Origin of the sequence: Suipraeoptans intestinalis (assembly GCF_009696485.1) — a bacterium.
GTDB lineage: Bacteria > Bacillota > Clostridia > Lachnospirales > Lachnospiraceae > Suipraeoptans > Suipraeoptans intestinalis.
Map to the genome: position 1 here is coordinate 1,631,374 of NZ_VULY01000018.1, position 57,671 is coordinate 1,689,044.

52 protein-coding genes (2 of these 52 only partly in view) are annotated in these 57,671 nt (G+C 49.9%); 46 read left to right on the top strand and 6 right to left on the bottom strand.

The features are described 5' to 3' along the window. Positions 1–551: the 3' portion of a peptidase T gene (gene pepT / locus FYJ34_RS08470; protein WP_154477825.1), read on the top strand. The gene continues 676 nt to the left of window position 1, outside the view; the window shows 551 of its 1,227 coding nt (coding positions 677–1,227); its start codon lies beyond the left edge, outside the window; it ends in the stop codon at positions 549–551. 111 nt (positions 552–662) lie between these two features. Here pepT and FYJ34_RS08475 read toward each other — a convergent pair whose 3' ends face one another. After that, entirely contained in the window at positions 663–2,081 is a 1,419-nt protein-coding gene (locus FYJ34_RS08475) for an MATE family efflux transporter (RefSeq protein WP_154477827.1), read from the bottom strand. Between the two features lie 347 nt (positions 2,082–2,428). Here FYJ34_RS08475 and FYJ34_RS08480 point away from each other — a divergent pair, with 347 nt between their 5' ends. The 5 genes from FYJ34_RS08480 (at position 2,429) to FYJ34_RS08500 (ending at position 11,374) form a co-directional block, all read left to right on the top strand. After that, a complete protein-coding gene (locus FYJ34_RS08480) occupies positions 2,429–6,175 on the top strand; it encodes an InlB B-repeat-containing protein (protein WP_154477829.1) in 3,747 nt (1,248 codons plus the stop codon). Between the two features lie 184 nt (positions 6,176–6,359). Continuing rightward, positions 6,360–7,778: an MATE family efflux transporter gene (locus FYJ34_RS08485; protein WP_173017084.1), complete on the top strand. Its 1,419-nt coding sequence runs from the start codon at positions 6,360–6,362 to the stop codon at positions 7,776–7,778. 179 nt (positions 7,779–7,957) lie between these two features. Further along, positions 7,958–9,259: a DUF3114 domain-containing protein gene (locus FYJ34_RS08490; RefSeq protein ID WP_154477833.1), complete on the top strand. Its 1,302-nt coding sequence runs from the start codon at positions 7,958–7,960 to the stop codon at positions 9,257–9,259. Beyond that, positions 9,252–9,893: a hypothetical protein gene (locus FYJ34_RS08495; RefSeq protein WP_154477835.1), complete on the top strand. Its 642-nt coding sequence runs from the start codon at positions 9,252–9,254 to the stop codon at positions 9,891–9,893. The genes FYJ34_RS08490 and FYJ34_RS08495 overlap by 8 nt, the downstream gene beginning before the upstream one ends. 245 nt (positions 9,894–10,138) lie before the next feature. Beyond that, positions 10,139–11,374: an aspartate aminotransferase family protein gene (locus tag FYJ34_RS08500; RefSeq protein WP_154477837.1), complete on the top strand. Its 1,236-nt coding sequence runs from the start codon at positions 10,139–10,141 to the stop codon at positions 11,372–11,374. 8 nt (positions 11,375–11,382) lie between these two features. Here FYJ34_RS08500 and FYJ34_RS08505 read toward each other — a convergent pair whose 3' ends face one another. The 3 genes from FYJ34_RS08505 to FYJ34_RS08515 form a co-directional block, all read right to left on the bottom strand. Continuing rightward, positions 11,383–12,369, bottom strand: a complete 987-nt coding sequence (locus FYJ34_RS08505; RefSeq protein WP_173017085.1) for a lipoate--protein ligase — start codon at positions 12,367–12,369, stop codon at positions 11,383–11,385. A gap of 44 nt (positions 12,370–12,413) precedes the next feature. After that, on the bottom strand, positions 12,414–13,358 hold the full coding sequence (gene lipA / locus FYJ34_RS08510) for a lipoyl synthase (RefSeq protein ID WP_154477841.1): 945 nt from the start codon (positions 13,356–13,358) through the stop codon (positions 12,414–12,416). An 89-nt stretch (positions 13,359–13,447) separates the two neighbouring features. Then, positions 13,448–13,816 carry a VOC family protein gene (locus FYJ34_RS08515; RefSeq protein WP_154477843.1) on the bottom strand — a complete coding sequence of 123 codons (369 nt, stop codon included), beginning with the start codon at positions 13,814–13,816 and terminating at the stop codon, positions 13,448–13,450. 384 nt (positions 13,817–14,200) lie between these two features. On the opposite strand from FYJ34_RS08515, the gene FYJ34_RS08520 reads away from it, so the two are divergent. Beyond that, positions 14,201–14,785, top strand: coding sequence for a manganese efflux pump MntP (locus FYJ34_RS08520; protein ID WP_330582559.1), 585 nt, complete (start codon positions 14,201–14,203; stop codon positions 14,783–14,785). A gap of 265 nt (positions 14,786–15,050) precedes the next feature. On the opposite strand, the gene FYJ34_RS08525 is transcribed toward FYJ34_RS08520, so the two are convergent. Further along, on the bottom strand, positions 15,051–15,386 hold the full coding sequence (locus tag FYJ34_RS08525) for a helix-turn-helix domain-containing protein (RefSeq protein WP_154477847.1): 336 nt from the start codon (positions 15,384–15,386) through the stop codon (positions 15,051–15,053). Between the two features lie 376 nt (positions 15,387–15,762). Between FYJ34_RS08525 and FYJ34_RS08530 the strand changes: the two genes are divergently transcribed. The 36 genes from FYJ34_RS08530 (at position 15,763) to FYJ34_RS13580 (ending at position 52,226) form a co-directional block, all read left to right on the top strand. Beyond that, entirely contained in the window at positions 15,763–16,185 is a 423-nt protein-coding gene (locus tag FYJ34_RS08530) for a LytR/AlgR family response regulator transcription factor (RefSeq protein ID WP_154477849.1), read from the top strand. A 172-nt stretch (positions 16,186–16,357) separates the two neighbouring features. Further along, positions 16,358–17,035 (top strand): response regulator transcription factor, encoded by a 678-nt coding sequence (locus FYJ34_RS08535; protein WP_154477851.1) that lies wholly within the window; start codon positions 16,358–16,360, stop codon positions 17,033–17,035. After that, positions 17,032–18,510 (top strand): sensor histidine kinase, encoded by a 1,479-nt coding sequence (locus tag FYJ34_RS08540; RefSeq protein ID WP_154477853.1) that lies wholly within the window; start codon positions 17,032–17,034, stop codon positions 18,508–18,510. The genes FYJ34_RS08535 and FYJ34_RS08540 overlap by 4 nt, the downstream gene beginning before the upstream one ends. 11 nt (positions 18,511–18,521) lie before the next feature. Beyond that, entirely contained in the window at positions 18,522–19,190 is a 669-nt protein-coding gene (gene ung, locus FYJ34_RS08545) for a uracil-DNA glycosylase (protein WP_154477855.1), read from the top strand. Positions 19,191–19,386: 196 nt separating this feature from the next. Next, entirely contained in the window at positions 19,387–21,528 is a 2,142-nt protein-coding gene (locus FYJ34_RS08550; RefSeq protein WP_154477857.1) for a heavy metal translocating P-type ATPase, read from the top strand. Positions 21,529–21,614: 86 nt separating this feature from the next. Beyond that, positions 21,615–21,974, top strand: coding sequence for an ArsR/SmtB family transcription factor (locus FYJ34_RS08555; protein ID WP_154477858.1), 360 nt, complete (start codon positions 21,615–21,617; stop codon positions 21,972–21,974). Between the two features lie 14 nt (positions 21,975–21,988). Beyond that, positions 21,989–22,534 (top strand): tetratricopeptide repeat protein, encoded by a 546-nt coding sequence (locus FYJ34_RS08560; protein ID WP_154477860.1) that lies wholly within the window; start codon positions 21,989–21,991, stop codon positions 22,532–22,534. A gap of 64 nt (positions 22,535–22,598) precedes the next feature. Continuing rightward, positions 22,599–23,846, top strand: a complete 1,248-nt coding sequence (gene hflX, locus FYJ34_RS08565; RefSeq protein ID WP_154478867.1) for a GTPase HflX — start codon at positions 22,599–22,601, stop codon at positions 23,844–23,846. A gap of 33 nt (positions 23,847–23,879) precedes the next feature. Then, the gene (locus tag FYJ34_RS08570; protein WP_154477862.1) at positions 23,880–27,269 is read left to right on the top strand and encodes a PD-(D/E)XK nuclease family protein; all 3,390 of its coding nucleotides are present in this window, start codon (positions 23,880–23,882) and stop codon (positions 27,267–27,269) included. Continuing rightward, positions 27,235–30,801, top strand: a complete 3,567-nt coding sequence (addA, locus tag FYJ34_RS08575) for a helicase-exonuclease AddAB subunit AddA (protein WP_154477864.1) — start codon at positions 27,235–27,237, stop codon at positions 30,799–30,801. The genes FYJ34_RS08570 and addA overlap by 35 nt, the downstream gene beginning before the upstream one ends. Before the next feature lie 102 nt (positions 30,802–30,903). Next, the gene (locus FYJ34_RS08580) at positions 30,904–31,227 is read left to right on the top strand and encodes a PadR family transcriptional regulator (RefSeq protein ID WP_154477866.1); all 324 of its coding nucleotides are present in this window, start codon (positions 30,904–30,906) and stop codon (positions 31,225–31,227) included. Then, positions 31,224–31,856 carry a DUF1700 domain-containing protein gene (locus tag FYJ34_RS08585; protein ID WP_154477868.1) on the top strand — a complete coding sequence of 211 codons (633 nt, stop codon included), beginning with the start codon at positions 31,224–31,226 and terminating at the stop codon, positions 31,854–31,856. The genes FYJ34_RS08580 and FYJ34_RS08585 overlap by 4 nt, the downstream gene beginning before the upstream one ends. Then, entirely contained in the window at positions 31,856–32,743 is an 888-nt protein-coding gene (locus FYJ34_RS08590; RefSeq protein ID WP_154477870.1) for a DUF4097 family beta strand repeat-containing protein, read from the top strand. Before FYJ34_RS08585 ends, FYJ34_RS08590 begins: the two co-directional genes overlap by 1 nt. Before the next feature lie 32 nt (positions 32,744–32,775). After that, positions 32,776–32,982, top strand: coding sequence for a PspC domain-containing protein (locus tag FYJ34_RS08595; RefSeq protein ID WP_154477872.1), 207 nt, complete (start codon positions 32,776–32,778; stop codon positions 32,980–32,982). Positions 32,983–33,099: 117 nt separating this feature from the next. Then, a complete protein-coding gene (locus tag FYJ34_RS08600) occupies positions 33,100–33,774 on the top strand; it encodes a WecB/TagA/CpsF family glycosyltransferase (protein WP_235899483.1) in 675 nt (224 codons plus the stop codon). A 164-nt stretch (positions 33,775–33,938) separates the two neighbouring features. After that, entirely contained in the window at positions 33,939–35,027 is a 1,089-nt protein-coding gene (locus tag FYJ34_RS08605; protein WP_154477876.1) for a PucR family transcriptional regulator, read from the top strand. A 16-nt stretch (positions 35,028–35,043) separates the two neighbouring features. Next, a complete protein-coding gene (gene ftsE, locus FYJ34_RS08610) occupies positions 35,044–35,730 on the top strand; it encodes a cell division ATP-binding protein FtsE (RefSeq protein WP_154477878.1) in 687 nt (228 codons plus the stop codon). Further along, positions 35,720–36,628 carry a permease-like cell division protein FtsX gene (ftsX, locus tag FYJ34_RS08615; protein ID WP_154477880.1) on the top strand — a complete coding sequence of 303 codons (909 nt, stop codon included), beginning with the start codon at positions 35,720–35,722 and terminating at the stop codon, positions 36,626–36,628. Before ftsE ends, ftsX begins: the two co-directional genes overlap by 11 nt. Positions 36,629–36,655: 27 nt before the next feature. After that, positions 36,656–37,807, top strand: coding sequence for a murein hydrolase activator EnvC family protein (locus tag FYJ34_RS08620; RefSeq protein ID WP_154477882.1), 1,152 nt, complete (start codon positions 36,656–36,658; stop codon positions 37,805–37,807). Between the two features lie 12 nt (positions 37,808–37,819). Further along, on the top strand, positions 37,820–39,001 hold the full coding sequence (locus tag FYJ34_RS08625) for a S41 family peptidase (RefSeq protein WP_154477884.1): 1,182 nt from the start codon (positions 37,820–37,822) through the stop codon (positions 38,999–39,001). A gap of 117 nt (positions 39,002–39,118) precedes the next feature. Further along, on the top strand, positions 39,119–40,411 hold the full coding sequence (locus FYJ34_RS08630) for a dihydroorotase (RefSeq protein ID WP_154477886.1): 1,293 nt from the start codon (positions 39,119–39,121) through the stop codon (positions 40,409–40,411). Positions 40,412–40,497: 86 nt separating this feature from the next. Continuing rightward, the gene (gene pyrF, locus FYJ34_RS08635; protein WP_154477888.1) at positions 40,498–41,421 is read left to right on the top strand and encodes an orotidine-5'-phosphate decarboxylase; all 924 of its coding nucleotides are present in this window, start codon (positions 40,498–40,500) and stop codon (positions 41,419–41,421) included. Between the two features lie 51 nt (positions 41,422–41,472). Then, positions 41,473–42,282: a dihydroorotate dehydrogenase electron transfer subunit gene (locus FYJ34_RS08640; RefSeq protein WP_154477890.1), complete on the top strand. Its 810-nt coding sequence runs from the start codon at positions 41,473–41,475 to the stop codon at positions 42,280–42,282. After that, the gene (locus FYJ34_RS08645) at positions 42,279–43,187 is read left to right on the top strand and encodes a dihydroorotate dehydrogenase (protein ID WP_154478868.1); all 909 of its coding nucleotides are present in this window, start codon (positions 42,279–42,281) and stop codon (positions 43,185–43,187) included. Before FYJ34_RS08640 ends, FYJ34_RS08645 begins: the two co-directional genes overlap by 4 nt. Positions 43,188–43,247: 60 nt before the next feature. Next, complete coding sequence (gene pyrE, locus FYJ34_RS08650; protein WP_154477891.1) at positions 43,248–43,937, top strand: orotate phosphoribosyltransferase; 690 nt, start codon at positions 43,248–43,250, stop codon at positions 43,935–43,937. Beyond that, a complete protein-coding gene (locus tag FYJ34_RS12725) occupies positions 43,934–44,086 on the top strand; it encodes a hypothetical protein (protein WP_173017086.1) in 153 nt (50 codons plus the stop codon). Before pyrE ends, FYJ34_RS12725 begins: the two co-directional genes overlap by 4 nt. A 48-nt stretch (positions 44,087–44,134) precedes the next feature. After that, complete coding sequence (locus tag FYJ34_RS08655; protein ID WP_235899404.1) at positions 44,135–44,590, top strand: VanZ family protein; 456 nt, start codon at positions 44,135–44,137, stop codon at positions 44,588–44,590. After that, positions 44,553–44,951: a DUF6142 family protein gene (locus FYJ34_RS08660; RefSeq protein ID WP_154477893.1), complete on the top strand. Its 399-nt coding sequence runs from the start codon at positions 44,553–44,555 to the stop codon at positions 44,949–44,951. Before FYJ34_RS08655 ends, FYJ34_RS08660 begins: the two co-directional genes overlap by 38 nt. Positions 44,952–44,965: 14 nt before the next feature. Next, positions 44,966–47,008 (top strand): aminopeptidase, encoded by a 2,043-nt coding sequence (locus FYJ34_RS08665; protein WP_154477895.1) that lies wholly within the window; start codon positions 44,966–44,968, stop codon positions 47,006–47,008. A gap of 44 nt (positions 47,009–47,052) precedes the next feature. Next, positions 47,053–47,571 (top strand): 5-(carboxyamino)imidazole ribonucleotide mutase, encoded by a 519-nt coding sequence (gene purE, locus FYJ34_RS08670; protein ID WP_154477897.1) that lies wholly within the window; start codon positions 47,053–47,055, stop codon positions 47,569–47,571. 42 nt (positions 47,572–47,613) lie between these two features. Then, positions 47,614–48,648: a phosphoribosylformylglycinamidine cyclo-ligase gene (gene purM, locus FYJ34_RS08675; protein WP_154477899.1), complete on the top strand. Its 1,035-nt coding sequence runs from the start codon at positions 47,614–47,616 to the stop codon at positions 48,646–48,648. After that, positions 48,633–49,286 carry a phosphoribosylglycinamide formyltransferase gene (gene purN / locus FYJ34_RS08680; RefSeq protein WP_154477901.1) on the top strand — a complete coding sequence of 218 codons (654 nt, stop codon included), beginning with the start codon at positions 48,633–48,635 and terminating at the stop codon, positions 49,284–49,286. Before purM ends, purN begins: the two co-directional genes overlap by 16 nt. Positions 49,287–49,305: 19 nt before the next feature. Beyond that, positions 49,306–50,580, top strand: coding sequence for a phosphoribosylamine--glycine ligase (gene purD, locus FYJ34_RS08685; RefSeq protein WP_154477903.1), 1,275 nt, complete (start codon positions 49,306–49,308; stop codon positions 50,578–50,580). A gap of 202 nt (positions 50,581–50,782) precedes the next feature. Continuing rightward, positions 50,783–51,382, top strand: a complete 600-nt coding sequence (locus FYJ34_RS08690) for a type IV toxin-antitoxin system AbiEi family antitoxin domain-containing protein (RefSeq protein WP_154477905.1) — start codon at positions 50,783–50,785, stop codon at positions 51,380–51,382. Further along, complete coding sequence (locus tag FYJ34_RS13575) at positions 51,379–51,792, top strand: nucleotidyl transferase AbiEii/AbiGii toxin family protein (RefSeq protein ID WP_268878933.1); 414 nt, start codon at positions 51,379–51,381, stop codon at positions 51,790–51,792. The genes FYJ34_RS08690 and FYJ34_RS13575 overlap by 4 nt, the downstream gene beginning before the upstream one ends. A gap of 14 nt (positions 51,793–51,806) precedes the next feature. Further along, positions 51,807–52,226: a nucleotidyl transferase AbiEii/AbiGii toxin family protein gene (locus FYJ34_RS13580; RefSeq protein ID WP_330582613.1), complete on the top strand. Its 420-nt coding sequence runs from the start codon at positions 51,807–51,809 to the stop codon at positions 52,224–52,226. Between the two features lie 319 nt (positions 52,227–52,545). Here FYJ34_RS13580 and FYJ34_RS08700 read toward each other — a convergent pair whose 3' ends face one another. Beyond that, positions 52,546–53,403, bottom strand: a complete 858-nt coding sequence (locus tag FYJ34_RS08700; RefSeq protein WP_154477907.1) for a MurR/RpiR family transcriptional regulator — start codon at positions 53,401–53,403, stop codon at positions 52,546–52,548. A gap of 336 nt (positions 53,404–53,739) precedes the next feature. On the opposite strand from FYJ34_RS08700, the gene ald reads away from it, so the two are divergent. The 3 genes from ald to FYJ34_RS08715 all read left to right on the top strand — a co-directional run. Further along, positions 53,740–54,855 (top strand): alanine dehydrogenase, encoded by a 1,116-nt coding sequence (gene ald, locus FYJ34_RS08705; protein ID WP_276958970.1) that lies wholly within the window; start codon positions 53,740–53,742, stop codon positions 54,853–54,855. Positions 54,856–54,977: 122 nt separating this feature from the next. Further along, positions 54,978–55,367, top strand: coding sequence for a GntR family transcriptional regulator (locus FYJ34_RS08710; RefSeq protein ID WP_154477909.1), 390 nt, complete (start codon positions 54,978–54,980; stop codon positions 55,365–55,367). After that, a protein-coding gene (locus tag FYJ34_RS08715) for an ATP-dependent Clp protease ATP-binding subunit (RefSeq protein ID WP_154477911.1) crosses the window boundary here: on the top strand, positions 55,364–57,671 show its 5' portion. It continues 128 nt past the right edge of the window; only the first 2,308 of its 2,436 coding nucleotides appear in the window; it begins with the start codon at positions 55,364–55,366; its stop codon lies off the right edge, out of view. The genes FYJ34_RS08710 and FYJ34_RS08715 overlap by 4 nt, the downstream gene beginning before the upstream one ends.

Genomic DNA, 57,671 nt, shown 5'->3' on the forward strand with positions numbered 1-57,671 from the left:
AAAATATGATGATCAATTCCATGTATGTGGGGATGGAACTGGAGCAAATGCTGCCAAAGGCGCAGCGCCCGGAGCATACGGAAGGATATGAGGGATTCTTTATGCTGAATGAGATTCGGGGCACCATTGACTATACGGAGATGGATTATCTGGTCCGGGATCATGATCGGGAGAAGTTCGAAAAGAAAAAAGAGCTGATGAGAGATACAGTGGACTATATGAACAAAAAGTACGGCGGCATCCTGGAGCTGGATATGAAGGATTCCTACTACAATATGCGGGAAATGGTAGAGCCGCACAAAGAAATTGTAGAACTGGCTCTGGATTCCATGAAGCAGCTGGGAATCACACCTTTGGTGAAGCCGATCCGGGGAGGGACAGACGGATCCAGACTTTCCTACATGGGGCTGCCCTGTCCGAATCTTTTCGTAGGAGACTATCATCCTCACGGAAGATTTGAACTGGTAGCCATAGAGGAAATGCGGAACGCCTCCGCACTGATCGTAGAGATCGCCCGCCGATTCTGCGCGCAGACCACAGGAGAAGTGTAAACAGAAGCTTCTGTTCTGACGCAGACACCTGTATGAGACGTGATCGATACGGGGAAGAAGAAAAGAGGGATGCGGAAACGGTCGTCATGGCATAGAACCCTGTATCGGGCGTCAGCTTCTGGGAGAGAAAAAGACCCGGGGACGAAAGCGCTTCAGATAAAAAACAGCAAGCAGTGCGCAGATGCCTTTTACAATGCTGCTAAGGGTAATGATCCACCAGATCCCCCGGACACCAAGAAAGGAAGACAGCAGATAGGCACCGGGGATCCGAAGAGAAGTAAAGACGATCCCGATCGCAGAGGGAATGCGGGTATTTCCCAGACCGCCAAACAGACCGGCAGTAGTGATCTCTATACACATGAAGATCTGAGAATAGCTTAATATTTTTAAATACAAGGCGCCCGCCTCTACAGTAAAGGGTTCTGTGGGGAAAAAGAGTGCAAAGATCTCCGATCCAAAAAGGAAAAAGAGAAGCGATGCAAACAGTCCTACAGAAGCAGACAGGAGGAGGGCGCTTTTGTATGCCGCGCGGATCCGGTCCGGCTTTCCGGCGCCAAAGTTCTGTCCGACGAAGGCGGTCAGGGCAGAGGAAAATCCGACGGCGGTCTGCCAGGAGATGGCTTCTGCCTGGGCGCCTACCCGGTAAGCGGCTACTTCCTGGTTGCCAAAAGATGTCACAAGGCGGGAAAGGACAATGGAAAACAGGGCAAACAAAGCTTCCTGGATTCCGTAGGGAAGCCCGATGCGGACGATCTCCTTTGCCTTGGAGAGATCAATGGGGGCTTGCCAGTGAAGCCTGACCGGAAGTTCCCTGGAGCGAAACATGATGAGAAAAAACAGAATCGTCATAAGACACTGAGACAGGGCAGTGGCAAGAGCGGCGCCAAATACCCCCAGAGCAGGGAAGGGACCGGGACCAAAGATGAGGAGAAGATTCAGTGCCAGATTTGCCGAAAGAGCGGTTGCGTTGATCAAAAAAGGTAGCCTGCTGTTGCCCATTGCCTGGTAAACGGAAGAAAACACGGGATTGATAAGAAAAAAGGGCATGGCAATGCTGATGGTGGTCAAATAGGTAATACCGGAAGATATGACAGAAGGATCACGAAATCCATAAAAGTGAATCAGCGGGTGCCGGAAAACCAAAAGAATCAGACCTAGAAGAAGCCCCATGGAACACGCAAGAAAAAGACCGGTTTGAATAAAAGAAGCGGCCTCTTCGTACTGTTTTTCGCCCATGGCGTGGGCGGTTTTGATCTGTGCTCCGATCCGGGGGATGGAGGCAAGGGACAGAGCCAGCCAAATATAAAATCCTCCGGTTCCGGCGGCGGCCACAGCCTCGCTTCCCAGCTGACTGACACACCACATATCTACCAGACTGTGCAGCATCATCACCAGAGAAGTTCCCAGGATCGGAGCAGTCAGCCGAAGAAGAGACCGGGTGATAGGGCCGGAGGATAGATCGTATTTTCGGGAAAGAGGGGAAGCTGTCCTCTCTTTTGTTTCGCGGGAATCACTGTGTACGGAATGCATAATTTTTCAAACAACCTCTCTCTTGATTTTGTATCGGACAGATGCGCCGCCTCCTAAAACATCGAATCCGAGTCCGACAGATAAGGAAGCGTACCGTTTGCCTTATTGTACCACGAAGGAAAAGGGAAGGAAACCAAAGGATATGGGAAAAGCGGGAAATTTCCCGGACAATGGGAACGCTGCATGAGGAAAAAAACGCATATTTTTCAGACAATATGTATCAGAAAAATAAAAAATAGGATAGGATGGCTTGAATTCGGAAAAGTAAAGTAGTAGACTAAACTCGTGTGAGAATGCTCTGACGGGAAACATATCCAAATAGAAGGATAAAAGGAAGGAGAAGAGGAATGGAGAAACTTGGAAAGAAGCTGCTGTGGGCGCTGCTGTTTGCATGGCTGCTGGGATGGTCATCGCAAGGTGCGCTGCAGGTGCAGGCAGAGGACGCGACGATCTACCTGGATGCTGCGGCAGGAGACGATACGCGGGATGGGCTGACACCGGAAACGGCGGTAAAGACATTTGCGAAGGCGGTCAGCCTGATGCCGGAGAATGGTACGATCCAGGTGAAAAGCTTTGACAAAGCCGCAGGAATCGTATTTAACAAGCCGGGAACGCTGGTGATCGCAGAAGACCTCGCCATGCAGGGGAGCGGAGTCGGCATTACACTGAAAAAGGGAACACATCTGAAAGTGGCAGATGGTAAAACACTGACCATGAGCGGATATGGAAAGGCTGTCGTGGTAGAAAAGGATGCACAGATCAACGACGGAACATATAAGTTTACGTTTCCGACCAACGGATTTGCCTTTGTAATAAGCGGAGGTCAGATAAAAGGAAGCGCGCCGGGAAAGGTGAACATGGACATTACTAACGGATATTTTCAGTCCAACAGTGCAGACAGCGTATTTGAGAATCTGACGCTGAACCAGAGATATGAGGGAGATAAATGGCAGTTGTATGAGTGGAACGGATTCCGGGCAGTGAACTCCACGTTGAAGCTCTATCATCTTCCGGTTTACTTTAAAGGACCGGTAACTCTGGATGGTTCCACCCTGTCCATAGACGGAGCAGGCGTCAGCTACCAGACAGGACTGAACCTGGACAATGCGTGGACAGTGGGACAGTACCATATTACCAATCACTCTCTGCTGGAAGTGAAGAACTTCAGCAGTCACTGGCGAGGCAAGGGAATCACCCTGGGATACGGGATAAAGATGCTGGTAGACAACGATTCTACCGTAAGAGTGACCAACAACAGAAACGGTGGACTGAATGTAAACGAGGGACAGGTCACCTTTGACGGAGCCACCCTGGAAGGGGCAAATCACAGCGGTTCTCATTTTGGGGTACAGAACAAGGCGGGGAATAAGATTACTTTCCTGGGAAATTCCAGAGTAGAAACGCCGGCACAAGCGTCTGTGGACAATGGTCTTTCCGACAGTAAGCGGGACTACGTGGTACTGGGAGGCTCCCATTTGGTAAAATATGACGACAAATATCAGTCGGGAAAGGCTATTCCCGTCAATGGAGAGGAACATGGAAATGAAAGACTGTCCCTGTTTACGTTAAGTGACAGCAGTGTGTCTCAGTTGAATGTCCTGGATCAAAACGGGGCGGCCTACACCTATCTGGTAGCCAATCCTTCCAGTGATCAAAAGAAGCATGTATGGGTGCCGGCAGCAAAGGTCACTTTTCAGGTAAATGAGGTCAGCGCAGTGTTTCCGGACGGCTCTGCAGCCGACAAGGAAGTGCTTGGCATGCGGGGAATGAAGCTTTCCGATGCCAAAGAGGCAAACGGAGCAGAGGTGGTGATTCCGGGAGAGCCGACGGCTGCGTCCGGCAAGACCTTTGCGGGTTGGTTTTATAAGGACGGAGAGGAAGAAAAGCAGTACGATCCGCAGGCAGTACTGACAAAAGATCTGGTGGTGTATGCAAAGTGGACGGGAGAAGCGGTCAATAAGCTGGTGGCATACGAGATCAATAATGGAAGCGGAGCAAAGCCTACGATCATAGCCGGAGAAGTCAAAGAGGATACCATTCAGATCGTGTCCCTGGCAGAAGTACAGAAAGTCAATCCTGCCTTTGAAACGGTAGGAAAAAACTTTACCTACTGGTCCACGGACAAAGAAGGAAAAGAGAAGGTAGAAGCAGGTGACTTTGTTCCTCTGAACGGGAAAGATGCTGTTACGATATATGCTAACTGGGAGCCGAAAAAATATACGGTACGATTTTCTGCAAATGGTGGAAAATTCAGCGCGGACAGTCCGTTTAAGGCGGAAGCCACGAAGGATAAATTTACGATAGAAACAGATGCCACAGGCGGCGAGGTGGCCGTCGCAAAAGAAAAGGCAGAGCACGGGACTACTTTGCGGAAATTTACGTCAGCCATTCAGGTAAACGGAATCAACGAACCCAACAAGACAATGGCAGGACGGGACTACCACAGTATTTACTATGTGGATGGTTGGTTCGGAGATTCCTATTACTGGTACAGCGATCCGGATCAAAATAAGACGGCAAGTGCCTCGGCGTCCATTACAGAGGATATGACTTATTATATCAAGTGGAAGCCGGATGCCGGAGTGGAGGAGATCCGAGAAGAAGTGGGGATTCAGGGAGATATCTGGGGAAGGTCCGGTGAGACCAGCTCTCAAAAAGAATTCCATGTTGCGGGGGAGACCATCTCCTTTACGGGAGCGGTCAAAACAGCTGAGATAAAGGAGAAGATGAAGGGCATAGAAGCCCTGTATCCGACGGATAAGACGATCGATCTGAGTGAACTGCGTTCCTCCTTTACGGCAACCCTGACTGTACCGGAAGGAGTCCGTATGCCGGAAACAGCGAAAGCCAAAGCTGCAGGAATGAATGGAGCCTTTGAAGTCACGGGAACAAAGATACAGGACAGAACGATCGTGGTGGACTTTGCACTGAAAGCGGAGAAGATCAAGACGTATGCGGATCTGAAGCAGGCGATTTCCGGAACAGATGAGTATCTGACGGTGACGGTAGACGGGTTTGAGCTTGCACCGGAGATTGTGGACAGGAAGATGCTGACGGTGACCGGAACGGTAACGGGAACTTTCCACTCTATTGCCGCTGTGACGCTGGAGGATTCTACGAAGAGTGTGAAAATATTTGATTTTGGATTTGAAGCGACGCAGGAGCCTTCCGGCAAAGATGAAGTGGCCCAGGACGATGCTACGATCCAGTTTACGGTGGAGGGAAGAGTCCCACAGGAGGAAACGCTTCTGGGGGATATTCTGATCGGAGACGATACAGAGCACGACAAATTGCATGAAGTGAAAAAAGACGAGGAAGTAGACTATACGGGAAGGCTGAACATTACGGATATCCAGGATAAGATCAATCTGCTGGCAGCTGCCTACGGAGGCGATCTGGAGGCAATCCGGGTAGAAGGCTTAGATTCTTCCTTTACGGCTGTCTTTACGCTTCCGGATACACTGGATCTTCAGAAAGACTCCAAGGTCACATTTACGGAAAATGACCTGTTTGAAGTAAAGCCGGAAAATATCATCAGGGAGGATCACGCGGTTACGGTCAAGATGACTTTGAAAAAACAGTACAGTAAGTTTGTGGATCTTCAGAAAGACGTCAACAGTATATCGGAATATCTGAATCTGACGATCAGCAAGGTGAAGGTACGGGAAACGGTAAAAGCGGAGGAGAAGCTGACGGTAACCGGTCAGGTAGACGGAAGCTTCCGCAGCGTGGCTGTCTCCGCCGGGGGCAAAAGAGAATTCTATTACTACCATTGGACGGCAAAGCAGGATCCGGCAGGAAGGGATGTAGACCAGGCAGAAGGAGATATGGATACCATTCAATATACGGTGGTCGTAAAAAAGGAGGACACTTCCATAGATCCCAGTGGACCGAACACCCCGGAAAAGCCGCAGAATCCGAAGAAACCGGCTTCTTCAGATAAGACGAAAGAAGCAGGAAAACGAGGGAAGAAAGCACCTAAGACGGCAGATGCCAGGGATGGCAGAGGCTATATGGCTGTGATGCTGTTGGCAGGAGGCATTCTCGTGATGAACAGGGAGAGACGCAGGAGGAGAAGCGAGCAGTCAAGATAGCTGAAAAAGAACCTCGAAAGATAAAAAGAAGAACCTACCCTGATGGGAAACACAGGAAGACTGTGCAGGACTGTCAGGGTAGGTTTTTGTAAAAAAGGATTGTCATGTTCCCCAAAACCACCTATACTGAAAAAACGGCGGAATACATTCCAAAGAATCATCGGAAGAAATGAGAGGAAGACATATGGAAAGTCAGGAAATGACAAACCGTTTGGGAACAGAAAAGCTGGGAACGCTGATGGTGCGTCTGTCGCTTCCGGCGATCCTGAGCATGGTCACGGCGGCGGTGTACAATCTGGCAGACAGGATCTTTGTGGGACGCATGAACCCGCTGGGTCTGACGGCGATTGGGATCACCATGCCATTTCAGATCATGCAGATGGCGTTTGTCCTGATGATCGGGATAGGCTCTGCCACATTGATCTCCATCGAATGTGGCAGAGGGGACAGAGACAAGGCACAGAGACTTTTGAATACGGCCTTTTGGTATTTTATAGGGATGCAGACACTGGTGACGGTACTGGGGATCGTTTTTATGGATCAGCTGTTCCATCTTTTAAAAGTATCACAGGAAGTCTATCCCTACGCCCGGGAATACACGTGGATCATTCTTCTGGGAGGCGTTCCGGGACTGACAGGGTACTGCCTGAATAACAGTGTGCGTGCCCTGGGGCATGCCAGGTCTTCTATGATCTATGTCATGGTCAGTTCAGGGGTGAACATCCTGCTGGATGCATGGTTTGTCTGGGAGCTTGGCTGGGGAGTCAAAGGAGCCGCGGCCGCCACTGTGCTGTCACAGACACTGGTGACAGTTTTTGTACTGCGGTTTTTCCTCCGGAATCCCATTGCGGAAGGTGGGAGAGGAGGGAAGCTCTTCTTCCTTTCCGCAAAAGAATTCGGCAGGAATCTGGTGGAAATTACCGTCAACGGAATCCCGAATTTTTGTATGCAGTTGTTTGGGACGGTGGTCAATATCTCTTTAAATCAGTTTATCATAAGCTATGGCGGAGATTATCAAATGGCCTCCGTAACCATCATCGCTTCCCTTTCCCAGTTTTTCCTGATGGTGATCTATGGGATCGGGCAGGGGATCCAGCCTATTTTGGGCTTTAATCACGGGGCGGGAAAGCAGGAAAGAGTGAAAGCCTGTCTGATGCTTGCGCTGAAATTTGGAGTGGGCCTGATGCTTTTGATCCTGCTTCTGATCCAGTTGATCCCGCAGGTATTTATTTCCCTGTTTACGGAAGATCAGGCGCTGATCCAAATGACGGTGCACAATGCCAGGATCTATCTGTCCATGCTTCCTCTGGTGGCGGTTCACTCCATGGGAACTACCTTTCTACAAAGTGTCAAAAAGCCCAGGGTAACAACGATCCTGTATATTTTAAGGTATGGTGGGATCCTGCTTCCGGCGCTTCTGATCCTGCCCGGACTTTTGGGAATCGACGGGGTCTACTTGTCCCATGCGGTTTCAGATGGAATCAGTGGATTGGCGGCTGCCGGGGCGATCGGATATTTTCTTGCCAGAGAGAAGGAAGCAGGGCAGGAAACGGCAGAAAAGGCGACGGTGCAAGCAGCAGAGGAGAAACAGCCGAACGAGTGAAGCTGGAAGAGGGGAGAAGAAAAGACAAAGAAATAAAAGACAAGGGAACAAAAAAGAAAGAAAACAAAGAGGAAAAAAGAAAAAGCCGTAAACGAAAAACAAAAATCACAGGAGGCGAAGCTGCAAAAGGGGAAAAGCAGACAGCCGGAGGAAAAGATGGATCAAAGAGAGGGTTTGCTATGAAGAAAAAAATAATCGCAGGGGGACTGATCCTGCTGGCGGCCTGTTTCATCTGGTACCTGTTTGGGGGAAAGAGAGAACTCAGGCAGATGTATGAAGAGACAGCCAAAGAGGAAAAGGTACTGAGCCTGAAGAAAGAAAAGGAAAAATTCTTAAACGCACACAAAAAAGTGTTGGATGCAGAAGAGGCAGAGAAGCTGAAAGCAGTATTGGAAGAGCAGATTGCAAAGCTTCAGGAGGCAGGCTGGTCCTCTAAGGCAGTTGCAGGAGGGTATGTGCATCAGCTGGACACGAAAAAGGATCTTAAGACGGCGCAAGAGCAACTGGAAACCATGTTTGCCGACAGTCAGGTATTTGGCAGTCGGGTATTTCAGGAGCTGTGGCAGAAAGAAGCCAAGGGGATAAAGAAGAAACGGGCCAGGCAGCTGCTGACTTACAGCCTGCAGCTGGTGGGAGCTCCGGAGGAGCTTTCGGGAGAGGAAGAAGAGACCGGACGGCTGGTTGAGAAATTTTCCGACGAATTACAGCCGGATGACTATTTTTGGGGAAGCTTTGCCCGGGTTGTGCAAAAGGCATTTCCCAGGCAGGAGTTGTCCCGGATGGATCCGCTGGCAAAACAGATTCATCAGTTCCGGTATGTGATCTCGGCGCAGCAGGCACAGTGGGTCCGGGAGAATTTCCGGGAGAAAGGGCAGACCGACAAAGATGCGCTGGTGGCCTATCTGGCTGCAAAACGTAAGGCGAAGGAAGCGGTAGATCAGTTTGGACTGGAAGAATTCCGATACTTCGTGGAGTATGATCTGGAGGAATCCTCCCGGCTTCACAATAAGGTGGCCACCTTGCGGGGACAGTCGGGCTCTGTGGTGATTCGCTATCCCAACTATGACACGCTGGTAAACATCAAGATCGTAATGAATTTCCACACCGAATTTATCCTTTCCAGCGAGGGACGGTTTGTCAATGAGCTGGATCCGGAGGGAACAGACACCAACGGGATCATCAACGGAGCTTCCTTTAACTATGCCAACAAAAACAATAAGCTGCACCGAACGCTGGATATCACGCCGGTCCGTGCACACGATCCTGCTTATCGGAAGGCGGTGACCAGGACGGCCGACTACGTGTATCAGGCGCCAAATAATATCCGGACGGAGCTTGTGCAGGTGGGAACGGGAGACTGGAGTGAGTCCTATTTTAACAAGAAGGGCCTCTATTCCTACCAGAAAAAAAGCTGCTCCCAATCTGTAAGAAAAGAGATCAAACGGCTGAAAAAGGCAGTAAAGGAGGCGGCAGATGAGTAAGAGAAAATGGTTGATCACAGGAGTTCTGATTGTGTTTCTGCTGTTGCTGGGTGTGATTGCCTACTGGTTTTTCTGGCCGGAAGAATACTACGAAGAGGTGCATGACCTGAAACAGACTTTTTCGGGAAATCCTGTAAAGGAAATGAAGATCGGAGAAAGTTATGAGGTGGAGGACATGGTGTTTCAGATGGTGGATGAGACACACTTTGTATACACCATAGACTACAGCGGCTATGCCAACCAGAAGGAACTGGAAGACACCAGATGGATCATGGAATCAGAGGATATCTATCCGGAGATCTTTGTGGCAGAAGGAGAATACCACCGGAAGGGGGAAGACATCTTCATCAAGGAGACCAGAGGAATGCAGATCGTTTTTGAAACGGTAGCAGATGTGAAGGAAAAGAAGTATGCAGTGGCAAATGAAGTGTCTTACGCAGCAACCGGATATAATCCGGAGCCGCAGTTTACCAAAAAGGGAAAACACTATGTATTTGACCGGTATCTACTGCAGATGAAGTCTTCGGATAGCTTTGAAAAGCGAGGGAAGCTGGACCGGTATCCGGTATATTCTTCCCAGGAAAAACTGCCGGAAAGCATTCAGCAGTTGCTAACCTCTTATAAGCAGAAATAAGGAAAGAAGCCTTTTGCTGGAGATAGAAAAAGAGGGGGAAATCACCGGCGTATCAGGACGGTAACGGGGAAGGAAGATTAAAATAGTGCAGGAAAAGATAAAAATAGTAAATTGACAGCGGTGTTTCCCTGTGCTATATTGAATGCGTTTAAAAAATGAACAGGAAATGGCAATGGCGTCAGACGATCCCTGCGGGGAGTCTGGCGCTTTTTATATGTTGCCGTTTTAACAAGGAGGCATGGATTATGAGATTGAAGGATACGGGACTTACGGCGCAGGAGATCAAGGACAAGGTGAACACCTATATGATCGAAACCTATGAGCGCTTTGATTTTTTGGCAGAAACAGCAAAGGATCAGTATATGTATGATGAAAAAGGAGAGGCATATCTGGATTTTTATGCAGGAGTTGCGGTAAATTCTGTGGGAAACTGCAACGAAAGAGTGGTGAAGGCAGTACAGGAACAGGCGGCAGCGGTTATGCAGACTTTTAACTATCCGTACACAATTCCCCAGGCGCTGCTGGCGGAGAAGATCTGTACCACCATAGGGATGGATAAGATCTTTTTTCAGAATTCCGGAGCAGAATCCAATGAAGCCATGATCAAGATGGCAAGAAAATACGGGGTGGAAAATTTTGGACCCAACAAATATCATATTGTGACGGCTAAAATGGGATTTCACGGCAGGACCTTTGGAGCCATGTCTGCCACAGGGCAACCGGGAAACGCCTGCCAGATCGGCTTTGGACCGATGACCTACGGATTTTCTTATGCACCCTTTAACGACCTGCAGGCATTTAAGGATGCCTGTACGGAAAACACCATTGGCATCATGATCGAACCGGTACAGGGAGAGGGAGGCGTCCACCCTGCCACCAGAGAATTTATGCAGGGACTGAGAGAATTTTGTGATGAAAAGGGGATTCTTTTGCTACTGGACGAGATTCAGACAGGATGGTGCCGGACAGGCGCTGTCATGTCTTATATGAATTACGGGATCAAGCCGGATATTGTGTCCATGGCCAAGGCCATGGGAGGTGGGATGCCGATCGGAGCCATCTGTACGTCTGAAAAGGTGGCAAAGGCCTTTACCAGAGGATCCCATGGATCCACCTTCGGAGGACATCCGGTCAGCTGTGCCGCCGCACTTGCAGCGGTAGAGGAGCTGCTGGAGAGAGATCTGGCAAGAAATGCCAAAGAGGTGGGGGCTTACTTTGTCAAACAGCTGAGAAAGATCCCCCATGTAAAAGAAGCGAGAGGACAGGGGCTTCTGGTGGGGATCGAACTGGACAAAAGCATTTCGGCAGTAGATGTAAAGCATGCATGCTTTGACAGGAAGCTTTTAGTGACAGCCATTGGAAGCAGTGTCGTAAGAATGGTCCCGCCTCTTGTGGTTACCAGGAAGGAATGCGACAGGGCGGTGGAGATCATCAGAGAAGCCGTGGAGGCGATGGCGCCTGCACAGGTAAAAGCTTCTTAGACGAACGATCAGAACAGTGCTGCTACCAGATCTTCTTTGGTAAGGCCATAGATGGCGGAGGGGGAGGAAAGAGACTGCAGTCTCTTTCGAACCTCTTCTTTTGTATAGGGACAAAGAAGGAGACAGGAACGGATTTCTTCCAGGTCGATGTCTCCGAAAAAGTCCCCGAAGATATGAAGCTGCCGGATCTGCCCTTTTTCCACGTCGATATGGCTGTGGATGGTGCCGGCTCCCGGAAAATATTTCTTTAGATGGAGCTGACATCTGGGGTTGGCGCCAAAAATCTTCTGCGGATTGTCAAACTGTTCCTGCCGGATCAGAAGGATTCGTTTTTGGTCTTCCGTAGTCAGGATATATTCGGTGCCGTCATTGCCCAAAATCCTGTCGATCATGATCGCTTTAAATTCTTCCATGCTAAGCGGCCGGGGCAGGTGTTCCTTTAGATTGGTCACCCGGTCCCTGACCGACTTGATGCCTTTGGAGATGACTTTTTGCGGGTCTACGGTGCTGGCACGTACCATTTCCTCCAGATTCGTATCAAACAGAATGGACCCATGATGAAGGGTACGGCCATTCTTGATGTACTGCGCGTTGCCGGAAAATTTTTTGCCGGACACGACCAGATCATTTCTCCCGTTGAAGGAAGCATCGGCGCCCAGGTCACGGACGGCAGCTACAATCGGCTGGATAAAGCCGGTAAATTCGATGGAGGGGCTGGATGTCCTGTTAGGGGAAATAAAGGTAAACTGCCAGCTTCCCATATCTGTGTAGATCGTGCCGCCGCCGGACAGCCGCCGCACGAGCTGGATCTTTCGGGATCTGGCATAATCCAGATCGATCTCGCTGTAGGTGTTTTGAAATTTTCCCACCATCAGAGTGGGAGTGGTTCTCCAAAACAGGAAGACCATGTCGTCAAACAGCTTTTCGGTCATCAGATAATATTCTAAAGCGAAATTGTAGTAAGGGCTGTTAGAGCCGCTTTCGATGTAAAGCATGAGCAAAACCTCCGATACAAGTACAGATACGGGCATGGAAAAAATTAGAGGGAACCGGCCTCTTTTTTTTGCTTGCAGGCAGAAAAGGCATCCTCCGCCTGATAGGAGCTGCGCACCAAAGGAGAACTGGCAACAAAAGCAAAGCCCTTGTCCAGTCCGACTCTGCGGTAGTGTTCAAAGCGGTCGGGATACACATACTCCACCACCGGCAGGTGCTTCATGGAAGGACGAAGGTACTGGCCGATGGTCAGGATGTCGCAGCCGACAGCAAGGACGTCGTCCATCAGCTTTTCCACCTCCGGAATCTCCTCGCCAAGTCCCACCATGATCCCTGTCTTTGTCAGGAGCCCGCGGCCTTTTTCCTTGCAGTAGCGCAGGACTTCCAGAGAACGTTCATATCGGGCCTGCGGGCGTACCGCAGGATAAAGCCGGGCAACGGTTTCCATGTTGTGGTTGAGAATATCGGGAGAAGAGGCCAGCACAAGATCCAGACTTTCTTTGTCTCCTTTCAGATCGGGGATCAACAGTTCAATGGTGACCTTTGGGTTTTCTCTTCGGACCGCCTCGGTGGTCCGGGCAAAATGCTCTGCGCCTCCGTGGGGAAGATCGTCTCTCGTTACACTGGTGATGACTACATGCTTCAGACCCAGTTCTTTCACAGCATTGGCTACATGATCCGGCTCCTGTGGATCTACGGCATCCGGCTTTCCGCAGGTGACATTGCAGAAGCCGCAGTTGCGGGTACATTGGCTGCCCAGGATCATAAAGGTGGCAGTCTGTTTGGCATAACATTCTCCCAGGTTAGGACAGTTGGCTTCCTTACAGACTGTATTCAAATGCAGGTCGTTCATCAGATGCCGGACCTTAGAAGCGCTGATACGCGCCGCGTGACTGCTTTGATGTAAAAACATGGCTCTTAGCCATTCGGGTTTTCTTTCCATAATCGTCCTCCTTATCTGGGAGCAGATCGTTTTTAGCAGGTACAGCATGACAGGGAAATGAAATGCTGACGAAACTTAAGAAACAATGCCTTCGGTGTAGAGGATCCCCATGTCCGTAGAACAAGGGAAGGGGTGGTTTAGGCGGGCGGCAGGATTTCCAGCCAGTATCCATCCGGGTCGCTGATGAAGTAGATACCCATGGAAGGGTTCTCAAAACAGATGCAGTCCATGTTACTATGATGCCGGTGAGCGGCCTCGAAATCGTCGGTGCGAAACGCCAGGTGGAATTCGTTGTCGCCAAGCTGGTAGGGACGGTCAAAGTCTCTTAGCCAGGTAAGCTCCAGTTGAAAGCTCCCCTCCGGAGCAGCCAGATATACAATGATAAAAGAACCGTCCGGGGCTTCTTTTCTGCGGACCTCCGTCAGTCCCAACGCCTCCTGATAGAAGTGCAGGGAGCGCTTTAGATCAAAAACGTTCAGATTTTCGTGGATCATTTGAAAGTGCATCATCATACCTCATTTCTATGAAATAGAATCGTGTCAGACAACGGGTGTTTCTCTATAATTTATCATGACGGAAGTAAAAAGACAAGAAGCCGGCCTGCCTCTGGCAGATTTTTCTACGGCTTGTGTGATATTGAAAAGCAAACGGTAAACAGTGAGAGGGGGGCGTGGAAAAATGAAAAAAGATGGCAAGAGAAGGAGAAGAAGCGGGAAAATGCGAAAAGAGACGGGAAAAAATCAAAGGAGGAATCAAAGGAAAAGGCGGAAAAGAAAAGATTGACAAAAGAAAAGAAACATGGGAAACTTTTTCGTATGTTATGAGACGGAGAAAAAGAGAGAGGGACGGGCGAAAAAAGCCGGATCCTGGAGATGGCGGGAGGCAGAGAAGTGAAGTGGAGCGTGTTGTTTTTTGTCAATAGTATTTTGCTGGGCGAGGGACTTGCCATGGATGCGTTTTCGGTTTCTTTGGCTAACGGACTGAATGAGCCGAAGATGGGAAGGCGAAAAATGTGTGGGATCGCAGGGATGTTTGCAGGATTTCAGGCGGCCATGCCCATGCTTGGGTGGATATGTGTGCACACGATGGTGCAGCGCTTTCAACTGCTGTCCAGAGGAATCCCCTGGATCGCGCTGCTGCTGCTTTCGTTTATAGGCGGAAAAATGCTGCTGGAAGGGATCCGGGGAGGAGAAGAAGAGGCAGTACAGACAAAACTGGGGCTTTCTGTCTTGTTTCTGCAGGGAGTGGCAACCTCTATCGACGCGCTGTCCGTAGGCTTCACCATTGCCGACTACGGGGCTTTGATGGCGCTGGTCTGTTCCCTTATCATTGCGGCTGTTACCTTTGCCACATCCCTTCTGGGACTGCAGATTGGCCGGCAATTTGGAACAGGGTTTTCCGGCAAGGCCTCTATTCTGGGAGGAGTGATCCTGATTGCCATCGGTGTGGAGATTTTTGTGACAGGAGTATTTTAAAAGATATATTACTGATAAATTCGGGAGAAGTTCTCAAAAATGAAAATCTTCCGGATTTTTTTGCATAATGTCGCTATTCATGTCCTAAAACCATACGGTTGATGGCCAAATAGGTGAAAAACAAGGGAGAATAGGGTATAATCCAAGAAAAAATCGTATGTTTCCAAAACGTATTTGAAGGAAAACAAACCGATACAGAAAGGGCTTTATGAGAAATGACGGCGATCATAAAGCACTGTTTGAGAAAATAGACTGGGAAAACGCATCATTCTGCAGGATCTGACAAAGAAGACTGTATAAATTCCAAGATGCGCAGGATCTCTTCCTGCTTGCGAAGCGGGAGCTTTTCGATCACGTATCTGGCCTGTTCGGCAACCGACATCTCATCAATCTCCGGGTAGACAAAAATATCGCACAAAACGTCCTGGGGAGTGACACCCAGCGCTTTTGCAATGTCGCATACACTCTCCAAGCTGACGTTTGCAGTTCCCTTTTCGATCCGATTGATCAAACTCGGAGAAACATGAATAGAGTCTGCAAGCTTTTTCTGGCTCATTTGTTTTGATTCTCGAATAGATTTAATGCGTGATCCAATCTGCATGAATATATCCAACTCCTTCGCTCTATTATTGTACCAACAGATAGGGAAAATAGAAATTTACAAGTAAGAAACCGGTTTAATAATATTCAATATCAAGAAAAGACAAGAGAGAAAACAAAGAAAAAGAAATAGGATATAATAGGATCAGAATCAGAGAAAAGACGGACTGTCACCATGAAAAAGGACATCTCTTTTGCAGTTCAGCAAACACCGATCGGAATCGACACATCTTTTGAGACAAATCTGATTTTCCAAATGATGTCTGATGGAATGGAGGGCATAGAGGGGGAGCGCTTCTCCCGGAAACATATTTTGGGAGAAGTCTCCAACATTTGAAAGAAAGCGTCGAACACTTAAAGGAGTGAGAGAGAACAAGGTGATAGAGAGGAAGATCACAGAAGAGGAGCAAGAGGCTGTTCAGAAAGAGGGCATAGAAAGAAACAGATGGGTATCCTTGGGACGGATCTACAGAAAGATCAGACAGGAGGATATTGTCTGTATCAGAAAACTCAAGGGCGCCAAATATGTGGAATATGTCATAAAAGAAGAAAGGATTCGGGAAAGGATCAGCATCGCTCTTTTACTGGAAGAACTGGACAAAAAAAGATTTCTTTTGGTAGACAGAGGACATATCGTGAACCTGAAGTATGTGACAGGCATCGGAAAGCGTTCTGTCTACATGGAAGGCGGCGAGGAAATTCCGGTAAGCCGTTCTCAGATGTCATGCCTGAAAAGGGAGATAGAACGATATCTCCGGGAGGGAAGAAGCAGAACATTCCAGGTGAGCCGAGAAAAATAACACGGAATACCAAAAAAGGGGAGTCGGGTTAGGCGGCTCTCCTTTTTACTGGAAGGAAACAAAAAGATTTCACACAAATAACATACTTATCTGTTAAAATAAAAGATTATATGGAAAGGATTTTCAGCAGAAGAAGCTTTCTGCAAAAAGGATAGAAAAAGAGGTGACGCAGATGGAAAAGACAAAGATCCTGGTGGTGGATGACGAGGCAAGGATGAGAAAGCTGGTGGGAGACTTTTTACACCGGGAGGGCTATGTGGTTTTGGAGGCTTCTGACGGAATGGAGGCCATGGAAGTCTTTTATCGGGAAAGGGATATCGGGGTGGTGATCCTGGACGTGATGATGCCCAGAATGGATGGATGGCAAACCTGCAGGGAGATTCGGCAGACATCGGAGGTTCCCATTATCATGCTGACGGCCCGGTCGGAGGAAAGAGATGAGCTGCAGGGGTTTGCAATAGGAGTGGATGAATACATCTCCAAGCCTTTCAGCCCCAAGATCCTGGTGGCGCGGGTAGAGGCCATTTTGCGGCGATCTGCCGGAGGAGGCGGGGAAGTGCTGGACGTAGGAGGCATCGTGATCGACAAGGCGGCGCACCAGGTCAGCATAGACGGAACAGAGGTGGTGCTCAGCTATAAAGAATTTGAACTTCTGACCTATTTCGCCCAGAATCAAGGACTGGCGCTCTCCAGGGAGAAGATCCTGAACCATGTGTGGAATTACGATTACTTTGGAGATGCCAGAACCATCGATACCCATGTGAAAAAGCTGCGCAACAAGCTGGGAAGTAAAGGCGACTATATCAAAACCGTATGGGGAATGGGATATAAGTTTGAGGTGGAGGCATGAAAACACAGAAAAGACAGTCCATAAAAAAGCAGATGCTGCTGGTATTTATCGGGCTGCTGGCATTGTGGGTGGTTGCCCTGATGGTGTTGAACGGAAGGTTTCTGCAGCCCTATTATATCTCAAACAAAAAGAATCAGTTTGTGGAGGTCTACAGACGGCTTCAATTGACAGCAGCCCAGGACAAGATCAAGTGGCAGGATATTCCGGATGATCTTCTCCGGTTCGCGGAAAAATCCAACATTTCTTTTTTGATCATGGGAGAGGATTCCCAGGAGGTGCTGACCAATGTCAACGATAAGGAAATGTTGTACAATCAGCTGCTGGGATATCTGCTGAACCAGACGCAGAAAAAAGGGAAGGTGCTGGCGAGGACGGACGGGTATGAGATCAACCAGTCCTGGGATCCGTGGAATAAAACAGACTATGTGGAAATGTGGGGCAAGCTGAAAAGCGGTCAGACTTTTCTGATCAGAAGTCCGCTGGAAAGCATCAAAGAAAGCGTGGCGGTATCCAATCGCTTTTTGCTTCTTTCGGGAGCGGCGCTTCTTGGAATATCGGCTGTTTTTATCTGGTATTTTTCCAAGAGATTGACAGATCCCATTCAGGAACTGGCAGTGCTTTCCAGACGAATGGCGGATCTGGATTTTGAAGCTAGGTATGAAAGAGGCGGGAAAAATGAGATCGCCGAGCTGGGAGAAAATTTCAACCGGATGTCACAAAGTCTGAAGGAGGCGGTCGCGCAGCTGAAAAGCGCCAATAATCAACTGAAACAGGATATCCGGAGAAAAGAAAAGCTGGAAGAAATGCGAAATGAATTTCTGGGAAACGTGTCCCACGAGTTAAAAACCCCTCTGGCTTTGATCCAGGGGTATGCGGAAGGATTGAAGGAAGGAATCAGCGAAGACGCAGACAGCAGAGACTTTTACTGTGATGTGATCTTGGATGAAGCGGGGAAAATGAACCAGATGGTCCGAAATCTTCTGACGTTGAACCAGTTGGAGTTTGGCAGTGAGGAGACGCCGTTTGAACGATTTGACTTAACAGAGCTGACCAGAGGTGTTTTGCAGAGCATGGAGATCCTGGCGGCGCAGGAAGGGGTTCAGGTAACGGCATCTCTGGAACGGCCGGTGTATGTATGGGCAGAAGAGTTTAAGGTGGAGCAGGTGATCCGCAACTATATCTCCAATGCATTCCACCATGTAAAAGGAGAAAAGCGAGTGAAGGTGGCTATTGAGACGACGGAGGAGAAGGCGAGAGTCCGGGTGTTCAATACCGGAAATCCCATTCCGGAAGAGGATCTGCCGCACATTTGGGAAAAATTCTATAAAGTAGACAAAGCCCACACCAGGGAATATGGAGGAAACGGAATCGGACTGTCTATTGTCAAGGCCATCATGGATTCCTTCCATCAGAATTTTGGCGTGGAAAACAGGGAGGATGGAGTGGAGTTCTGGTTTGAACTGGACAGAAAATAGGAGGAGGAAAAATGGCAGGAATTCAAAACGACTGGCTGTCGCCCTTGTCAAAGGAGTTTGGGAAACCGTATTACCGGCAGCTATTTGAAACGGTGCAGAAAGAGTACCGGACGCAGGTGGTGTTTCCGCCGGCGGAGGATCTGTTTAATGCCTTTCATCTGACCCCGCTGAAAGAGGTGAAGGTGGTCATTTTAGGGCAGGATCCTTATCACAATGTGGGCCAGGCGCACGGGCTTTGTTTTTCCGTGCGAAAGCAGGTACCGATCCCGCCGTCTCTTGTGAATATCTATCAGGAGCTGCATGACGACCTGGGCTGCACGATACCGAAGCACGGCTGCCTGACCAAGTGGGCCGGGCAGGGAGTCCTGCTTTTGAACACGGTACTGACGGTGAGGGCGCATCAGGCAAATTCCCACAGAGGGATCGGCTGGGAGGAGTTTACCGATGCTGCGATCCGGATTTTGAATACACAGGATCGGCCAATGGTATTCCTGCTGTGGGGAAGCCCTGCACAGAGGAAGGCGGCTATGCTGGATAATCCCAGGCATCTGGTTTTGAAAGCGCCCCATCCCAGTCCGCTGTCCGCATATCGGGGATTCTTTGGAAGTCGCCATTTTTCCGCGGCGAACCAATTTTTGGAAAAGAACGGAGAAATTCCCATTGATTGGCAGATTGAATAAACCGCACGAAACAACAGAAGAAAAGCGGATACAAGAACAAGTGTAAAAGAGAGCTACAAAAAAGAAATACGAAAACAAATACAAAAGCAAATACGAATAAAGAAAGTACTTGACAGATACCCCTCTGAGGAATATATTAACAATTGAACAAACATTCATGTGTTCAATTGTTAATATAGATACAGGGGGTTTTTGTATGAAACGGGAATATACCATAGAACATTTAAACTGTGCAGGCTGTGGAGCCAAAATGGAAGAAAAGATCGGGCGGCTTCCGGGGATCAGACGGGCGCAGCTGGTATTTGCCACCAAGTGCCTGACGGTGGAAGGGGAAGACCCGGACGCCAGTCTGGAGCAGCTGCAGCAGATCTGTCAGTCCATAGAGCCGGAGGTGCAGCTTATCCCGCGGCAGAACAAACGGGAGAAAAAAGAAACAAGAAGAGAAAAACTGTCAAAGGATCAGAAGAGGGAACTGCTGCTTATAGGAGTGTCGGGAATCCTTTTGGCGGCAGGAGGGATCCTGGGGCGTATCTGGGAAGGACAGATCTATGGGACGATCCTGCTGGTGGCGGCCTATCTGGGGCTGGGGTATGAGGTGCTCTGGAAAGCGGTGCGTAATATCATCCGGGGAAGTGTGTTTGATGAAAACTTCCTGATGAGTGTTGCGACCATTGCGGCTATGGGAATGGGAGAAATGATGGAAGCGGCGGGCGTCATGCTGTTTTACCGAATCGGAGAGCTGTTTGAGGATATTGCAGTAGAAAGAAGCCGGAACATGGTCGTGGATGCAGTGGATCTGCGCCCGGAGCAGGTAACGGTGGTCAAGGAGGGAAAAACGGTTTCCATTCCGGCGGAGGAAGCGAGACCGGGAGACGTGATCCTGGTGCGTGCAGGAGACAGGGTTCCGCTGGACGGAAAGGTGGTAGCAGGAAGCGGCAGGGTGGACACCTCTGCCATTACGGGAGAATCTGTTCCGGTATACGTAGAAGAAGGGATGGAAGTTTTGTCCGGCTGTGTCAATCAGAACGGGATGCTGCATATCCGGGTAGAAAAAAGGCTGGAAGAATCTATGGTCAGCCGTATTTTGGATGCAGTGGAACATGCGGCGGCGTCAAAACCAAAGATCGATCGCTTTTTAACCCGATTTGCCAGAATCTATACTCCTGTGGTAGTGGGGATCGCTCTTTTGACGGCGATTCTTCCTTCTCTCATCTGGGGAAATCCCAGACAATGGATCTATACAGCCGTTACCTTCCTGGTCATCAGTTGTCCTTGCGCTCTGGTGCTTAGCGTGCCTCTGGCATTTTTTGCAGGGATCGGAGGAGCGGCAAAAAGAGGGATCCTGTTTAAGGGGGGAGCCGCTATGGAAGCGTTGAAAGAAATAAAAACGGTGGTTCTGGACAAAACGGGAACGCTGACCAACGGAAAATTTGTCGTACAGGACGTGGTATCTTTTGGAAGACTGACAAGGAAGCAGATCCTGACGATGGCGGCAGATTGTGAGCTGCATTCCTCCCATCCGATCGGACGCAGTATCCTGGAAGAAGCAAACAGGCAGGGACTGAAGCTGACACAGCCGGAAACGCTGGAGGAGCTTCCGGGGAAGGGCATCCGGGCGGTTTTCAAAGAGGGAATTGTTCTGTGTGGAAACGGAGACTGGATGAAGGAGGAGCAGGTACAGGGGTACACAAAGTCCGGCGATCGGGGGACGGAGGTGTTCGTGGCGGTCAATGGAATCCTGCAGGGGTCTGTAGAAGTGGCGGATCAGGTCAAGGAGGAGGCAAAAGAAGCTGTTCGGGAAATAAAGCGGCAGGGGCTGGGCGTTGCCATGCTGACCGGAGACAGGGAAGCACCCGCAAAAGAAGCGGCGAAAGCAGCAGGGATAGAAGAGGTTTATGCACAGCTGCTGCCCCAGGAAAAGCTGGAGCAGCTTCAAAAGATCAGAAAAAACAGCGGCGCCGTCCTTTTTGTAGGAGATGGGATCAATGATGCTCCGGTGCTGGCAAACGCAGATGTAGGAGCCGCTATGGGAAGCGGCGCGGATGCTGCCATGGAAGTGGCGGATGTGGTATACATGACTTCCCGGGTGGACGCCGTCACGGACAGCCTTGCCATTGCAGAAAGGACCAGAAAGATCGTCCTCCAGAATGTGGCAGGGGCATTAGGAATCAAATTTCTGGTGATGCTGCTGGGATTTGCAGGTTATGCGAATATGTGGATGGCAATTTTTGCCGATACCGGAGTGGCGATGCTTTGTGTATTGAATGCAGCAAGAGGGATTCTGGATATCCGAAAGCAGGAAAGACAGGAAAAGCGGGCGGAAACAGTTGAAAAATAAGAAGGCATTTGCCATAATAGAGGAAGTAACGAAAAGCCGGTTCCCGGCGGTAAATCGTTCCGGGGACACAGGAAAGGACAGAGTGCATGAAGAAATCAGACAAGGATGTCTGCGAGGAGCTGTGCATCCATGAAAAACCGGTGCAGGAGGCAAAGGACAAGCTGCCGCCCCAGGAGTTGCTTCAAAATCTGGCAGATTTTTACAAGGTGTTTGGAGACGCCACGAGGGTGAAATTGTTGTATGTCATGCTGGACTACGAACTGTGCGTGTGCGATCTGGCAGAGGTGCTGGGAATGACTCAGTCGGCGATCTCGCATCAGCTGCGGATCTTAAAACAGATGAAACTGGTAGGAAGCAGAAGAGAAGGGAAAAGCGTGTTCTATTCCCTGGCAGACGGTCATATCCGGCAGATCCTCCAGCAGGGAATGGAGCATATCACAGAATAGTAAGGGGAAAGAGGATGGGAAAAGAAAACTGGATCAAGCGAATAGGAAAGCTGGGAGTCGTTCTTGCCCTGGGAGCTCTGCTGGCAGGCTGCAGGGAAAACCCGTCTGAAAAGGGTGTGGAATATTTAAAAGAAGGAAACTATGAAAAGGCTATCACGCAATTTGAAAAGGCTATCCAGGAAAAGATAAAAGAAGGAGACGCTTACCGGGGGATCGGGATCGCCCGGTACGAGCTGGGAAATTACAAGGAAGCTAAGGAGGCGCTTTTAAAAGCGCTGGAAGAGGGGGAAAAGCCCTCTGCCACCTTTCACGAAATGCTGGGGGACTGTGAACTGAACCTGGGAGAACCAAGATCCGCATTGAATTACTATCGCCTGGCGTTGGAGGGAGATCTATCCAAGGAAGCAAGGGCGGAGGTCCTGCTCAATGAGATCGCAGCGTATGAACAGCTGAAAGACTGGAAAAGTGCGAAAGCAAAGCTGGAAGCCTATGTGAAAGAATATCCCGACCAGGAAAAGGCAAAAAAAGAACTGGAGTTTTTGCGGACAAGGGATCTTTGACAGAGGCCTTGAAGGGCGCGGCAGGGTACAGAGCCGTCCTGTGCCAGAGACAGAGGGAGAAATGATGATAGAGTTACAGGAAGAGAAAGAAAAGGTAATCCTGGTGGGAGTCAGTGCTTCCTCAGAAGAAGAAACGGAGCATTCACTGGCGGAGCTGGCAGACCTGGCGGAGACGGCGGGAGCAGAGGTGGTGGGAAAGATCGTACAGAACCGGGAAATGGCTCATGCGGCGACCTATGTAGGAAAAGGGAAGCTGGAGGAGATCAAGGATCTTCTCTGGGAAAAAGAGGCGACAGGTATCCTGTGTGACGATGAACTGTCCCCGGTGCAGCTTCGGAATCTTCAGGAGGAGCTGGAAACCAAGGTGATGGACAGGACGCTGGTGATCCTGGACATTTTTGCGGCAAGGGCCAGGACCAGTGAAGGAAAGATCCAGGTGGAACTGGCACAGCTGAAGTACCGGCAGTCCAGACTGACAGGGAAGGGAAGCGCCATGTCCAGACTGGGAGGCGGGATCGGGACCAGAGGTCCCGGAGAAAAGAAGCTGGAGACGGACAGAAGGGTCATCCGCCACAGGATCGCATGTCTGAGCCGGGAGCTGGCGGAGGTGAAAAGACACCGGGAAATCACAAGGGAGAACCGGAGCCGGAGCTTCTTACCGGTGATTGCTATTGTAGGATATACCAATGCCGGCAAATCTACGCTACTGAACCGACTGACAAAGGCCGACATCCTGGCAGAGGATAAGCTGTTTGCAACCCTGGATCCTACCACCAGGCAATGGACCCTTCCTTCGGGAAGGACAGTGCTTCTGACAGATACGGTAGGGTTTATCCGCAAGCTGCCGCACCATCTGATCGAAGCCTTTCAAAGCACGTTGGAAGAGGCAAAATATGCGGATCTGGTCTTCCATGTGGTGGACAGCTCCTCTTTGCAGATGGAAGGACAGATGCACACGGTATATGAGACGCTGGACAGGCTGGGCATCAAGGGAAAGCCTTTGGTCACCATCTTTAACAAGGTGGATAAGCTGTCCGAAAGAAGGCGGATGAAGGACTTTCGATGCGACTTTCAGGCAGTGATTTCCGCCAGGACGGGAGAGGGAGAAGACGCCCTGCTGCAGGGAGTGGAGCTGCTGCTTCGGGAGAAGGATGTGCTGATCGAAGAGGTATTTCCTTACGACCGGATGGGGGTGGTACAGGAGATCCGAAAATGGGGAGAGATCCTGGAAGAAGAGTACACCCAGGAAGGGATTCTGGTTCGGGCTTACGTCTCTGACGCCCTCTGGCGAAACATAGAAAATCAAAAATGAATATGATATACTGAGGCATAGGAGGAAAAACCTATGCCTTTACAATTTGTATTAGGACCGTCAGGGTCAGGAAAATCAACCTATCTGTATCGGATGGTACTGGAGGGAGCGCTCAAAAATCCGGAGGAAACCTACATCGTTCTGGTGCCGGAGCAGTTTACCCTGCAGACCCAGAAGGAGCTGGTGGAGCTCCATCCCCGGCATGCGCTGATGAATGTGGATGTCTTAAGCTTTGAGCGGCTGGCCTACCGGGTGTTTAACGAGACAGGACAGCCGTTGCCTCTTCTGGATGAAGAAGGGAAAAGCCTAGTGCTGCGCAAGGTGGCGTCAGACAGGGAAAAGGAATTGTCTGTGTTGAAAGGAAACGCCAAAAAGGCGGGATATATCCGGGAGATCAAGTCGCTTCTCTCTGAATTTATGCAGTATGATATCGGTCCCGAAGAGCTTCGTCGCATGATAGAAAAAGAAAGGGAAGGATCCCTGCTTGCCTGCAAGCTAAGAGATATGGAGATCCTGTATGAAGGGTTTCTGGCCTATCTGGAAAAAAGCTACGTGGTCAAAGAAGGACTGCTGGATATTCTGGCAAAGCTTTGCGGGCAGTCAGAATTTCTGGCGGGAAGTACGCTGGTACTGGATGGCTTTACGGGATTTACCCCCCGCCAGCAGCGGGTGCTGTCACGCCTGATGGACTGCTGTAAAAAAATAGTGGTAACGGCCACTGTGGGGAGACAGGAGGATGCTTATCACTATACAGGCCCGTTCCAGCTGTTTGCACGCAGCAAAAAGATGATTGCCTCCCTCTGCAGCCAGGCGGAAGAAAAGGGACTTCCGGTAGAAAAAGACATACTTCTGTTTGAGATGCCGGCACCGCGGTTTCGGGAACGGGAGGATCTGGCGTTTTTGGAAGAGAACCTGTTCCGAAAAGGAAGAGAGGCTTACCCGTATACACCAGAGCGGATCTGGCTGAGAAGGGCCGGAAATCCAAAAGAAGAAGCCGGCTGGACGGCGCAGGCTATCCGAAAGCTGATAAGGAAGGAGGGGTATCGCTACAGGGAGATCGGAGTCATTGCCGGAGACATGGAATTGTACGGAGATTATCTGACGGAAGCCTTTGAGCAGTATCAGATTCCCTGCTTTCTGGACAGAAAACGGAATATTTTGCTGCATCCCTATCTGGAACATATCCGAAGCCTGCTGTACCTGCTTCAGAAAAATTTTTCTGTGGAGGGCGTATTCCGCTTCTTGCGATCGGATTTTTCCCTGCTAAGCCGGGATGCGGTAGACCGGCTGGAAAATTATGTGATCGGGATGGGGATCAAAGGAGGCGGCAGATGGGACGCTCTCTGGGATAAACGGCTGCGTTTCATGGCGGAAGAAGAACTGACGGCGCTGAATCAGAGTCGCATCACATTTCTGGAGCAGATCCGGGAAGTCCGGGAAGTGGCAAGAAAATCAAAAAAAACAGTGGGAGAAATGACCCGGGCACTGTATGGATATATGGTGTCTCAGGAGCATCAGAAAAAATTGAAGCAGGCGGAAGAGACCCTGCTGCAGGAAGGGGAACCGGCTCTTGCAAAGGAATATTCTCAGATCTACCGGGCTGTGCTGGAAGTGTTTGATAAATTTGTAGATCTTTTAGGAGAGGAGAACATCAGACTAGAAGAGTACTGCCAGCTGTTGGATGCGGGACTTGCGGAAGCCAGGATCGGTGTGATACCGCCAAGCCCGGATCAGGTGGTGGCAGGAGATCTGGAGCGGACCAGGATGGATCGGGTAAAGGTGTTATTTTTTGTGGGGGCAGGAGATCACTGCCTTCCCGGAAATCTGTCCCGGAACGGACTTCTGACAGAGCAGGAAAGAGAACGCTTTGAAGAAGAAAAGCTGGTTTTGGCTGCCGGGGGAAAGGAGCAGACCTATATCCAGAAATTTGACTTATACCGAAATCTGACCAAGGCCTCGGACAGACTGATTATTTCCTACAGCCAGACCTCTTCGGAAGGCAGGTCCATCCGGCCATCCTACCTGATGGGAGAGATCAGGAGGCTCTACCCCTCCATCCGGATAGAAGCGGCAGAGGAGCCGGCACACGAAAGGGAGTGGACCGAAGAAAGCGGGATAGAATATCTCATTAACGGCTGGCAGAAGGAGCAGATGGACGACACCTGGAAGGAGATCAGAAACTGGCTGCTGGCCAGACCGGGCTACAAAAAAGAGATAGAAAAGGTATGGGAGGCATTCCGTTATTCCTATCTGCCCCAGCCTGTGGGGGAGGAAGATGCCAGAATCCTGTATGGGGAGGCGTACCGGGGAAGCGTGACACGGCTGGAAAAATTTTCAACCTGTGCGTTTGCCCATTTTCTCGCATACGGCCTCAGGCTGAGAGAACGGCAGGAATACGGATTTCAGAAGGTCGATCTGGGAAATGTGTGCCACGATGCGCTGGAACGGTATGCAAAAAGGATCCGGGAGGAAGGGAAAACCTGGACGCAGCTGACTCGGGAAGAACAAGAAGCCTGGAGCAGGCAGAGCGTGGAGGAAGCCGTGGAGGAGTACGGGAACCAGATCTTAAAAAGCACGGCCAGAAACGCCTATACAGCCGTGCGGGTACAGCGCTTGATGGACTGGTCGGTATGGGCTCTGACCAGACAGCTGGCAGCGGGAGAGTTTGAGCCGGTCTGGGAGGAAAAGGAGTTTGGCCACGGGAAGATCGACCGGGTAGACGTATGCATGGCCGGAGACAAGGCCTATCTGAAGATCATGGATTACAAAACGGGAAGAAAAGAACTGGATCTTTCCGAATTATATGACGGGCTTCAGATGCAGCTGATGATCTATATGAGGGAGGCGCTGAAGCTGGGCAGACAGGAGTGGCCGGACAAGGAGATCCTTCCTGCCGGCATGTTTTACTACCGGGTGCAGGAGCCCTGGGTGCAGAAGCTGCAGCCAAAGGAGAAAGAAAGCGAAGCAGAGCTCCAAAAGAAAAGAGAAGGACAGCTTCTGGCGGAGCTGAAGCCGGACGGGGTCATCAATGGAGACAAGGAGATCCTTCGCCACTTAAATACGGAGCGGCAGGCGGACATACTGCCGCTAAAGTGGAACAAGGACGGGACTTTAGCCGCCCATTCCAAAGTGCTGACGGAAGAAGAATTCTGGATGCTACTGGATTATGCACAGGAGAAGTCGGAGGAGATCTCGGACAGGATCCTTAAGGGGGAGGCGGATATCCGCCCTTATCGCAAGCAAAACAGAACCGGATGCGATTATTGTCCCTACAGCAACATATGCAGGTTTGATAAAAAGGTTTCAGGGTTTTCTTATAAGGAACTGGAAGCTATGAAAAAAGAGGAAGTGCTGGAACGGCTGCGAACGCGGAAAGGAGGAGACGGCGATGAAGTGGACGAAGGATCAGCAGAAAGTCATTGATCTGCGAAACCGGAACATCCTGGTGTCGGCAGCGGCCGGCTCCGGGAAAACGGCAGTGCTGGTAGAGCGGATCGTACAACGGCTGACCGATCAGGAGGAGCCTGTCGGCGTGGATCAGCTTCTGGTGGTAACCTTTACAGAGGCTGCGGCGGCAGAGATGAAAGAGCGCATCCGCAAAGCCATTGAGAAAAAAGTGGAAGAAAATCCACAGAATGAGCATTTAGAAAAACAGGCAAACTTTATCCACCAGGCCAGGATCATGACCATACACAGCTTCTGTATGTCGGTCATTCGGGAATATTTCCACGTGACAGATCTGGAGCCGGGGTTTCGGACAGGAGAGGAAGGGGAACTGAAGCTTCTGAAAAAAGAGGCGCTGGAGGAGCTTCTGGAGGAAAAGTATCAGCAGAAAGATGAGCGGTTCCTGCAGGTGATAGACGGCTATGCAGGCCGGCAGGGAGATGAAAGTATTGAAAAGCTGACCCTTAGGATCTATGACTATGCCAGGAGCTATCCGGACTGGGAAACCTGGCTGAAAGGGCAGAGCAAAGCCTATGACGTCCATACGGTGAAAGAACTGGAGGAGGGATCCTGCGGAACCATTATTAAAGAAGAAGTAAGACTTTGCCTGACAGAGGTACTGGAACAGATCCGTCAGTGCAGGGAGATCTGCATGATGGAAGGGGGACCCGCCAAATATCTGGATAATCTGGACAAAGACGAAGAGCTTTTACGCAGTCTGTGGCGGGAAGAATCCCTCGGCGGATGGCAGAAGCAGTTCGCAGAGATGAAATTTTCCCCGCTTTCCAGAAAAAAAGAACCGGAGGCCCTGCCGGAATACCAGGAACTGGTAAAGGAAATCCGGGATCAATACAAAAAAGAGCTGCAGGAGCTGCAAAAACAGTATTTTTTCCAGCCAATGGAGGAAATGGTGGCAGACCTGGGACGGTGCAAAGAAGCAGTGGAGGAGCTGGCAGAGCTGGTGCTGGAATTTGGAGCAGTTTATCAGGCCAAAAAGAAGGAGCGACATCTCATTGATTTTTCAGACATGGAGCAGTATGCCTTACGGATCCTGACAGAGTCCCGGGAGGGGAGGTTTGTACCCACTGCCATTGCCGGGGAATACAGGAAACAGATCCGGGAGATCATGATCGACGAGTACCAGGACAGTAATCTGATCCAGGAGACGATACTGACCAGTATTTCCGGAATGGAAACGGGAACCTACAATATTTTCATGGTAGGAGACGTGAAGCAGAGTATCTATCGGTTCCGTCTGTCCAGACCGGAGCTGTTTCTAGAAAAGTTTGATACCTACAGCAGAGAGGAAGGGCCGACCCAGAGGGTGGATCTGCACAAAAATTTCCGCAGCCGGAAGGAGGTGCTTTCCAGTGTAAACTTTCTGTTTCGTCAGTGTATGGTCAAAAGCCTGGGAGGGATCGACTATACGGACGAGGTGGCTCTGTATCCGGGAGCAGAGTACCCGGAAAGCAGTCAGTGTGATACGGAGATCCTCTGTATAGAAAGTCAGGAAGACGGAGAAAAGATTGTGGGAAAGGAGGCTGTCCGGCTGGAGGCGAAAGCCATTGCTCTGCGGATCCGGGAGCTGATCCGGTTCCAGAAAGTGCAGGACAAAGAAAGCGGAACCCTAAGACCCGCCGCCTATTCGGATATTGTGATCCTGGCAAGGAGTATGTCCAAAATGGCAGAAACGCTGGTGGAGGTGCTGGGACAGGAAGGGATCCCGGCCCATGCCGTCAACAAGGAGGGATATTTTGAGACCATAGAGGTGGGCGGTCTGCTGGACTATCTGCGGGTGCTGGACAATCGCAGGCAGGAGATCCCGCTGGCGTCCGTTCTGACCTCGCCGGTCACAGGGCTGAGAGAGTGGGAGCTGGCCAGGATCAAAAGCTTTCGACCGCAGCTTCCCTTTTATGACGCAGTCATGACATACAAAGAAGAAGGGGAAGATGCTTCCATCCGGGAAAAACTGCAGGAATGTTTTACCATGCTGGACGAGTTTGCCGCCCTTTTATCCCATACACCGGTACATCAGCTGATCCGGCTGATCCTAAAAAAGACGGGCTATGGAACTTATATGGCAGCCATGCCGGGAGGAAAGCAGAGAAAGGCCAATCTGGATTTTCTGGTGGAAAAAGCCAGGACGTTTGATACCACCAGTTACAAAGGGGTCTATCATTTTGTCAGATATGTGGAACAACTGCAAAAAAACGAGGTGGAACTGGGAGAGGCCGGAACAGAGGACGAGCAGTCGGACGTGGTAAGAGTGATGACGATCCACAAAAGTAAGGGTCTGGAATTCCCTATTGTGATCGTGGCCGGAATGGGGCGCAAGATCAATAAACAGGATACCAGAAGCAGCGTGGTCCTGCACGCAACAGAGGGGATAGGTTTAGATGCGGCGGATCTGAGCCGAAGAACCAGAACCAAAAGCCTGATCAAGGCCGTCATCCAGAAGGAGGAGCTGCAGGACGGGATGGGAGAAGAATTGCGGGTTCTGTACGTGGCGCTGACAAGGGCGAAGGAAAAGCTGATCCTTACAGGACTTCTGGAAGGAGGAAGTAAAAAGCTGGCCTCCTATGAGCAAACACGCTGGAGAAAAGAAGCTACCCTGCCTTTCTACAGTCTTTTGGGAGCGGTTTCTTACTGGGACTGGATCCTGCCTGCCTGTGTGCGCCTGACAGAAGAGATCCCCATTTCCGTAAAATGCCTGACCCCATCGGAGATCCTTGGGGAAGAGGAGAAGGACAGGGAAAGAACATGGGACAAAGAAACCATGCTGTCAGAGGGGCTGGGACAGACTGTCTGCCAGGAAAAACTGCACCGGACCCTGGAAGAGCAGGAAGCCTACGCTTATCCCTATCCGCCCGGAATCAAGAAAAAATGGAAGTATACCGTGTCGGAATTAAAGCGGGCAGCAGACGGTCAGGATCCGGCGGAAGGAGACTATCTGTATGAGGAGCCGGATCCGATTCCGCTTTTACCTCGGTTTCTGCAAGGGGCGCAGGCGCCTACCGGAGCGTTCAGAGGAACGGCGTACCATAGTTTTTTGGAAAAGCTGGATGTCTCTTTGGCAGAAGAAACAGAGCTGAAACGGCAGCTGGATCATCTGCTGCAGACGGGGCGGCTGTCAGAGGAAATGGCAGCGTGCATCGACCTGCAGGAAATAGAAACCTTTCTGAACAGTGACGTGGGAAAACGAATGCAGGAGGCACAGAAAAAAGGAACCCTGCACAGAGAGCAGCCCTTTATAATGGAGTTGGAAGAAGGGGAGGAGACGAAGGAGCCTCTTCTGATCCAGGGGATGATAGACGCCTGGTGGGAAGAGGAAGATGGGATCGTGGTACTGGACTACAAGACGGATCGGGTACAGCATCCCCGGGAATTGGCGGACAAATACCAGATACAACTGGAGTATTACGCAAAAGCGTTGAGCGCCGGGCAAGGAAAAACCGTCAAGGAAAAATGGATCTATTCCTTTGCATTAAAGGAAAGTCTGCAACTGCTCTGAGAGCCTCCGAAAAAAGATACAATACTGCATTGACAAACAATATTATATGAAATATAATATGCGTGTTCGAACAATATTGTTTAATGCAAAGGAAGTGATGAAATGGTATTTAATACCGGAGCAGCACTGTTGGATGCGATCGTACTGGCGGTAGTTTCCCGTGAGGAGGAAGGAACCTACGGTTATAAGATCACGCAGGACGTTCGTGTGGTGCTAGACGTTTCAGAATCCACCTTATATCCTGTTTTGAGGAGACTGCAAAAGGATGAGTGTCTGGAGGTTTATGACAGACAGTTTGACGGCCGAAACCGCCGTTATTATAAGGTAACGGAGAAGGGAGAGGCACAGTTGAATCTTTATCGTGTGGAATGGAAGAATTATTCACGAAAGATCATGGGAATATTTGAGGGAGGTGCGACAGCATGAAACGTGCAGAGTTTATGACACAGCTTGCTGCATTATTACAGGATCTGCCGGCAGACGAGCGCAAAGAGGCGCTTCAGTACTATGAAGATTATTTCAGAGATGCCGGCGAGACGAATGAAGCAGAAGTAATAGAAGAACTAGGAAGCCCCCGGAAGGTGGCAGATACTATCAGAGAGGGACTGGGAGTTCCCAAATGGGAGCAAAGGGGAACGGAAGTGGTTCCGGGACCAAAGGCTCCACAGGGAGAGCTGAACCAGCAAAACAACAGGATTTTAAAGATACTTCTTATCGTAGGGATCTGCATCCTTGCAAGTCCGGCCATCGGCGGAGCACTGGCAGTGGTGATCGGCATAGTAACTGCCGTTCTGGGAGTCTTTGTGGCACTGGTGGTAGGAGCCATAGCAATGGTGGTGGCAGGAGTGATCGTGTTTTGCTCCGGAATCCTGTGTGTCGTACCGGAAGTCGCAATGGGGCTGGCGCTGATGGGCGCAGGACTGGTGCTGCTGGCGCTGGGAGCCATGCTGGCGGTGGCGTCTGTCTGGGTTGCGGCCAAGGTTTTTGCGGCAGGATGCAGAGGATTTGTATATCTTTGTCGGATACCGTTTCGTAGAAGGGAGGTGGCGTCCTAATGAAAAAAGGATGGAAGATATTCTGGATCACCTGTGCTGCTCTGACAATGACAGGACTGTTACTTTGTACAGCGGCATTCTGTATAGGGGTAGACTGGCAGAAGATAAAAGAAAAAGTCCCGGGAAATTTCAAGATCTCAACAGACTGGCGGCCGGGCGGAAGACTTCACTATAAGGAAGGAGAAGCCACCGGCAGCAACAGAAAAGAAGACGAGACAAAAACCTTTCAGAATATAAGAGAGATAGAAGTAGAAGCCGATGCCAATGCAGTGGAGATCCTCTCTGCCGACACGGAGGAGGTAACGGTGGAAACCCGAGGGCTTCACAAAAACACCAGGACAGTGATCCGGGAAGAAGAGGGGACACTGCATGTGGAGGCCAAAGTAAAGAAATGGATGATGTGGTTTGGGAACCGACAGTTCCAAAATGGAAAGATCATTATCCGGGTACCCAAAAACAGCCGGATGGAGGAAGTATCGGTGGCGCAGGATACGGGAACCCTTCGGATAGAAGGGATCCGGACGGAAGAACTGTCCGTGGATATGAGCGCCGGAGAAGGAACGCTTTCGCAGGTGTGGGCAACGGGAATTGATGTAGGCTGTTCTGCCGGAAAGATCTCTGTGTCGGGACATGTGGGAGAAAGCCTGGATCTCAACTGCGGAGTAGGAGAGATCGAAGCGGATCTGGACGGGACGCAGGAAGAGTACGGATACGAGGTGGAATGCGGCGTAGGTGAAGTCGAGATCGGAAATAAAAGCTTTACGGCGCTGAGCCGGGAAGAGACGGCGGAAGGAACGACAGAGAAGAGCATCTCTGCAGAATGTGGCGTGGGTGCGATCCGGGTAACGTTTAACGGACAGAAGCAGCAGGTAAACGGAAATGAATAGCAAATAGAGATTAGAGATGAAAGGAGAAATGGATGATGGAAAAAAGATTATACCGTTCAAAAAGCAACAAAATGATCTGTGGTGTATGCGGAGGGATTGCAGAATATTTTAACGTGGATCCTACGCTGGTCAGACTGGGAGTAGTGCTTCTGGGATTTGGAGGCGGGATCGGTCTCTTTACCTATCTGATCGCGGCGGTGATCATGCCGGAAAATCCGGGGAACCAGAACAATTATTAAAAAACATTCCAAAAATGTTACGAATGTTAAGAAGTGTGAACATTTGCTGACAAAGGTTGAAAAGAAAGGAACCCTTTGCTATAATCGACCACTGTAAGAAAAGAGCAGGTGGAAGAGATGGACAACGGGATCAATATTTTAGATATAGAAATACAGCCCTGTTTTGCAAAAGAGGCGTTAAAAAAGGCAATTACATATATGGAGACCGACCCGGTCAGCGTGATCCGGATGGTAACGGCGACAGAACTGATGAATCTGAACGAGGATGTCAGATGCAAGGAGATCCTGAAAGAGTCGGACATGATCCTGTCCGGCGACGGTCTGGTTTTGGAGGCGGCGTCCATCCGGGAAAGAAGGGTTTTGCAGGAGACGGAGGAAAAGACATTTTTGAAAATGTTTTTCCGGTATCTTCACAAAAAGCATGCCAGAGTGTATGTGCTGGCCCAGACCCGGAAGGAGGCGGAGGACTGCTGCCGGTATCTGAAGAGAAAGTATGGAGGCATTCAACTGTTGGAAGATGTGGGTGTGACAGAGGAAGCCGGGGCGGACGACAGGCTGGTCAACGCCATTAACGGGCAGGAGGCGGACTGTGTGATCTCGCTTCTTCCCTCTCCGCTGCAGGAAAGTTTCCTTTGCACCAACAGGGATCGGCTGGATGTAAGAATCTGGCTGGGAGCGGGAGAAAGCCTTCGCAGTATTGCCAGAAAATCAAAGCCGGGGCCGGTGGGACGGTTCATCATCAAACACATCTTCAAAAAAGAGCTGGAAAAGTCATCAAAAGAGGACTCTTGATTACAACAGAAAAAAGCAAAGAGGAAATTAACAAAAAAACAGGATTTCCTCTTTATTTTTTTGGTTAAATGTATTAGTATGTGTTTAGCAGTATGCAATTTTACTACTTTGCAAGAGGGTTTGTTGTGAAAAGTGCATATTGAAACGAGTGGAGGAGATGGCATATGATATCTAATCAAATACTTCAAAATACCATTGAGGGATTAAAAGGGATCACAAGAATCGACTTTTGCATTCTGGATACAGATGGAAAACCTTTGGCGACTACGTTTACAGAGCAGCAAAGTTATGAGGAAGAGATCGTTTCCTTTGTGGATTCCCCGGCGGACAGCCAGGTGATACAGGGACATCAGTTTTTCAAGATCTTTGATGACCATCAGTTGGAGTATATTTTACTTGCAAATGGCGGCGGCGACGATGTATATATGGTGGGAAAGATCGCCTCTTTCCAAATCCAGAATCTTCTGGTAGCATATAAGGAGAGGTTTGACAAGGACAACTTCATCAAGAATCTCTTGCTGGACAATCTGCTGCTGGTGGACATATACAACCGGGCCAAGAAGCTTCATATCGACACAGAGGTCAGGCGTGTGATCTTTATCATAGAGACCAAGCACGAGAAAGACAGCAGTGTGCTGGACAGCGTGCGGGGATTTTTAGGCAATCGCACAAGAGACTTTGTGACGGCGGTAGATGAAAAAAACATCATCGTGGTCAAGGAAGTGGAGGCCGGGGACGGTCACGCCGAGTTGGACAAGGTCGCACAGAGCCTTCGGACACTTCTGGCAGAGGAAGGAGAAGAAGAGGCGCTGATCGCCTATGGAACGGTGGTCAACGACATCAAGGAAGTGTCAAAATCTTACAAAGAAGCAAAGCTTGCACTGGATGTAGGCAAGATCTTCTTTGGGGAAAGGAATGTGATCGCATACAGTACGCTGGGTATCGGAAGGCTGATCTATCAGCTGCCCATCCCGCTTTGCAAAATGTTTATTCGTGAGATTTTTGAGGGGAAATCTCCAGATGATTTCGACGAGGAGACGTTGGTGACCATCAACAAATTCTTCGAGAATAATCTGAACGTATCAGAGACGTCCAGACAATTGTATATTCACCGCAACACGCTGGTTTACCGGCTGGATAAGCTTCAGAAGAGCACAGGGCTCGATCTGCGCGTGTTTGAGGATGCCATCACGTTTAAGATCGCGCTGATGGTGGTAAAATATATGAATTATATGGAGACTCTGGAGTATTAATAATTAGGAGGAAACTATGATTGAATTAAAAGAGGTCACGAAAGAATATTCCAAGGGGATCGCAGCCCTGAACGGAGTCAATGTCAAGATAGAGCAGGGAGAGTTCGTCTTTATTGTAGGAGACAGCGGATCCGGCAAATCGACTTTGATCCGGCTGATCATGAAAGAGCTGGAGCCCACTACGGGGAGCATTGTGGTCAACGGACAGAATCTGAACCGCATGAAGCACAGAAAGATCCCCCTTTACAGGAGAGGGATCGGGGTAGTCTTTCAGGACTTCCGTCTGTTAAAGGACAGAAATATTTACGAAAATATCGCTTTCGCACAGAGGGTAACAGAAACACCTTCCCGTGTGATCAAGAAAAAGGTGCCGGCCGCATTGTCGTTGGTGGGACTGGCACAAAAATACAAATCTTTTCCGAAGGAGCTTTCAGGGGGAGAGCAGCAAAGAGTTGCCATTGCCAGAGCTATCGTAAATGAGCCGGCGATCCTGCTGGCGGATGAGCCGACAGGAAACCTGGACCCGACCAATTCATGGGAGATCATGAAACTGTTGGAAGAAGCCAATGAAAGAGGCACGACAGTGCTGGTGGTTACCCACAACCAGGAAATCGTAAATGCGATGAAGAAGCGGGTAATTACCATGAAGAAGGGTGTAATTGTAAGCGACGAGAAAAAAGGTGGGTATAAAAATGAGAATTAGTACAGTGGGTTATTCCTTAAAACAAGGCGTCAAGAACATCGGCAGAAATAAAATGTTCTCTATTGCGTCCATTGCGACCATGGCGGCATGTATCTTCTTGTTCGGCTTGTTTTATTCGATTGTAATGAATTTTAACTATATTGTGGAAAAAGCGGAAGAGGGCGTGGCCATTACCGTATTTTTCAATGACGACGTGGAAGAATCCCAGAAGGATCGGATCGGAGAGCAGCTAAAGGAACTGGACGGGGTTCTGTCCGTCAATTATGTCAGCGGAGACAGTGCATGGGAGAAGTTCAAGGGTGACTATTTCCAGGAATCCGCGGATCTGGCAGATGGCTTCAGTGCAGATAATCCGCTGGCCAACTCAGATCATTATGAAGTCTACATGAAAGAAGTAGAAAAGCAAAAGAGCGTAGTCTCTTACGCAGAAAAGATGGAAGGGGTCCGCAAGGTCAACAAGTCGGATGTGGTAGCCAAGACGCTGACCAGCGTCAATCGGTTGCTGTGGTATGTGTCGGCGGTCATCATCACTATCCTGCTGGCAGTTTCCGTATTTCTGATCAGCAATACCGTTACCATGGGTGTGGCGGTCAGACGGGAAGAGATCGCCATCATGAAGTACATCGGAGCCAAGGATGGATTTGTCCGGGCACCGTTCGTCATAGAGGGTCTGATCATCGGAGCCATCGGAGCGCTGATTCCTCTGGTGTTATTGTATTTCATGTACGACAAGGCCATCACCTATATTATGACCAAATTCAGTCTTTTGAGAAATATCATAGATTTTCTTCCGGTTACGCATGTGTACCGTACACTGCTTCCGATCGGGATCGCCATGGGAGTGGGCATCGGATTTTTGGGAAGCTTTGTAACGATTCGTAAGCATTTGAAGGTGTAGACAAGAAAGCGAGCATAAGGGGGTTGTATGATGCAGGTAAGAAAGAGACTTTGCGGATTGCTGGCATTGGTGTTGTGTGTGGGTCTGGTACTTCCGGTACATGCTACCAGTATCGATGATGCAAAGCAAAAGGCACAGGAACTGGAAAACAAAAAGCAGACCGCCGAAGGGGAGAAGGCGGCGCTGACACAGCAACTGACGGAAATCGTTAAGAAGATGCAGGATACGGAAAGCAAGATCAGCGAAAAGGAAGACGAGATCAACAAAAAGGCGGCAGAGCTGATTGATGCGAAGAATGATGAAAACGATCAGTATGAAAGCATGAAAAAGCGGATCCGTTACATGTATGAAAACGGCAATACACAGTTTATTGAGATCCTCTGCAAATCCAAGAATATTTCAGACTTTCTGAACAATGCAGAGTATATCAGCACGATATCGCAGTATGACAGGGACATGCTGACAGAGTTTCAGGATATCGTAAAGAGCGTGGAAAAACAGGAGAAAGATCTGCAGGCACAGTACGCAGAACTGGAGAAGCTGCAGAAGGATCTGGAGAGCAATAAGAATACCCTGAGCACGCTGGTGGCAAACAAGGAAGTAGAGATCAGCAGTCTGGACGGCGAGCTGGGAGATGCAAAGGCGAAGATCGCAGAACTGGAGGCAGCGGCGGCAGAAGCGCAGAGAAAAAGAGAAGAGATGGCGGCAGCGGCAGCAGCGGCCAGCAAGGCGACAGCAGCCTCCTCTCCGGTAATGGTTTCCCAGGTCAGCGCGAATGTTTCCGGCAGCGGGACATTTTCTCATCCCTGTCCGGGATACACCTGTGTATCCAGTGACTACGGCTATCGTGTGCAGCCTCTTCCGGGAGCGACGGCGCGTCATGACGGAGTGGACTTTGCAGCGCCTACCGGGACTCCGGTATATGCGGCAGAGGCAGGTACCGTAACCCACGTGGGCTGGTTTGGAACGGGAGGCCAGGCGGTTATCATCAATCATGGAAACGGCATGGTGACCTGGTATCTTCACCTGAGCGCGTTCAGCGTCAGCCAGGGACAGCGTGTATCACGGGGAGAAAATGTAGGATATGTGGGGACGACGGGAAACTCTACGGGACCGCACCTGCATTTCCAGGTAAACGTAAACGGAACACCGGTAAGTCCGTGGAATTTTATAAAGTAAGGAACATACAAAATGAAAAATAAAAAAAGTTTTCTGGCAGGGGCGCTGTGCGGTGCCCTTGCTGTGCTGTTGATCGTAGGCTGTATCGGAGTAGGGCGGCGTCTGGCGGGGCTGGCAGGCAATGCTTCCATGGAAGGGAAGGTAAAAGCCATCCGATCCATGATCCAGGAAGTATACATTGGCGAAGTGGACGAAAAGACTTTGCAGGAAAGTATGCTGAAAGGATATGTGGCGGGGCTGGGAGATCCTTATTCGTCCTATTTTACAAAAGAAGAGACCAAGGAATTTAACGAAATGACCTCTGGTGAATTTTCGGGGGTTGGTGCGATCTTGAACATGAACAAGGACACCCAGGAGGTGGAGCTGGTCAAGATCTATAAAGGATATCCGGCGGACAAGGCAGGATTAAAGGCCGGAGATGTTGTGATCAAGGTAGACGACACGGATGTGACGGGAATGACCCTGCAGGAAGTGGTTTCCATGATCAAGGGGGAAAAAGGCACAGAGGTGAAGATCACAGTGACCCGCGGCGAAGGAGAGGAAGAACTGACAGTCACGGCGGTGCGCGACACGGTGCAGGTGCAGACGGTAGACTACCGGATGCTGGAAAATCAGATCGGATATATTCAGGTGACAGAGTTTGATGCCGTGACGGCAGAACAGTATCAGAAAGCGATGGACGATCTTACCCAGCAGGGAATGACAGGTCTGGTAGTGGATCTTAGAGGCAATCCGGGAGGAAGCCTGGATACCGTTTGCCAGATGCTGGACACCATGCTTCCGGAGGGGCTGATCGTCTACATGGAGGATAAGAGTGGAGCACGCACGGAGGAAACCTCGGATGCAGAGCATCAGTTTACCAAGCCCCTGGCGGTACTGGTAGACGGCAACAGTGCCAGCGCGTCGGAGATTTTTGCGGGAGCGATCCAGGATTATGGAATCGGAAAAATCGTGGGGACACAGACCTACGGGAAAGGCGTCGTGCAGCAGATATTTGAACTGAAAGACGGGTCCAGCGTAAAACTGACCATTGCAGAATACTTCACGCCAAAGGGCAGAAATATTAACGGAAAAGGGATCACGCCGGATGTGAAACTGGAAGCGCCTGCTTCGGGATCCGGGACAGGAAGCCAGACAGATCCCGGGGAGGATGCCTGGGTGGCAGAGGCGGTAAAAGCCATCTCGGCCCAGTAAAAAACAGAACCGACAAAAGAAAGAGACAAGGGGGAATGCTTAGTTTGGCATTCCCTTTTATAGTGTCCTATGATACAATAAGTTGATACAACGGCGGCAAAAAGAAAGGATAAGGCTATGGTAACATTGATTCGAAATGGACAGATCCTGGATCCCCGGACAGGACGGGACGAAGTAGGAGATATCTGGATCCGTGGAGACAGGATCATAGATGCTTCCCGGGAGAACCCGCCTCTTGGCAGGGAGGAAGCGGATCTGGTGATCGACGCAGAGGGCTGCTGGGTGATGCCGGGACTGATCGATCTGCATGTACATTTGAGAGATCCTGGATTTACATATAAGGAAACGCTGGAAACGGGAGGAAAAGCGGCGGTAAAAGGCGGGATCACGACTGTCTGCGCCATGCCGAACACCAACCCTCCCATCGACGACGGAGACAAAGTAAAAGCGGTGCACGACAGGGCGAAGGTGGAATCGCCGGCAAGGGTGATCCAACTGGGAGCCGTTACGAAAGAGCAGGGCGGGAAGTCTCTGGCGGATATCCGAGGGATGGCAAAGGCCGGGTGTCACGCCATCAGCGAGGATGGAAAGTCTGTGGTGGATGCGGGACTGTACCGGCAGGCGATGAAGTTGGCAAAAGAAGAAGGACTGTCCGTGTTTGCCCACTGTGAGGAAATCCGGCTGGTAGAAGACGGGGTCATGAATGCAGGAGCAAGAGCAAGGGAACTGGGGCTTCGGGGGATCACCAATAGCGTGGAGGACGTGATCGTTGCCAGAGATATCCTGCTGGCGAAGGAAACGGGAGTAAAGCTGCACCTTTGCCATTGTTCTACAAAAGACAGCGTTGCCATGGTAGAGGCGGCAAAGGAAGCAGGACTTGCTGTGACGGCCGAGGTTTGTCCCCATCATCTGATCCTGACGGCAGAAGAGATCCCGGAAGATGACGGGAATTACAAGATGAATCCGCCGCTGAGAGACAGAGAAGACGTGGAGGCCTTGCGAAGAGGTCTGGCAGAAGGGATTTTGGACGCGGTGGCAACAGACCATGCTCCCCATGCCGGTAAAGAGAAGGACTGCTCCATGAAAGAGGCGGCTTTTGGGGTCGTGGGACTGGAAACCTCCCTGCCCCTGATCCATACGGAACTGGTAAAGACAGGAATCCTTGGAAGAATGGAGATGGTAGAGAGAATGAGTACCGCCCCGGCCAGGATCCTGGGACTTTCTGACAGAGGAAGCCTGACAGCGGGCTGCCTGGCGGACATTACCATTTTTGATCCCCGGGCGGAAGGAAAGATCCAAAAGGAGACGTTTGTGTCAAAAGGGACAAACACGCCTTTTGCCGGAAGAAGCGTACAGGGGCAGGTGAAAAAAACCCTGGTGGGCGGCAAGGTGGTCTACGAGGCCAGATAAGACAGAACCGGGGAGGACCGGGAAAGCAGAAAAGAAGCGGCAGGAGGATTGGACCTGCAGGAGAGAAGAGATCCGGAGGAAAAGAAATGATCGATCAGCTGATAAAAAAGATTCAGGAAACAGAGGCGCCTATCGTTGTGGGGCTGGACCCCATGCTGGATTATGTGCCGGAGAGGCTCAAAAGGGAAGCCTTTGCAAAGTTCGGGGAAACGCTGGCAGGAGCAGGGGAAGCCATTTGGGAATTTAACAGAGGGATTATTGACCAGATCTGGGACGTGGTGCCGGCAGTAAAGCCGCAGATCGCCATGTATGAACAGTTCGGGATTCCCGGGATTGAAGCGTTTCAGAAAACGGCAGCGTATGCCAAAGAAAAAGGGCTGCTGGTGATCGGAGATATCAAGCGGGGAGACATCGGCTCTACCTCATTGGCCTATGCGGTAGGGCATTTGGGAAAAGTCAAAGTGGGAAACAGGGAATATGCTCCGTTCACGGAGGATTTTGTGACGGTCAATCCCTATCTGGGATCGGATGGGATTCGCCCGTTTTTAGACGTATGCAAAGCAGAAAAGAAGGGGATCTTCGTGTTGGTAAAAACCTCCAACCCCTCCAGTGGAGAATTCCAGGACAGACAGATAGAGGGACGGCCACTGTATGAATGGGTGGGAGAGCAGGTATCCCGCTGGGGAGAAGAGCTGATGGGAGAATCCTACAGCTATGTGGGAGCGGTAGTAGGAGCCACTTATCCGGAGATCGGAAAAAGCCTGCGCAAATTGATGCCAAACACCTTTATCCTGGTTCCGGGCTACGGGGCGCAGGGAGGAAACGGGAAGGATCTGAAAGCATTTTTCAATGAGGATGGGCTGGGCGCTATCGTCAATTCCTCCAGAGGGATCATAGCAGCTTATCGGCAGGCGTCCTACGCCTCCTTCGGAGAGGAAGGATATGCCGGGGCGGCCAGGCAGGCGGCGCTGGACATGAAGGCGGATTTGCGGCAGGCCTGGGAAAGATAGGACATACAGGGAATAGAAAAACAGAGAAAACAGAAGAAGCAGGAGAACGAGATGAGCAGGCAGAAAACGCAGGGTAAGATCCTGGAACAGACAGAGATCTCACCCCGGATCTACAGCATGTGGATCCGGGTGCAGGATATTGCCAGGGAGGCAAAAGCCGGACAGTTTGTATCTTTATTTACCGGAGACGGGAGCAAGCTGCTTCCGCGCCCTATCAGCATCTGTGAGATCGACAGGGAGGCGGGAAAGATCCGACTGGTCTACCGGGTTACGGGAAAGCGGACAGGAACGGCGATTTTATCCGAAAAACAGGCAGGACAGTACGTGGAAATCATGGGACCTCTGGGCAATGGATTTCCGCCGGGAAGAGGACGGCGGCCTCTCCTTCTGGGAGGAGGGATCGGGATTCCGCCGATGCTGCAGCTGGCAAAAGACTTAAAAGAAGCGGCAGAATTTGAGGAAAAGACAGGAAAAGAAGCTGTGACGGTAGTGGCCGGCTACAGAGACCGGTTGTTTTTGACAGAAGAGCTGTCTGCCTGCAGCCGGCTGTATCTGGCTACAGAGGATGGAAGCGTAGGGAGCAAAGGGACGATTCTGGACGCCGTTCGGGAGAAGGGCCTGGAAGGAGACGTGATCTATGCCTGTGGGCCGACTCCCATGTTGCAGGCAGTGCAGACCTATGCCAGGGAGCGGGGAATCCTGTGTTACCTGTCGCTGGAGGAACGGATGGCCTGCGGGATCGGCGCGTGCCTGGCCTGTGTATGCGGATCCAGGGAAGTGGATGAGCACAGCCGGGTGAAAAACAAACGGGTGTGTAAAGAAGGACCGGTCTTTGAAGCATCGGAGGTGGAATGGCTATGAGTTTGTGTGTCAATCTCGCAGGGGTGGAATTGAAAAACCCCGTGATGACAGCCTCCGGAACTTTTGGCTCCGGAGCAGAATATAGTGAATTTGTGGATCTTGGCAGACTGGGAGCGGTGGTGACAAAAGGCGTCGCCAACGTCCCCTGGGAAGGGAATCCCACTCCGCGCATTGCGGAGACAGCCTCCGGGATGTTAAATGCCATCGGATTGCAGAATCCGGGAGTGGAAGTGTTCTGCAAAAGAGATCTGCCCATGCTTGCACAGCAGGATACCAGAGTGATCGTCAACGTCTGCGGAAGAACGACAGAGGACTATTTGGAGGTGGTAGAACGGCTGGCCGACGAGGCGGTGGATCTTTTGGAGATCAATATCTCCTGCCCAAATGTAAAAGCGGGAGGGATCGCTTTTGGACAGGATCCCAAAGGAGTGGAGCGGATCACGGCGCGGATCAAGGAAAAAGCCCGACAGCCGATCATCATGAAGCTGAGTCCTAACGTTACGGACATTACAGAGATCGCAAAGGCGGCGGAAGCAGGCGGAGCGGATGTGCTGTCTTTGATCAACACGCTGACGGGGATGCAGATTGATGTGGAAAAGCAGTGCTTTGCACTGGCAAACCGCACTGGAGGTCTTTCGGGGCCGGCTATTAAACCGATAGCGGTTCGCATGGTCTATCAGACGGCACAGGCGGTAAGGATCCCCATTATCGGCATGGGAGGGATTTCCTCCTGGGAGGATGCGGTGGAATTTTTGCTGGCAGGGGCTACGGCGGTTTCCGTGGGAACGGCAAATTTTTATGATCCCGGGGCAACGATAAAGATCCTGGAAGGAATTGCAACCTACCAGGAAAGGCACGGCTTTGCTTCGATAGCGGAGATGGTAGGGAAGGTGACCTGCCGCTAGGGGCAGACAGGGAGGCAGCAGAAACGGGCAGGGAAAGATACGAGGAGAAAGGATAGAGTCATGGAACGATACAAGCAGGAATTTATTGAATTTATGGTAACATGTGACGTGTTGAAATTTGGCGATTTCATAACGAAAAGCGGAAGAAAGACACCGTTTTTTGTGAACACGGGATTCTACCGGACGGGAAAACAGTTGAAAAAACTGGGCGAGTATTACGCGCGGGCTATCCGGGAGCAGTTTGGGACGGAGTTTGATGTACTGTTTGGGCCGGCGTACAAGGGGATCCCTTTAAGCGTGGCAACGTCTATGGCGTTTGGGGATCTGTATGATATGGAAGTCTGCTATTGTTCCAACAGAAAAGAGGTCAAAGACCATGGGGACACAGGGATCCTGCTGGGCAGTCCGCTGAAAGATGGAGACCGGGTGGTTTTGATCGAGGATGTGACCACGGCAGGGACTTCCATCGGAGAGACGCTTCCTGTTTTGAAGGCGCAGGGGGAAGTGCAGGTGAAGGGACTGATGGTGTCTGTGGATCGCATGGAAAGAGGAACAGGCGCTGATTCTGCCCTGACAGAGATCCGGAAATCCTACGGATTTCCTACGGCAGCCATCGTTACGATGAAAGAGGTGGTGGAGCATCTGCACAACAGGCCGGTACAGGGAAGGATCCTGATCGACGACAAAATGAAAGAAGCGATTGACGCATATTATGAAATCTATGGGGTGAAGCAGGAGGAAATAAGATGAACGAAAAAGCATATCGGGCAATGAGCTTTGGAACGGTAGTGAATGTGATCATAGGAGTGGTCCTGATCACAGTGGGAGTGACCACAGGGATCCTTGCGATCATAGGAGGAGCAAGACTCCACCAGGCAAAAAAGGGACTGACATTTTAGACAAAAGGAAGGCTGGGCAATTTATTGAAGCAGAGCAAAAAAACACGGTTGTTAGGAAAGATCCTGTTTGTCCTGTATCTGGCATTTGTGATCTACTTTCTTCTGTTTTCCGACTGGTACGGAAGGAGCGGCACGTTTCAGGAATATCACTACAACCTGGAATTGTTTAAAGAAATCAAACGATTCTGGTATTATAGAAATCAGGTAGGACTTTTAAGTGTGGGAATGAACATTGTGGGCAATGTGGTGATCTTCATCCCGCTGGGGTTCTTCCTGCCCATGGCAAGCAGGGGGAGAAGCTTATTCTTAACCGTTTTCTATGGGTTTGGGCTAAGTCTTCTGGTGGAGACCTTTCAGCTTTTGACAAAGGTAGGGAGCTTTGACGTGGACGACCTGCTGCTGAATACGGCAGGAAGTCTCTTAGGGTACCTCCTTTTTATGGTCTGTGCAGCAATAAGGAGAAAAAATGTTCGCAGTAAGAAAAATAAAAACAGAAAAAGATAGGGCAAAAGAGGCAGCAAAAGAAAGAGAAAAAAGAAGAAAAAAGCTGATCAAGACCAAGTATGGCCAAAAAGCGCTGAAACATGCAAAATGGGGGAAAGAGTCCTGTTTTCTGGGAGGAGTCGCGGCCGTTGTCCTGCTGGGGCTCCTGACGGTAGCGTTTCTGAAAAAGGGCGAGATCAGCGTTTTTAGCGGGATCGCCGGCTTTGGCGTGGCATTTTTGGCGTGGAAGGGGATCCAGGCCGGACGGAAGGGACTCAAAGAAAGAGAAAAACGATACATTACCTGTAAGATCGGGCTGGCGCTGAACGGGTGCATCCTGCTTTCCATGCTGGCCGTTTTTGTTCGGGGCTGTTTGAAATAAAGAGGAGAAAGACGATGGTAGAAGAAAGATATCAGCTGGCGAAGGAACGGATCGCCCAGATAGAGAAAGAAGAGAGAGTGGCGGAGCCTTTTGGCTCTTACTTCCGGCAGGCGGCGGACTGGATCCTTCAGCTGGATGAATGGAAGAGGCTTTGGGAGAGCGGAAAACAGGACGAGATTTCCCTGGAAGACTGGGAAGAATGGAATCAAAGACTGTATGGAGAGCTGCTGCCAGAGCAGTATGGATCCAGCTATGCAAATCCGGCGTTTGCCGTATCGCAGCTGGGGCATGCTTATGGGCAGCCGCTTTGTTTTTTGTACAGCGAGATCCGGGGCGGGATCTCCTATGCGGTGGAAAAAAAGACGGAATATCTGGATATTCTTCTGGAGCTGTTTCTGGAAATCTACCACCTGTTTGAGGGGGAAGAGCCTTCTGTTACCCATGTAAAGGACTGTATCTACTGGTATGCCAGCGACTATTGCGACGTGTTTGCGGCAGACTATGTAAAACAGCAGGTGGATCCTGCGGAAGATTTTCTGACAAAATTTGTACAGCAGTCGGATCTGCGGGATCTTCGCTATCTGTACCAGGCGGGGGAATACGTGGGGTCCAATGAACGGGAGAGCGCCAGATATTTAAGCGGTCTGCCGGAAGAAGAGATCCACAGGATAGCCAAAGCGTTTGTAGAGGGCTATGTAAGAGGGTTTGTCAATACAGGAAAGGATCTGTCGAAAAAGGATGCGGTGAACATCCGGTACACGCTGGGATTTGAACGGATCATAAAAAAAGCGATAGAAGAATTTGAAAAAAGGGGACTAAAGCCGGTGATCTACCGGGGAGGAGTCAGCGTTTTGACCAGACCCGGCGGAAGGCGGCTGGGTTTTGTAGGGGGGACGCCAAACGGACAGTACGAGTATGATCATAAAAATGACCAGGGACTGTTTTTGGACGGGCGTTTCTTGGAAAGAAGGCTGGAAGTAATACAAAACGCTTACGAAAGTGTCAAAAAGCAGGCGGGGAACATGGCAGGACCGGCCTGCATGGAAACCTTTGGAGAAAAGCCGTTTGAACCCCGGCAAAAGGAAGAGGCCATCCGCCTGACAAAGAAGCAGGAAAATCTGGCAAGAGAAATGGCGGCAAAGCAGGGAGAGATCGTCAATCGCTACATCAAGGGAGAGGAAAGAAGCTATACCATCGTAGCATACCCTGTGTGGGAGATCGGCACAGCATATGAAGAGATCTTTCGGGAGATCGTCAGGATCAACACACTGGATGCCGGAGTATACACAGAAGTCCAGCAGAAGCTGATCGACCGGCTGGACCAGGGAACGTCCGTCAGGATCACGGGACGGGGAAAAAATGAGACAGATCTGACGGTAAGGCTCCATGAACTGACTGCCCCGGACAAAGAAACGATCTTTGAGAACTGTGTGGCAGACGTAAACATACCGGCGGGAGAAGTGTTTACCTCTCCGGTTCTGGAAGGAACGAGCGGGCTTTTGCATGTAACAAAGGTCTACCTTAACGGACTTTTGTACCGGGATCTGAAGCTGTGGTTTCAGGATGGTATGGTAACGGACTATTCTTGCGGAAATTTTGAAACAGAGGAAGAAAACAGGAGATATGTCTTTGAAAATATCCTGCATCGTCATCCCTCTCTTCCCATGGGAGAATTTGCCATCGGGACAAATACTACGGCCTATGCCGTTTCCCGGAAATATGGGATAGAAGGAAAGCTTCCGATCCTGATCGCAGAAAAAATGGGTCCCCATTTTGCGGTGGGAGACACCTGCTATACCTGGAGCGAGGAGATCCCGGTTTTTAACCCGGACGGAAAAGAGATCATCGCCAGAGATAACGCCATCTCCCTGAAAAGAAAGGAGGATCCGGCCAAGGCATATTTCCAGTGCCACACAGACATCACCATTCCCTACGGAGAGCTGGGAGACATTGTTGTCACTGGGAAGGAGGGAAGTGTCTGCCTGATCCGAAACGGGAAATTTGTACTGGAGGGGACAGAGTTTTTAAATGAACCGTTGAAAAGTACTTATAAATAATGTATGATTTATTTGTTAAACTTATATATGAAAGGATGAAGATTATGCCAAAAGTAGGAATTGTAATGGGGAGCGACTCGGATCTGAAGGTGATGAGCAAGGCGGCAGCCATGCTGGAGAAGCTGGGAGTGGACTATGAAATGACCATTATTTCTGCCCACCGGATGCCGGAGACCTTTTTTGAATGGGCGAAGGCAGCAGAAGGAAAAGGGATCAAGGTGATCATTGCAGGTGCAGGAATGGCGGCACATCTTCCGGGAATGTGTGCGGCGTTGTTTCCCATGCCGGTGATAGGAGTTCCCATGTCCGGCAAACATCTGGCGGGAGAGGACGCACTTTTTTCCATCGTGCAGATGCCGCCGGGAATCCCGGTAGCTACCGTAGCCATCGACGGAGGAATGAACGGAGCGATCCTGGCAGCCAAGATCCTGGCAACCTCCGACAGCGATCTGCTGGAAAGGCTGAAAGCATACTCGGCGGAGATGGAGGAGACGGTACAGAAGAAGGCGGACAAGCTGGCAGAGATCGGATATGAAGCGTATATAAACAGTCAGGGCAAATAAGGAAACCACAAAAAGAAGCAGGGAACAGTAAGGAGAAAAAGGATGGATTACAAGAAGGCAGGCGTGGATATCGAGGCGGGATACCGCTCGGTAGAATTGATGAAGGATCACATTAAAAAGACCATGAGACCGGAAGTGCTGACCAACATCGGGGGATTTTCCGGAGCGTTTTCCATGAAAGGGTTTCAGGAGATGGAAAAGCCTACCCTGGTGTCGGGAACGGACGGAGTGGGGACGAAACTGAAGCTGGCATTTCTTCTGGACAAGCATGATACGGTAGGCATCGACTGTGTGGCAATGTGCGTCAACGATATTGCATGTGCGGGAGGGGAGCCCTTATTTTTCCTGGATTATATTGCCTGTGGGAAAAATGTTCCGGAAAAAATCGCTCAGATCGTTAAGGGAGTGGCAGAAGGCTGCGTGCAGTCCGGTGCGGCTCTGATCGGCGGGGAAACGGCAGAAATGCCCGGGTTTTATCCGGAAGAGGAATATGACCTGGCAGGATTTGCAGTGGGAGTTGTGGACGAAAAGAACCTGATCACAGGCGCAGACCTGCGGGAGGGAGACGTGCTGATAGGAATCGCCTCCTCCGGAGTCCACAGCAACGGATTTTCTCTGGTGCGCAAGGTGTTTGACATGACAAAGGAGGCCCTGGACGTCTATTATGAAGAGCTGGGGATGACGCTGGGAGAGGCGTTGATCGTGCCTACCCGGATCTATGTAAAAGCGCTTCGCAGTGTAAAGGAAGCAGGCGTCGTGATCAAAGGCTGTAGCCATATCACCGGCGGCGGATTTTATGAAAATATTCCAAGAATGTTAAGAGAAGGCGTTCGGGCTGTGATAGAAAAAGAAAGCTATCCTATTCCTCCCATTTTCCGGAAGCTGCAAAGAGACGGCCAGATCGAAGAGGATATGATGTACAACACCTACAATATGGGGATCGGAATGCTGCTGGCAGTAGAAAAAGAGGATGCGGAAACAACCCTTTCGGCGCTTGAGGCGGCAGGAGAGAGCGCTTATGTGGTAGGACATATAGAAGACGGAGAAAAGGGAGTTACATTATGCCAGAAAAAATAGAGTCCGGCACCTGCAGGGTCCTTGTACTGGTTTCCGGTGGAGGCACCAATCTGCAGGCGATCCTGGATGCCAAGGAAAGAGGGGAACTTCCCGGGGTGGAGCTGGCAGGTGTGATCAGCAACAATCCGGGAGTCTATGCACTGGAGAGAGCAAAAAAAGCACAGGTTTGGACCGGCTGTGTTTCACCCGGAGACTTTCCGGACAGAAGCGCTTTTGAAAAGGCGCTGCTTTGCGCGGTAAAGGAACGGAATCCGGATTTGATCGTACTGGCTGGATTTCTGGTGGTGATCCCCGGGGAGATGATCAGACAGTACCAGAACCGTATCATTAACATCCACCCATCCCTCATCCCTTCCTTTTGCGGGAAAGGATATTATGGCCTGCGGGTACATGAAGCGGCGCTGAGACGAGGGGTGAAGCTGACGGGAGCAACCGTTCATTTTGTGGACGAAGGGACAGATACCGGCCCCATTCTTTTACAGAAGGCAGTGGAAGTAAGGCAGGAAGATACGCCGCAGTCCCTGCAGAGACGGGTCATGGAAGAGGCAGAGTGGAAGCTGCTGCCGGAGGCGATCTCCCTGATCGCAGCAGGAAAAGCGGAAGTAAGGGACGGCAGAGTACATCGGAAGGACGGATAAGGTTCGTAGGAGGAAAAATATGAAGGTCTTGATCGTAGGCGGAGGCGGAAGAGAGCATGCGATTGCTTTTTCCGTGGCAAAAAGCGAACAGGTAGATGAGATTTATGCAGCGCCGGGCAATGCCGGGATAGCGGAGTATGCAAAGTGTGTGCCCATTGAAGTGATGGATTTTGACGGGATCAGGCAGTTTGCGCTGGATCAGCAGATAGACCTGGTGATCGTGGGCATGGATGATCCTCTGGTGGGAGGCCTGGTAGATATCCTGGAGGACGCCGGGATTCGCACCTTCGGTCCCCGCCGGGATGCGGCGATCCTGGAGGGCTCCAAGGCTTTTGCCAAAAAGCTGATGAAAAAATATGGAATCCCTACAGCGGATTACGAAACGTTTACAGAAGCAGAGGAGGCGCTTGCGTATCTGGAGCATGCCCGCTTCCCCATCGTACTGAAAGCGGACGGCCTGGCCTTGGGAAAAGGAGTGCTCATCTGTGAAACGCTGGAAGAGGCAAAGGCGGGAGTTTCTGCCATTATGGTGGAACGCAGATTCGGGGAGGCAGGGAAGGAACTGGTAATAGAGGAGTTTATGACAGGACGGGAGGTATCCGTGCTGTCCTTTGTGGATGGAAACACTGTCCGGATCATGACATCGGCACAGGATCACAAGCGCGCCCTGGATGGAGACCAGGGACCAAACACGGGAGGGATGGGAACCTTTTCTCCCAGCCCGTTTTATACAGAAGAGGTGGACGCGTTCTGTCGGAAGCATATCTACCAGGCGACGGTAGATGCGATGCGGGCGGAGGGACGTCCCTTTTGCGGCATTATCTTTTTTGGATTGATGCTGACAGAGGAGGGGCCGAAGGTCCTGGAATACAATGCCAGATTCGGAGATCCGGAGGCGCAGGTGGTGCTTCCCCGAATGAAAACCGATATCATTCAGGTGATGGAAGCCTGCATAGACGGCAGGCTGGAAGAGATCCGACTGGAGTTTGAGGACAATGCGGCAGTCTGCGTGGTACTGGCAAGCGGAGGATACCCCCTGCATTATGAAAAGGGATATGAGATCCGGGGACTGGAGGCTTTTTCCGGAAAGGAAGGGTACCGGTGCTTTCATGCGGGAACCAAGGTGAAGGACGGAAAGATCGTGACTAACGGAGGGCGTGTACTGGGCGTGGTGGCTTTGGGAAAGGATCTGAAGGAAGCTAGAAAAAACGCCTATGAGGCTGCTTCCTGGGTGGACTTTGAGAAGAAATATATGCGAAGCGACATCGGAAAAGCGATCGAAGAGGCGGAGTAGGCCAACACATTTTGTCCTATAACTCTAAACAGGTGCAGAAGCTTTTTAGGGAATATTTTTCTCAAAGAGCTTCTGTATTTTTGCTTTATACTTTACAAATGCTCTTTAATTACTAAAATCTAAAGAGTAAATGTTGACGAAAAAATATTGACTTTTGTGCTTATAAAACACATAATTTAAGTACGAAAAGGCGGTGATTGGTATGATTCAGAAAGAATGTTTACTGAAAAAAATGAATGAAAATGATGGGCTTATTACTACTAAAGAGGCTCTTGGTTTTGGTATTCATAAAGATGTGTTAAAAGAGGCTCTTTCAAAATATGAAATTGTCAAAATTGCAAACGGTCTTTATGCTCTTCCGGGGGAAGAAATAGACGAGTATGTATATTTTTCTCACAGAGTGCCTAAAGGCATTTTTTCCCATGAAACTGCCGCTTACTTACATGGTTTATCTACCAGAATGCCGCTTATTTATATTATGAGTGTTATGAAAGGTGCCAATGTTAGCAGGATTAAAGCGGAAAGAGATGATATTGTTTTCAAGTATGTTCGTACTGATTATTATGACATTGGGAAAACTCTAATAAAAAATCCATACGGCAGAGAAGTAGCGGTTTATGACAAGGAGAGAACGCTTTTAGATCTTATTAAAGACAAAAATCGAGTGGATACTTTCATTTTTAGCGAGGCAATAAAACTATACTTTTCATCCAATGACAAAGACTTATTGAAGTTATCTAAGTACGCTATCGCCATGAAAATGGAAGATCATCTAAGACAATACACGGAGGTGTTGTTATGAAGACACCAGAACAAATGAAGGGGGCAATCAGGAATATTTCCAAGAAAACAGGTGCCAATCCCAATTCTCTTCTTCAGATGTGTTTATTTGAAGGAATACTGGAAAAGCTTTCTAAATCGAGGTACAGAAACAACATTATTTTAAAGGGCGGCTTATTAATTTCTTCTCTTATCGGGGTCGATATGAGAAGCACTATGGATATGGATACGACCATAAAAGGTATTCCCTTGAACGAAGAAACTATGACAAAAATTATAAATGAGATTTTGGAAATCGAAATAGATTCAGAGGTGAATTATCGTTTGGTTAAGCTATCTCCTATAAGAGAAAAAGATATATATATGAAGATTTTTGTGCAAGTATTTCATGCACATTTGGAAAAATCAATGCCGTCCTTAATATTGATATAACTACCGGCGATATAATCACTCCGAGAGAGATGAATTATGCCTATTCAACAATATTGGAGGATAGAGAAATTCCCATCATAACTTATTCCATTGAAACAATTCTTGCAGAAAAATTTGAGACCATTTCCGGTCGCAATATTACCACGACAAGGGCAAGAGATTTTTATGATTTGTATATGATATATAGGCTATATGGTGATAAAATTGACACTGGAAATTTATCGGAAGCGATAGAAAAAACAAGCAAGCACAGAGCAACTTTTGAGTCTGTACTTAAGCATAAAGAGGTTGCAGACTTGCTTAAAAAGAGCGACTCCGTAAAAACTCTTTGGAATAAATATGTAAAAGGAAATCCGTATGCCAAGGATATAGATTTTTTAGAAACAGTGTCAATATATGAAACGGTAGGAGATATTTTGGACAGCAATATTTGAGCTGAGTAAAGGCAAAGTAGGATAAAAATTATAATCACTTCGGGGGTCTTAGGGTCACCCTAACAAGTAGCAAGAAATCAAGAGTTATACGACAAAATGTGTTGCTCTAACCCGCCTCAACCCCTTATAAATAAAGGGGGGTGAGGCGGGTTAATCTTGTGTCGCAGACAAAAATAAACCACCTGCTATGCAAGTGGATAGACTGTAGAAAAACCCGGCTTTTGCCGGGACTTTGTCTACAGTCTGAGACGGTATTTCTACCGTCTTTTTGCATACCTGAAAATTAAAGAGTCAGAATATCGCTATATATCTCATCTCTCTAATAGGTGCCGATTTGTTCCAGGTACCGGTCGATCTTCTTCAATCGTTTTTCCACTCCTTTTGCATTGCGGCTGACCACATCCAGAAGCGCCTCCAGCACAAACTGGGCGCCTACGAAAGAATTGAAAAAGAGATTGCTGTTGATGGGGGCAGTCAGAACGACAGACGCATGGGGAGCCAGCTGCGCATCCTCGCTGTCGGTGATCAGAATGATCTTTGCTTCTGATTCCAGAGCCAGCTCCAGGGTGATCTTGTCCAGTGCAGAGTAGCGCGGAAAGCTAAAGATCAAAAGACAGTCGTCTTTGGTCATGCTGCACATATGGTCGAAAGGTGTGATGGAGGTGGAAGCGGTATTTTCCACGTGCGGCAGCATATGCTTCAGATAAAGCAGAGCGTAGTTGGCAAGGCAGGTGTTTCCTCTGGACGCTGCGATGTATTTCCGCTTGCTGGAAGAAAGGATCCTGGCAGCCTCGCTGAACCTGGCGGCAGAGTTTCGCTCCAGTGCAGCCTCCAGATTCTGGGTAACATTTTTATAATGGCGGCGGATGGATTCCGCACTGCTCTCCAACCGGGCCGATTTGCTGACTCTCTGGGCAGGAACGGTGACGGAGCTGGAAATGCTGAGTACCGTGTTTTGATATTCTTGCCGCAGGGACTTTTGAAACTCAATAAAGCCGTCGAATCCGAGGGCGCGACTGAATCGAACGACAGAGGATTCACTGACGCCCAGCGCCAGAGCGATCTCTGTGGACGTCATAAAGCTGGCGTCAGACAGGGAAGACAGCACAAAATTGGCGATGATTTTTTGCGTTTTGGTAAGGGATGTATTTTGGATCAAAGATGAAATCTCTTTCATGGATAACCTCCTCCAGTGAAATAAGCAGAGTGAGACAAATTGTTCCCGAAAAAAAACATACCGCACTCTACAGGTGCTATTATAAACAAAAAGGCGGAAAAAGTGCAAGAATAATTGTAGTTGCAATTGACGGAAAAAGAAAACAACTGGAATTATACGTTAAAAAAATAACTTTTATTGAACTCTGAAAAAGAGTGTGCTAGTATGATTTTAGATAGAAGTGAACAATAAATTACTTGAAAAAGCAATTTTATTGTTCATTATGCCCTTTGCTCCAGTACGGGGGAATGAGCAGGGGTACATTTCAATTATTACACAATTAGGAGGTAAGAAGAAGTGAAAGTAGGATGCGTAAAAGAAATTAAGAACAACGAGTTTCGTGTAGGTATGACACCGGACAACGTAAAGAGTTATGTAAACGCAGGACACGAAGTGCTGATCGAAAAGGGAGCAGGAATCGGTTCCGGGTTTACAGATGACGAATATGCTGCAGCAGGCGCAAAACTGATCGACTGCGCAAAAGAAGTGTGGGATACCTGCGAAATGATGATAAAAGTAAAAGAGCCGTTGCCGGAAGAGTATGATCTGTTCCACGAAGGACTGATCCTTTACACATACCTGCACCTGGCAGCTGATAAGCCGCAGACAGATGCTCTGCTGGCACACAAGGTGAAAGGTGTTGCTTATGAGACATTGATCGAGAGAAACGGATCTATCCCGCTTCTTGCACCGATGAGCCAGATCGCAGGCCGTCTGAGCATCCAGGAAGGCGCAAAATATCTGGAGAAGATCTTCGGAGGAGAAGGCGTTCTTCTTTCCGGAGTGCCGGGAACACCAAAGGCAAAGGTAGTGATCCTGGGCGGAGGCTCCGTAGGAACCAATGCTTGCAAGATCGCAGTAGGTATGGGAGCAGATGTAACGATCATGGACATCAACCTGCAGAGACTGGCATATCTGGATGATATCTTCGGAGCAAGGATCCAGACGCTGGTATCTACAGATGCAAATATCGAGAAAGCTGTTAAGGAAGCAGACCTGGTAATCGGAAGCGTATTGATTCCAGGAAAATCCGCTCCGAAGCTGTTCAAGAAAGAATACCTGAAAGAGATGAAGCCGGGCTCCGTATTTGTTGACGTAGCAGTTGACCAGGGCGGATGCGGCGAGACCACGAAGGTAACCTACCATGATGATCCGATCTACGTAGTAGACGGCGTAGTACACTACTGTGTAGGAAATATGCCGGGAGCAGTTCCGAGAACATCCACGATCGCGTTGACCAATGCTACACTCAGCTATGGACTGCAGATCGCAAACAAGGGTCTGGAGCAGGCTTGCAAGGACAATGACGTGATCTACTCCGCTATCAATACTTATGACGGCAAACTGACCTGCAAGGCAGTAGCTGACAGTTTCGAAGGCTATGAGTACGTAGACGTTAAGACTCTTAGCTAAATGACAAGATTCCAAACTTAATTCCTTCAAAGTTGCAAGAAGAGAGCTTACAATCTAGTGTTGTAAGCTCTCTTTGCTTGTGTTATAGTATGCCTATAACAATGAAAATGGAAGTGAGAACTATGTGGATAGAGATTGATTTTGAAAGCGGAGAGGCGTTCTACGTCCAGTTGCAGAACCAGATCATTATGAGGATCGCAATGGAGGAGCTGAAAGAAGGAGATACCCTTCCTTCTGTGCGCCAGCTGGCCGATACGGTAGGGATCAACATGCATACAGTCAATAAGGCGTACAGCAGCCTAAGAGAAGAAGGTTTTCTCAGGCTGGATCGAAGAAGGGGAGCCGTGATCGCCATAGACAGGGATCGGGCAGAGTATTTGGAACGATTACGGGCACAATTGAAAATCCTGCTTGCCAGAGGATACTGCAAGCAGATTTCCAGGGAAGAGGTACATCGGCTGGTAGATGAGATTTTTGAAGAATATGGAAACGGAAAGGAAAGCAGAGAATGAAAGACGCAAAACAGGTAGAAGCCGTTTTAAAATATGCACAGAGTATGGCAAAAAAGATGGGGCATCCCTATGTGGGGACCGAACATCTCCTTCTGGGATTGTGCCATGTGGAAACCGGAGTGGCAGGTCAGGTGCTGGCAGCCAATAACGTTGAAGAGGACAGAGTGATCCAGGTGATGGAAGCGCTGGTGACGCCGGTGGGGGAAGACCGAAAAGGGCAGACGATTCAGGAAAGCCCCAGACTCCGGTACATTTTGGAAGAAAGCAGGCAGGAAGCGCTTAGATATGAGAGCGAGATCATGGGGACGGGGCATCTGCTCCTGGCTTTGCTGCGGGATGTAGACTGTGTAGGAACCAGGATCCTGATCACTTTGAATATGGATCTGCAAAAGATGATGCAGGAGGTGGCGGAGGCGGAAGGGATCGATATCCGAGTTCCGGCAGAGGGCGGAGAGACGCATGGAAGAAAAGAAGGGATGCTGGAACAGTACGGAACGGATCTGACGGCAAAGGCGAAGGAAGGGCTGCTGGATCCTGTGATCGGAAGGGATACGGAGATCCACCGGCTGATGCAGATCCTAAGCAGGCGGACAAAAAACAATCCGTGTCTGGTGGGAGAGCCGGGAGTGGGAAAAACGGCAGTTCTCGAAGGACTGGCGAACAGGATCGCCTCCGGAAGGGTTCCGGCATCCATGCAAAATAAAAGGATCCTGACGATGGATCTGGCGGCTATGATCGCGGGATCCAAGTACCGGGGAGAGTTTGAGGAAAGGCTGAAGCGTCTGATCCAGGAGGTGAAGCAGGACAAAGAAGTGATCCTGTTTCTGGACGAGCTGCATACGATGGTAGGAGCAGGAGGAGCCGAGGGAGCGATGGACGCTTCCAACATTTTAAAGCCCTCCCTGGCCAGAGGTGAGGTGCAGCTGATCGGAGCCACCACCCTGACAGAATACCGTAAATATATTGAAAAAGATGCGGCCCTGGAGCGGCGGTTCCAGCCGGTTACGGTGGAGGAGCCGGATGAAACAAAGACGCTGGAGATCCTGGAAGGACTGCAGGAAAAATACGAAGCCCATCACGGCGTGGAGATCAGACAGGATGCGGTGAAAGCGGCGGTAAAGCTTTCCCAGAGATACATTACCGACAGATTTTTGCCGGATAAAGCCATTGACGTGTTGGATGAAACCTGCGCCAAAGTAAAGCTGGCAGGCTTTCGGAAAGAAGAGGAAACATTGCCTCTGTTTGCGAAAGAGCAGGAATATACCAGGGAGATCGAGGTGGCTCTGGCTGCGGGTGACACCCAGACGGCGGCCCGTCTGTTCCGAGAAAAAGGAGAATGGCAGTCGAACCAAAGAAAAGCAGAACAGAAGCAAAGCAGAAGAAAGAACGCCAGAAAACGACCGCAGGTAACGGAAAAAGAAGTGGCGGAGGTCGTGGCGGAATGGACCAGGATCCCGGTGCAAAAGCTGACAGAGAAGGAAGGAATCCGGCTGCAGCGACTGGAAAAGAGCCTGCATCAGCGGGTGATCGGCCAGGATGAAGCCGTAGCGGCGGTGGCGCGTGCAGTCAGACGGGGGAGAGTAGGACTGAAAGATGAAAAAAGACCCATTGGCTCCTTTTTGTTTCTGGGGCCTACCGGAGTAGGGAAAACAGAGCTTTCCAAAGCACTTTCCCAGGCACTGTTTGGAAGAGAGGATGCCATGATCCGGGTAGATATGTCGGAGTACATGGAAAAGCACAGTGTGGCTAAAATGATCGGATCTCCTCCGGGATACGTAGGCCATGAAGAGGGAGGACAGCTGAGCGAAAGAGTGCGGCGTCAGCCGTACTCGGTGGTTCTTTTTGATGAGGTGGAAAAGGCACATCCGGATGTGTTCCATATTCTTCTGCAGGTGCTGGACGACGGACATATGACGGATGCGCAGGGCAGAAAGATCGATTTCAAAAATACGGTGATCATCATGACATCCAATGTGGGAGCAAAGTCGATCATTCAGCCGAAAAAGCTGGGATTTGGAGCCGGGGAAGACAAAGAAGCGGATTACAGACAGATGAAGGCGGGTGTGATGAATGAGGTAAAAAGACTGTTCCGTCCGGAATTTCTGAACCGTATTGATGAGGTGCTGGTCTTTCGTCCTCTCAGCCAGGAGGAGCAGAAGAAGATCGTGGGGCTGCTGTGTAAAGAGCTGGTAAAACGGGCCAAAGAGCAGCTGGGAATCACGCTGCTCATCAGAGATTCTGTGAAAACCTATCTGGCAGAGGTAGGAAGCGACAGAAAATATGGGGCAAGACCTCTTAGAAGAG

What these genes read in the sequence shown, in the direction of transcription:
- ftsE (WP_154477878.1), top strand. Translation starts at nt 35,044, where the DNA reads ATGATTGAATTAAAAGAGGTCACGAAAGAATATTCCAAGGGGATCGCA.
- FYJ34_RS08580 (WP_154477866.1), top strand. Translation starts at nt 30,904, where the DNA reads ATGGTATTTAATACCGGAGCAGCACTGTTGGATGCGATCGTACTGGCG.
- FYJ34_RS08640 (WP_154477890.1), top strand. Translation starts at nt 41,473, where the DNA reads ATGAGCAGGCAGAAAACGCAGGGTAAGATCCTGGAACAGACAGAGATC.
- purM (WP_154477899.1), top strand. Translation starts at nt 47,614, where the DNA reads ATGGATTACAAGAAGGCAGGCGTGGATATCGAGGCGGGATACCGCTCG.
- FYJ34_RS08605 (WP_154477876.1), top strand. Translation starts at nt 33,939, where the DNA reads ATGATATCTAATCAAATACTTCAAAATACCATTGAGGGATTAAAAGGG.
- FYJ34_RS08550 (WP_154477857.1), top strand. Translation starts at nt 19,387, where the DNA reads ATGAAACGGGAATATACCATAGAACATTTAAACTGTGCAGGCTGTGGA.
- FYJ34_RS08625 (WP_154477884.1), top strand. Translation starts at nt 37,820, where the DNA reads ATGAAAAATAAAAAAAGTTTTCTGGCAGGGGCGCTGTGCGGTGCCCTT.
- FYJ34_RS08540 (WP_154477853.1), top strand. Translation starts at nt 17,032, where the DNA reads ATGAAAACACAGAAAAGACAGTCCATAAAAAAGCAGATGCTGCTGGTA.
- FYJ34_RS08535 (WP_154477851.1), top strand. Translation starts at nt 16,358, where the DNA reads ATGGAAAAGACAAAGATCCTGGTGGTGGATGACGAGGCAAGGATGAGA.
- FYJ34_RS08590 (WP_154477870.1), top strand. Translation starts at nt 31,856, where the DNA reads ATGAAAAAAGGATGGAAGATATTCTGGATCACCTGTGCTGCTCTGACA.
- FYJ34_RS08500 (WP_154477837.1), top strand. Translation starts at nt 10,139, where the DNA reads ATGAGATTGAAGGATACGGGACTTACGGCGCAGGAGATCAAGGACAAG.
- FYJ34_RS08560 (WP_154477860.1), top strand. Translation starts at nt 21,989, where the DNA reads ATGGGAAAAGAAAACTGGATCAAGCGAATAGGAAAGCTGGGAGTCGTT.
- FYJ34_RS08505 (WP_173017085.1), bottom strand. Translation starts at nt 12,369, where the DNA reads ATGCTTTACATCGAAAGCGGCTCTAACAGCCCTTACTACAATTTCGCT.
- FYJ34_RS08570 (WP_154477862.1), top strand. Translation starts at nt 23,880, where the DNA reads ATGCCTTTACAATTTGTATTAGGACCGTCAGGGTCAGGAAAATCAACC.
- FYJ34_RS08595 (WP_154477872.1), top strand. Translation starts at nt 32,776, where the DNA reads ATGATGGAAAAAAGATTATACCGTTCAAAAAGCAACAAAATGATCTGT.
- FYJ34_RS08690 (WP_154477905.1), top strand. Translation starts at nt 50,783, where the DNA reads ATGATTCAGAAAGAATGTTTACTGAAAAAAATGAATGAAAATGATGGG.
- FYJ34_RS08600 (WP_235899483.1), top strand. Translation starts at nt 33,100, where the DNA reads ATGGACAACGGGATCAATATTTTAGATATAGAAATACAGCCCTGTTTT.
- hflX (WP_154478867.1), top strand. Translation starts at nt 22,599, where the DNA reads ATGATAGAGTTACAGGAAGAGAAAGAAAAGGTAATCCTGGTGGGAGTC.
- FYJ34_RS12725 (WP_173017086.1), top strand. Translation starts at nt 43,934, where the DNA reads ATGAACGAAAAAGCATATCGGGCAATGAGCTTTGGAACGGTAGTGAAT.
- FYJ34_RS08700 (WP_154477907.1), bottom strand. Translation starts at nt 53,403, where the DNA reads ATGAAAGAGATTTCATCTTTGATCCAAAATACATCCCTTACCAAAACG.
- pyrE (WP_154477891.1), top strand. Translation starts at nt 43,248, where the DNA reads ATGGAACGATACAAGCAGGAATTTATTGAATTTATGGTAACATGTGAC.
- ftsX (WP_154477880.1), top strand. Translation starts at nt 35,720, where the DNA reads ATGAGAATTAGTACAGTGGGTTATTCCTTAAAACAAGGCGTCAAGAAC.
- purD (WP_154477903.1), top strand. Translation starts at nt 49,306, where the DNA reads ATGAAGGTCTTGATCGTAGGCGGAGGCGGAAGAGAGCATGCGATTGCT.
- addA (WP_154477864.1), top strand. Translation starts at nt 27,235, where the DNA reads ATGAAGTGGACGAAGGATCAGCAGAAAGTCATTGATCTGCGAAACCGG.
- FYJ34_RS08480 (WP_154477829.1), top strand. Translation starts at nt 2,429, where the DNA reads ATGGAGAAACTTGGAAAGAAGCTGCTGTGGGCGCTGCTGTTTGCATGG.
- FYJ34_RS08620 (WP_154477882.1), top strand. Translation starts at nt 36,656, where the DNA reads ATGATGCAGGTAAGAAAGAGACTTTGCGGATTGCTGGCATTGGTGTTG.
- FYJ34_RS08490 (WP_154477833.1), top strand. Translation starts at nt 7,958, where the DNA reads ATGAAGAAAAAAATAATCGCAGGGGGACTGATCCTGCTGGCGGCCTGT.
- FYJ34_RS08515 (WP_154477843.1), bottom strand. Translation starts at nt 13,816, where the DNA reads ATGCACTTTCAAATGATCCACGAAAATCTGAACGTTTTTGATCTAAAG.
- ung (WP_154477855.1), top strand. Translation starts at nt 18,522, where the DNA reads ATGGCAGGAATTCAAAACGACTGGCTGTCGCCCTTGTCAAAGGAGTTT.
- FYJ34_RS08710 (WP_154477909.1), top strand. Translation starts at nt 54,978, where the DNA reads ATGTGGATAGAGATTGATTTTGAAAGCGGAGAGGCGTTCTACGTCCAG.
- FYJ34_RS08475 (WP_154477827.1), bottom strand. Translation starts at nt 2,081, where the DNA reads ATGCATTCCGTACACAGTGATTCCCGCGAAACAAAAGAGAGGACAGCT.
- FYJ34_RS08645 (WP_154478868.1), top strand. Translation starts at nt 42,279, where the DNA reads ATGAGTTTGTGTGTCAATCTCGCAGGGGTGGAATTGAAAAACCCCGTG.
- FYJ34_RS08495 (WP_154477835.1), top strand. Translation starts at nt 9,252, where the DNA reads ATGAGTAAGAGAAAATGGTTGATCACAGGAGTTCTGATTGTGTTTCTG.
- FYJ34_RS08485 (WP_173017084.1), top strand. Translation starts at nt 6,360, where the DNA reads ATGGAAAGTCAGGAAATGACAAACCGTTTGGGAACAGAAAAGCTGGGA.
- FYJ34_RS08630 (WP_154477886.1), top strand. Translation starts at nt 39,119, where the DNA reads ATGGTAACATTGATTCGAAATGGACAGATCCTGGATCCCCGGACAGGA.
- FYJ34_RS08585 (WP_154477868.1), top strand. Translation starts at nt 31,224, where the DNA reads ATGAAACGTGCAGAGTTTATGACACAGCTTGCTGCATTATTACAGGAT.
- FYJ34_RS08665 (WP_154477895.1), top strand. Translation starts at nt 44,966, where the DNA reads ATGGTAGAAGAAAGATATCAGCTGGCGAAGGAACGGATCGCCCAGATA.
- FYJ34_RS08525 (WP_154477847.1), bottom strand. Translation starts at nt 15,386, where the DNA reads ATGCAGATTGGATCACGCATTAAATCTATTCGAGAATCAAAACAAATG.
- purN (WP_154477901.1), top strand. Translation starts at nt 48,633, where the DNA reads ATGCCAGAAAAAATAGAGTCCGGCACCTGCAGGGTCCTTGTACTGGTT.
- FYJ34_RS13575 (WP_268878933.1), top strand. Translation starts at nt 51,379, where the DNA reads ATGAAGACACCAGAACAAATGAAGGGGGCAATCAGGAATATTTCCAAG.
- purE (WP_154477897.1), top strand. Translation starts at nt 47,053, where the DNA reads ATGCCAAAAGTAGGAATTGTAATGGGGAGCGACTCGGATCTGAAGGTG.
- lipA (WP_154477841.1), bottom strand. Translation starts at nt 13,358, where the DNA reads ATGCTGTACCTGCTAAAAACGATCTGCTCCCAGATAAGGAGGACGATT.
- FYJ34_RS08660 (WP_154477893.1), top strand. Translation starts at nt 44,553, where the DNA reads ATGTTCGCAGTAAGAAAAATAAAAACAGAAAAAGATAGGGCAAAAGAG.
- FYJ34_RS08555 (WP_154477858.1), top strand. Translation starts at nt 21,615, where the DNA reads ATGAAGAAATCAGACAAGGATGTCTGCGAGGAGCTGTGCATCCATGAA.
- pyrF (WP_154477888.1), top strand. Translation starts at nt 40,498, where the DNA reads ATGATCGATCAGCTGATAAAAAAGATTCAGGAAACAGAGGCGCCTATC.